The organism is Caproiciproducens sp. NJN-50 (assembly GCF_004103755.1).
GTDB lineage: Bacteria > Bacillota > Clostridia > Oscillospirales > Acutalibacteraceae > Caproicibacter.
On sequence record NZ_CP035283.1, the window covers coordinates 57,247 to 114,313 of the forward strand.

The window sequence follows — 57,067 nt, forward strand, 5'->3', positions numbered from 1 at the left end:
TGTCCGGGTCGTTCGCCAGGGCGCGCGCCAGGCCGACGCGCTGCTGCATGCCGCCGGAGAGCTGCGAGGGCATGCGGTCCTCGTGTCCCTCCAGGCCGACCAGGCGAAGCGCCTCAAGCGCCTTTTCCCGGCGCGTTTTCGAATCGACGCCCTGAATCTCCAGCCCGAATTCCACGTTGCTTTCCACCGTCCGGTGCGGCAGCAGCGCGAAATTCTGAAAGACCATCGCGACTTTTTTGCGGCGGATGTTCAGCAGCGCGTCCCTGCCGCAGTCCACGATGTTTTCGCCGTCGATCAGCACTTCTCCCGAAGTCGGGCGGATGAGCAGGTTCAGGCAGCGGATCAGCGTGGATTTTCCGCTCCCCGAAAGCCCCATGACAACAAAGATCTCTCCCTCTTCCACTTTGAAATTCGCGTTGTTCACGCCGACTCCATGCCCCGTTGACTTCAAAATTTCGGCTTTTCCCTTTCCGCCCTCCAGCATCGGAATAATCTTTTTGGGGTTGGAACCGAATATTTTATACAAATTTTTGACTTCAACTTTTGGCATTTTATCACTCCCTTTTTGAACAACTCAAGAACCGTGCGAATGAAACATACAACTCTATTATAGCTTGTAAGTTGCAGGGTGTCAACCTCAGCCCTTTTCTAATGTAAATATTTGGAAAATATTTTCGTGAATTATGAATTGCATCCTCGCTGGAGTTGAGGTAAAATGACTTTTGCAAGCCCGGATGACCGGGGGATGATGCGCATATGATAAGAGCAGGGTACCAAACAAAGTCCTGAGAGGGAATACTGGAGGGATTTTCATGTGGGATCGTTCGATTTTAAAATCAAACGCAAAGGTGGCGCTTCGGGGGCGGTACTGGACAGCGTTTTTGGTCACGCTCCTCTTTGCGGTGCTGGCCGAATGGCTGAACTGGGCAGACAGCGGTTTCCGGCGGCTGTTTGAATCTCAGGCCTGGCACGGCGGGGCGAGGCATCTGTTCCGCTGGTCCCCGCTGGAGGGGCTCGGAGGCTGGCTCTGCATATTCTATGTTATTTTTATCGTGCATCCGCTCCTGATCGGAGCCGCACGGTATTTTGTCCGCAATCATTTTGAGCCGGCCCGCACGGAGACCCTGTTCAGCGGTTTTCAGTGGAATTACGGGAACGGCGTTGGCGTCCTGTTCATCACGCGCCTTTTTATCATCCTGTGGACCTTTCTCTTCATCATTCCCGGCATTGTCAAACTGGTCCAGTACAGTATGGTTCCGTTTCTTCTTTCCGACAACCCCTCCCTGCCCGGCGAACGGGCGCGGGAGATCAGCCGCAGAATGACCGACGGGCAGAAGGGCGCCATTTTTGTGTTCTGGCTGTCGTTTCTCGGCTGGTTCCTGCTCGGGGCGCTTTGCTTCGGCGTGGGGATCCTGTTTATCCTGCCCTATTTCAGCGCGTCTCAGTCGGAGCTTTACCTGCTTCTGCGCGGCCGGGCGCTGGGCCTCGGCTTTGTCCGGCCGGAGGAGCTCTGCCTGGCTCAGTCGGCTTCCCGGCCCTGAATCCGCCTTGATAGAATTCCCTGATTTGCCGGTTTCATGCCGGGGGCAAAATGACGGACAAAAATAAGAAGAAAATGAGAAAAATCAAATTTTTCCTAAAAATCCCAGATTTACTGCCGATATACAATTATCAAGCAGTAAGGCAGGGTTGTCTATGGCGGTGGAAAATATCTCGTCGGTTGCCTCTTCGGGCAGCCTGGTCCCGGACTCCAGCCAGAGCTCAGAGCAGGACCGGATCACCGAACTCGTTCGGCTGGAGCAGGATGTCCAGAAGCTGAAATCCGACTATAAGGATAAAGCGAAAAACAACGGGATGTCGCAAATTGATATCAACAGCAAAATCAGAAGATATGAAAAGCTGATTGCGAAAATCGAGCAGGAAATCCGCCAGATCAAAAAAAGGGTCTCGTCGAAGCCGGTCGAAGTGAGGAAAAACGGCGAAGCCGCGGACGGCGCTTCCGGAAAGAGCGACAGTGCGGTCCTTTCAATGGCGGCCCTGAAAACGTCTTACCGGATGCTGTTCCCGGAGCCTTCCGGCGCGGAACAGCCTGAAGCGGAGCTGGCGGCGCAGACGAGAAACAATCTGGACCAGTTGGTTTAGCGTGAAAAATCCCCCGGCCTTTGGAAATTCCAAAAGCCGGGGGATTTTTTTCGGAAAAAGGTCACTGCCGCGTTTGTTCGTACAGCTCCTGAATCAGGCGGAGAATATTCTCGGCGGAGCGGGACTTGTCAAATCCCCTGCAAGAGGAACGCATGTCGCTCAGCTTCTGGCTGTCCGCCAACAGGGAGCGGATGGTCTCCCCGCAATCGTCGCCGTTTTCCAGCTTTACCGCCATATTGTGTGTCAGGAGAAAGTTGGCGTTGTCCTCCTCCTGGCCGGGGATCGCGTCGAAAACAGCCAGCGGTATGCCGCAGGCGAGCGCTTCCGATACGGTCAGTCCGCCGGGCTTGGTGATCAGCAGGTCCGAGGCGTGCATGTAATTTTCCACTTCGTCGGTGAAAAATACCAGCTTTGTCGGCTTCGGGCTCTCCGGAATCAGCTTTGCAAACTCCTCATGGAGCCTTCCGTTCCGCCCGGTGATGACGATGATCTGGAATTTCATGTCAAGCCGGACGATCTGCCGGTAAATTTTCAGAATATTGGTCACGCCGAAGCTCCCCGCCATCACCAGAATCGTGGGAAGAGCCTGGTCCAGCCCAATGCGTTTCAGAAAGGCCGCGTTATCCCCCTCCGAGAAAAAAACATTTTCCACCGGGATGCCGAACGGATAAATTTTTTCCTTCGGCACGCCCATGGCCTCCATTTCCGAGATCATGTCGCCGTTCGCGACCACGTAGGCGTCCACCCGGTCCGCGATCCAGGCGCGGTGAGGGCCGTAGTCGGTCATCAGGCAGATCAGCGGCGCGGTGACTGCTCCCGCCCATTTCAAATGCGAAATCATCTCGGTTGCGAACGGATGCGTCGAAATGATGACGTCCGGTCTTTTTTCCTCCAGAAGCGGAATGAGCTTCTGGCTGAAAACGCCGCTGAACCGCGACACCAGGCTGGACAGGAGGTTGTCCTCGTTGGTCCTGCGGTAAAGCTGGCCGAACACTTTCGGCGTTTTGGTCGCGAGAAAATGATATCCGTCGCAGACGGTCTTGTCCAGGACGCTGCTGATGCTTTTCAGCGCGTCGACCACATCGACCTCGCATCCGGAGGAATGCTCTGAAATATAAGCCTGAATGGCCCGGGAAGCGCGCACGTGCCCGCCGCCGGTGGCCGCTGTCAAAATTAATAGTTTCACGGAAACACCCCTGAATTTTATCTTATACGAAGCTTTCTTCGGGTTATACCAAGGTGATTATATCATATATTTGGAAAAGATGCCATTCTCAGCCCCGGAAGACGGGCGAAGGGCAAAACAAAACGGTAACAGGACTGTGACTTTACGAGCGGCCGCGCGGGGGCTATAATGGAATCGCGGCCGCATGCGGCCGAAAACAGGGGGTACGAAGATGATTGCGGAAAACAGGGCCGGGCATCCGGGAATATTCGGAAAAACCGGCCCGAAAGCCAAGGCGGCCGTCGCCGCCGCGCTGATCTTGCTGGTCGCCGCGGGCGCCGTGCTGGGGCAGAGAATTTACGCGGGATACCGGCACGCGAAGGAGATATCCGAAACGATCGATACGGACTCTTTTTATCCCGGCATCAAGGTGCAGGGGATCGATCTCGGCGGGAAGAGCATGAGCGAGGCAAAAACCGCCGTGGAGGCCGTCCTTCCGGCCGCTCAGCCGGTGGAGCTTCAGATCACGGACGGCAGCAGGTCCTGGGAACTGACCGAAAAGGACCTGAGCTTTCAATACAATACGGACGAAATCCTGAAAGAAGCATACTCATATGCCCGCAGCGGGGATCGGGAGCAGCGCCTTCAGCTTGTGCGCGGGCTGGAAGCTTCCCCGAAAACCTATTCCATCGCCGCGAAAATCGATGGAACCTCCCTGCGGACGGCGCTGGATAAAATCGCGGACCAGGCGGAATCCGCCCCGAAGGGTCCGAGCGTGACCTCATTCAACACGGGAACAAAACAGTTCTCCTTTGCCGACGGAACGGACGGCGTAACCGTCGACCGGGAAAAGCTGCTTGCCGATGCCCAGGCCGTCATCAGTTCCGGGGGAACGGGGACGGTCCGGCTTTCGACCGGGACCACCCCGTTCAGCGGGACGCTGGCGGACCTGAAACCCCACATGAAAAAGCTGGGCTCTTTCAGCACGGTCAGCAAAAATTCCGCGGACGGGACCTACAACATGACAAAAGCCCTGCTGTCGGCGAACGGCGTCTGCGTGCAGCCCGGCGCCGCGTTCTCCTTTTTCGGCACCGCGGGCCAGTGCGGCCAGGCGCAGGGATACCGGCCGGCCGGCGCGATCCTGAACGGAAAACTGATCCAGGAATACGGCGGCGGCATCTGCCAGGCTTCCACCACCATCTACGGCGCGGCGGTCCGCTCCGGAATGAAAATCACGGAGCGGCACAACCATTCCATGCCCTCCAGCTATTGTCCGATCGGGCAGGACGCCACCGTCAGCTACCCCGGCCTGGATTTCAAATTCGTGAACCCGACCAAATATCCGGTTTATCTGGTCACCTCGGTGAAGAACCGGGTTTTGACGGTTACTTTTTACGGCTATCAGCCGGACGATTACGATGCGATCGATGTCTCGTCAAAGGTGACCGAGACCATTCCGGCCCCGGCGAAGGGACAGTACGTGCCGGATTCTTCGCTGAAAAAGGGAGAGGTCAAGCTGACCTCCAAAGCGCGCACCGGGTACAAGGCGACGGCCCAGAGGATCTTCCGTAAAAACGGGACGGTCGTGAAAACGGAGGAGCTTCCCTCCTCCTATTACAAACCGCAGCCGGCCTACTATTCCTATGGGGAAGGGACCGACCTGGCCGGTACGGCCAAGCCGTCCTCCAAAGCCGCCGCCTCCCCGTCTTCCTCCAAACCGGCTTCCTCCGCGCCGCCGTCTTCAAAGCCTTCCTCCGCACCCGCATCCTCCGCGCCGGCTTCTTCCACGCCCGGCGCCGGGGCTGCTGTTCCGAACGACGACATCACAACGCAGGGCGAGCCGGCAGCGTGACGCTGCATCCACGCCCCGCCGCTTTTTCGCCCCATCGTTTCGGGAGAGTAAAATCCGGGCTTTGTTTGGCGGGACCGCGGGCGGACGATTCCAAAGGGGCTGAAACCGGGAACGCCGCAGGCGCGTCCCGGCCGGAGGTCCAAAAACAGCTTGACTTTTTCGCCGTAATCTGCAAAAATGAGGATGGCGGCACGCGTTGCGTTCCGGCCGTTTCCGTTGCTTTAAAAATTCACAACAGGCTCTGCCGCGGCCGCGGCAGACGCTGTCTTGGAAAGGAAGAACTGATTTGACTGAGACGCATACGCCGATAATCAGTGTTGTGATACCAGTTTACAATGTTGAAAAATATGTGGGCAAATGCCTGATTTCGCTGGAAGAACAAACTTTTCGGGATTTTGAGATCATCGCCGTCAACGACGGCTCTACGGATGCCTCTCCCGAAATTCTTCGCCATTTTGAAAGCAAATATGACAACATCACCGTCGTCGATCAGAAAAACGCCGGTATGTCCCTGGCAAGGAACGCCGGCATGGAAAAAGCGCGGGGGGAATACCTCACCTTTGTGGACAGCGACGATTACGTCGCGCCAACCTTTTTGGAAGAGCTTTACGAAGCCTGCGTGGACCACGATGCGGATATCGCCTGCTGCTACTATTATTACCATTTTATCGACAATGATTTCCTCTTTGAGTACCCTTTCCGGTGCAAGGGGGTCTTTAACCGCGCGAAAGCCATGAATAAGCTGCTGCGGGACGTTCAGATCCAGAGCCTGGTCTGGAACAAGCTGTACCGCCGCAGACTGTTTACGGATTACGGCATCACCTTCCCCTCCATGTGCTTCGAAGATATGGCGACCGCCAACAAGGTGTTCGCGCACGCGAACCGCGTCGTCGTTCTGGACCGGCCGCTTTACTATTATAACCAGCATTCCATGAGCACGCTCGCAACCATGAACGCGAACAAGATCAACGACTTTATCCGCGCGATCGCCATGGTCCGCATCTCCCTCGAGAAAAACGGGCTGTATGAAAAGTACAAAAAAAGTTATCTGGCCCTGACCAGAAAAACCTGCAACTGCTGCTATTTATATGTATTAAAAATGCATGGCGAGAAAAAATGTATGCGTGGGTGCATGACGAACATGCGGCGGATTTCAAAAGCGATGCGGACGTATACCTCCGATAAAACCAATTCCGCGGCGCTGTGCGATTTTTCGGAAGTGGTTGCCTCGCCTGAAACGCTGGAGGAAAACTACTCGGTCCGTTAAGCCCCTGCCGGAGACGGAAACGAGGTGAGCAATGGATGCCGACGGAGCGGAAGGCGGAAGAAAAGACCAGAACGCGGAAAATGTTTCAGGCGTTCCTTTTTGCGCTTACGCTGGGAATGCTGATTTATTTCTGCGTTTCCGGCAATAATCTGGCCGTCCTGATCCAAAGCCTGCCGACCATCAACCTGTTCTGGATCCTCTGCGCCGTTGCGAGCGTGGTCTTTAACTGGATGATGGACAGCCTGGTCCTTCACACGCTGATCTTTCATTCCTCCGGCGGCCGTTACGGCTTTGGAAGCGCGTTCCGGGTCAGCATGGTCGGGCAGTATTTCAATTCCGTCACTCCGTATGCGCTCGCCGGCCAGCCCATGCAGTTCATGGCCCTGGCGGGGCAGGGAATCCCGACCGGCGTGGCCGTTTCCACTCTCGTGAGGAAATTCCTGGTTTACCAGACTTCTTTGACGGTCTATTCCCTGGTGGTCATCCTGGTGAAATATCAGTTTTTCCGCAGCAAGATCCAGGGTTTCATGGCGCTGGCGTTCGTCGGGTTCCTGTATCAGGCGGCGGTGGTCATTGCGCTGGTCCTTTTTTCTTACAGCCCGGGGTTCACCACGAAGATCATCCATGGCGCCGTCTGGGTCCTGACAAAGATGCGAGTGGTCAAAAAGCCGGAGGAAACAGGAAAAAAAGTCAGGGATCAGCTTCAGTTTTTTCTGGAAAACAACCGTGCGATACAGGGAAAGCGCTCCCTTGGGATTAAAATCTACGTCTTTACGCTCCTCCAGCTGACGGCGCTTTTCCTGGTGCCTTTTTTTATTTATAAAGCGTTTCACAATCCCGGAGCGCCGGTATTCGATATGATCGCGGCGCAGAGCTTTGTCACCATGATCTCCGGCTACACGCCGCTGCCGGGCGCGGCGGGCGCGGCGGAGGGCAGCTTCCTTGTGCTCTTCCAGATGTTTTTCGCGCCGGAGGTCATCCAGCAGGCGATGCTGCTGTGGAGGCTGATCGCCTATTATTCCTGTATCGTGGTCGGGGCGTTTTTCGCGGCTCCGGAGCGCCGGGCCGGGAGGAAACCGGAACCGCTCGCCGGGAGGGAAGAACCGGGACCGCAGCCGGTGCCTGGAACCGGACATGCTGCAAACAGCGGAGGAATCAAACATGAATGACGGTTTTCTGAAAATAGCGGCGGTCACTCCGGAGATACGCGTGGCCGACTGCCGGTATAATCTGGAATCGGTGTGGAACCTGATGCGGGAATGCGAACGCGGCGGCGTCGCCGCCGCCGCGTTTCCGGAGCTTTGCCTGACGGGCTACACCTGCGGCGACCTGTTCCGCGACCGGACGCTGATCTCCGGAGCGGAAGCGGCCCTTGCGGAACTGCTGGCCCGCTCGGAGCGGCTTGATCTGCTCACGCTGGTCGGGCTCCCGGCCGCGGTGGGCCCGGACCTTTATAACTGCGCCGCGGTTTTCTGCCGCGGGGAGCTTCTCGGGATCGTGCCGAAGGAGAACATCCCGAATTACACCGAGTTTTACGAGGCGAGATATTTTACTCCAGGTAAAGATTTTCGACAGATCACATTCTGCGGAAAGGAGGTTCCCTTCGGGCCGGACCTCGTCTTCCGCTGCCGCGGCGCAGCCGGCCTCACGGTCGGCGCGGAAATCTGCGAGGACCTGTGGGTGCCGTGCCCGCCGTCGGTTCGCTTGGCGCAGAGCGGCGCTTCGGTGATCTTCAACCTTTCCGCCAGCGACGAGGTGATCGGCAAGGCCCCGTACCGCCGCGACCTGGTGCGGATGCAGTCCGGGCGGCTGGCTTGCGCCTACTGTTACGCGGACGCGGGGGAGGGGGAATCCTCGACCGACCTGATCTATACCGGGCACAGCATCATCGCAGAAAACGGGACGGTTCTGGCCGAGTCGGAGCAGTTTGCCACCGGCCTGACCACGGCGGACGTGGATTTGGAACGTTTATCGCAGGAACGGCTGCGCATGACGACCTGGCACGGAGAGGGACAAGCTCATGAGATTCCGTTTTCCCTCGACGTGCCGGAATTTAAAATGGAACGGAAATTTCCCGCGACGCCGTTCGTGCCGGGCGACGTGCGCGACCTTGCGGACCGCTGCGAGATGATTTTGAACCTGCAGGCCTGCGGGCTGAAGACCCGTCTCAGGCACACCGGGTCCAAGTGCGCCGTGATCGGCGTTTCCGGCGGGCTGGATTCCACGCTGGCCCTGCTGGTCACCGCGCGGGCGTTTGACCTGCTGAAGATGGACCGCCGCGGGATTCTGGCCGTGACGATGCCGGGCTTCGGCACCACGGGCCGCACGCGCGGCAACGCGCAGAGGCTTGCGGAATATCTGAACGCGAAATTTTTGGAGATCCCGATCGGGGACTCCGTTTCGAAACATTTCGCCGATATCGGCCACGACCCGGAAAACCGGGACGTCACCTATGAAAACGCGCAGGCGCGCGAGCGCACGCAGGTCCTGATGGACCTTGCGAACCAGTGCGGCGGGCTGGTCATCGGCACCGGGGACCTGTCGGAGCTGGCGCTCGGCTGGGCGACCTACAACGGGGACATCATGTCGATGTACGGGGTCAACTGCTCGGTCCCGAAGACGCTGGTGCGGCACCTGGTCCACCACGCGGCGGTGACGGGGCCGGAAGAGCTGCGCGCCCTTCTGGAAGACGTGCTGGACACGCCCGTCAGCCCGGAGCTGCTCCCGCCCGAGCAGAACGGCGAGATCGCCCAGAAGACGGAACACATCGTCGGTCCTTACGAACTGCACGATTTTTTCCTTTACTACATGATGCGCTTCGGGTTCTCTCCCGGAAAGATCTACCGCATGGCGCTTTCCGCGTTCGAAGGGCAGTACGACGGCCCGACGGTCAAAAAATGGCTGGGCGAGTTCTACCGCCGCTTTTTCACAAATCAGTTCAAGCGCTCCGCCCTGCCGGACGGGCCGAAGATCGGCTCCGTCTCGCTGTCGCAGCGCGGCGACTGGCGCATGCCGAGCGACGCTTCCGCGGCGCTTTGGATAAAGGAAATCGAGAAGCTATAAATGCAAAATCTTATTTTAGGATAGGAAAAAGGGAATCCGACGTCCAGATCGGATTCCCTTTTTTGTAAGGCTCCCGCGCCGCCGGCCGGGTGCTTACCACGCTTGAAAAGGAGAAAACGGAAATGAAATATAAAGCGGTGATCTTTGACCTGGACGGCACGCTGCTTGACTCCATGAAAGTCTGGGAACAGGTGGACAGGGATTTTCTGCTGCGGCGTGGTCTTCCGTTCACGCGGGACTATACCGAGGCGGTTTCCGCCATGAGCTTTGGGGAAGCGTCGCGCTACACCGTCGAGCGTTTCCGGCTTTCCGAGACCCCGGAGGAACTGATCCGCGAATGGAGCGCGATGGTCTCGGAGGAATACGCGCACCGCATCGCGCTCAAGCCCGGCGCGCGGGAGTGTCTGCGTTTTCTGCGGGCGCGCGGGATCGCACTGGGCGTTGCGACCGCCCTTTCGAAGGATCTGTACGGCCCGTCGCTGCGGAATAACGGCATTTACGGACTTTTCGGCGCGTTCGCTTCCGTGACGGAGACCGTGCGGGGAAAAGGATTTCCGGACGTCTATCTCCTTTGCGCCGAACGGCTCGGCGTTTCGCCCGGCTCCTGCCTTGTCTTTGAGGACGTGCTGCCGGGCCTAAGAGGGGCGAAAGCAGCCGGGATGGACGCGGTCGGCGTGTATGACGCCGGCTCCGGCCTCTCGGAGGAGGACGCGCGGTCCGTCGCGGACGGATACGTCAGAAGTCTTGCGGAGGTGACGGAGCCGGAGTTTTTCAATCGGTTTTTATAGATTTGATTTTGTCCGGCAAGCGGCTCTTAATCCTAATTTTTCTTTACCTGTGGCCCGGTGCCCCTTAACCTTTTTTCTATTCCTTTTTCTTTGCGCTCGGGCCGCGCGGGGACGCACAGCGTCTTTCGCGCCTACGGCGGTCGCGACTTCAGCCTTTTTTGCGATCAAGCCGGACAGGGCCGATCTTTTGCGGACCTGAGGCTCGGTGGCTCTTAACCCTAATTTCTTCTTACTTCTACTCTTGCGCTCAGGCCGCGCAGGCCCCTCCTTTCGGTCTTGGGTGAATTGTCAAGTGAAGTGCAACAGATAAGAAGAAATGACTTCAGCAGGAGTTTTCCAATTCAAACATTTACGCGGGCGGTCGTTGAGACGCTCCATGACAAATGCCACGGCTTCTGGGGTAAGTTCTGTAAAACGGGTTCCTCTGGGGAAAAACTGACGAATCAATCCGTTCGTATTTTCCACAGTTGGCTTCTGCCACGGAGAGGCTGGGCGAGTGTAATAATACAACGCTTCAAAGCGGCTCTCAAATTCACGGTGGCAGTTGAATTCGATCCCTCGATCCGACGTTACCGTGCGGAGCGGAACCTTTCCGCCTTCAAAGAAGAACTCAAAGCCCCGCATGACTTCTTCCCGTCTGATGTTGCGCAGGACGGCCAGGCAGCAGTATCGACTTTTTCGGTCGGTCACATTCAGCAAATAAGCGCGTTTTGCTTGTCCGAACCCGATCGTGTCAGCTTCCCAGTCTCCAAGTCTCTTTCTGCGTAGAGCTTCTTTGCTTCTCTCCCGGATTTCCCGCGCCCCGGCCTTGTACCCACGAGTTTCTCCATGCTGACGGCCATAGTGACGCAGTTTCATCGTAAGTTGTACGGAACGTGGCAGCAAGTCCGCGCGTAGCCACCGATATATGCTGCTGTGCGAGATTTTCATGTCCCGGTCATCCGGATAGTCTAACCGGATTCTTCCGGCAATTTGTTCGGGCGACCATGACAATTCAAGCTTTTCGGATATGTAAGCTGTCAGACGTGGGTTTTGATACAGCCTCTTCCGGCGGCATTCCATTCGCCGTTCAAGGTACCGGGCCCGTGCCGGAACGCTAAGATATTTTTGTCCCGAACGGTTCCTCTTGATCTCCCGGCTGATTGTGCCCGGATCCCTTTGCAACCTGCGTGCAAGCTGCCTCATACTGATCCCGTTATTCCACAATTGGGCTATCAATGCGCGCTCTTTTGGTGTAAGATGGTGGTAGTCCATAAAAAGCCTCTCCTTCAGTGGTGTCTTTTCAACTCCTACTGTATCATGGATTTGGCTTTTTGTGGACTCTTTCTACCCTCCTGTTGCACTTGCTATTTTAATTCACCGTTCTTCTAACAACAGCTTTTCATGGACGACGGGGGCTGAAAAATTAAAGCCACAAAGTATTTACCTAAAAGCTGAAATTCTTCAAAAAGTTACCTTTTTACATACGGCGTAAGATTGGGAATCGTTCAATGGGAAGCACTTGCGTAAGAATTCGTTGTTGCTTCATGACAGGTGCCGGGGTGCAGGGGGACGTTTAGGTGCCCCTCCCGGCGGGAAGTTGAAGTCCCCCTGCATAGTCTTTGCCGCCTTTCTGCTATATCAGAAAGGCGGGGCCTGTCCGGCCTGAGGACATAGAAAAAATGAATAGAAGAAATTTTGGGTTAAGAGGCACTTGCTAAAGGCAAACATATAATCGCCACCCGCGCCCCGGCCAAAGAAAAAATTGGGGTTAAGAGTCACCGGGCGCCAAGCACTCAAAAACCGAAATAATATCAAATCGAATATTACCTGTTGAATTTTGGTAAATTAAGGATTATAATAGATTTGCAAGGTAAATAAAAAACGCAATGCAGGGATGAAGTGTTGAGACCACTCCACCCCCTGCATACGGAGAACCACCCTCCATATACCACGGAATTCACCGCGCATTGCAGGACTTATTATACTTCCTTTTTCTGTTTTTGTACAGGGGAAGGAAGGAGAAACACTTCTTTTTCCTCCTGTATCTGCGCGCGCGCCGGTGTATGGAATGACAAATTCCGTACCGGCGCTTTTTGTTGCCTTGCGGGCGGCGTGACGCCGCTTCCTTCGGCCTGCCGGACAGAACGGCGAAAATTCGCGGCTCAGTTTGGCAGGACGGTCTGGGGAATCTCCCAAAGGCAAAGCCCTTGCGCGGACCCGCCGGTCCATTGGACGAACGTGCCAACGGCGGACGCGATTTCCGCTTGCCGGGAGTTTCTTCCCTCTGTCCCACCCGTCTCAGCTAATCATCTCGCTGTCTGCTGAACGGTGGGCCGTTGGATGCAACGTCATCGTTGCCCGCCGGCGGAATTCCGAATGTATGTGAAAGAAGTATGAACGCGGAAAGTCCAGCCCATACCCGGCGCAGTGAGAGAGATTCCGCCGGCAAAACAGGGAGCGGAGCGCCTGAACGGCGCTTCGCTCCCGATTTTTATCAACAATTTGTTGAATTATTCCTATGAAATACTCTGTGGCTTCAATTTCCGAGTCCCCGTCGTCAATGAAAAGCGGTGCCGGAAAGTTTTTCACTCTTTACATGAAAAGCGGGGAAAACTTTGAGGACGTTACGGCGTTCCCAAAGTTAGCTTTCGGGAGGTTCCAACTTCTGTCCCGCCAGACTAAGCAAACGGCTTTTTCCGTTCTGACTGGCGGGTCGAAGGGAGCGGCGACACGCCGCTTCCGCAAGACAACGCTTTCAATTTTTACCGTGATGAATGGCGGGGCGCGCGTGCAGGCTCAGCCTGCCGAAAGGCGGGCCGAAGATGCAGCGGTACGCTGCCTAGTCGGTGGGCCAGGCGTTGGCCGGGATTTCCGAAGAGGCCTTCGACTGCGCCTCCTCCACGCTGGAGGAAGCCGTCTGCGCCGGAGCCATGGTCAGGGCCCCGCTGTCGTTCCGCCCGAGGGTCGGCTCGTTGGCGCCGTAGTCGTTGCTGTCGAGCTGCCCGTCGAAGCCGGTCATAAAGCCGTCCAGCGCGGGCGTGCAGAGGTCTCCGCCGACCACACAGCCGCCGTAGATCAGCAGCGTGCCCCGCATGATCTCCTGCTCCGGGAAATTCGTGATCTCATACACCCACTGCTCGCAGGTTTTGCCCGCGTAGGAAGTGAGATCCAGTCCCTGCTCCTGCTGGATATTGTTGTACTTCGTATAAACATCGTCGAACGTCTGGGGAATCGTGACCTTGCCGTTGGCGATCGGCTGCGGCTTGACTTCCCACCCGAACTGCTTGAAAAAGGCGATCCTGTCCTCGTTGGTTGAAGCGGCAAGGCTGTATTTTTTGCCTCCGCTGTCGGCGGAAGGCCCGGAATGAAACAGCTTTACCGCGACGATGGCGGCGGTGACCACTACAAGGACCGCCGCCAGAACGGCGATCATCTTTCTTTTTTTCGTCTTGACAGAAATTACAAACATAAATCCGCCCCCTCAGGCAAATACATATGCCCGGGGAGCGGAAATCATGCGCGCTTTTCGGAAAGTCGCCGCCAAATAAAAATTTCGGAACGTCAGGCGTCCGCGGACTGCTCCGCCGACGCGGAGTCGATCACCTTCTGCGCGACCTGCGGCGGCGTCTCCTCATACCGCGCGAAGTCGAACGTGAACGAGCCGCGCCCCTGCGTCACCTGCCGGACGAAGGTGGTGAAGTCGTGCATTTCGGCCTGCGGCACCTCCGCCTCGATGGTCTGCGTGCCCTCGCCCGCCGGCTCCATGCCCAGCACGCGCCCGCGGCGCTTGTTGATCTCGCCCATCATGTCGCCCATGTTGTCGTCCGGCACGGTGCAGCGAAGCGTGCCGATCGGCTCCAGCAGAACGGGGGAGGCCTTCGGCATCCCGGTCTTGTACGCGAGCGCCGCCGCCATCTTGAACGACATTTCGGAGGAGTCCACCGGATGGTACGAGCCGTCGTACAGCGTCGCCCTCAGGCCGACCACCGGATACCCCGCGAGCGGGCCCCGGTCGATGCATTCGCGCAGGCCCTTTTCCACCGCCGGGTAAAAGCCCCTCGGCACCGCGCCGCCGACGACGCGCTCCCCGAATTCCAGCCCGTCGGCCTCGCACGGCTCAAATTCGATCCACACGTCGCCATACTGTCCGTGGCCTCCGGTCTGCTTCTTGTACTTGCCCTGCACCTGCACCTTTTTGCGGATGGTTTCGCGGTAGGCGACGCGCGGCGTCTCCAGCTTGATCTCCACGCCGAACTTCTTCTTCAGCTTGGAGGCGAGAACGTCCAGATGCTGCTCGCCCATGCCGGAGACGATCATCTGGTGCGTCTCGGCGTTGGTCGCGAAACGGATGGTCGGGTCCTCCTCGGTCAGGCGGAGGATGCCCTGCGCCACCTTGTCCTCTTCTCCCTTGGCTTTGGGCAGAACCGCCATCGAGAGCGACGGCGAAGGGTAGACGACCGGCTCCAGTTTCACCCTGCGCTCCGGCGAGCAGAGCGTGTCTCCGGTTTTCGCGGAAAGCTTCGGCACCGCGCCGATGTCCCCCGCCGCAAGGTACGGCACGTCCTCCTGCTTCTTCCCGCGGACAAGGATCGTTTTGCCCACGCGCTCCGCCTGGCCGGTCGTCATGTTGACCAGCCCGGCGTCGGAGGAGATCCTGCCGGAAATCACCTTGAGGTACGACAGCTTGCCGACGAACGGGTCCGCGACGGTTTTAAAGACGACCGCCGCCGGCTGGGCGTTCTCATCCGCCGCCAGCTCGACCGGGTCCCCGTTTTCATCCGTCCCGGTTTCGCCGCTCTTTTCCGCGGCGCTGGGCGCCAGCCAGACAAGGCCGTTCAAAAGCTGGTCGATCCCGTTGAGCAGCACCGCGTCCCCGCAGAACACGGGGGAAACCGCCCCGGACTTGACCCCCTTGCTGATGCCGACGATAACTTCCTCCGGCGTGAAGCTCTCGCCGGAAAAGTATTTGTCGAACATGTCGTCGCCGGTTTCCGCAACGGCCTCGTAGATCGCCGTGCGCAGCCCCTCCAGGCGGCTGCCCATATCCGGCATCTTTACTTCCACCGCTTTCCCGTCATGGTATTCGTAAGCCTTGTACTCCAGCACGTTGACGTAGACGTTCGCCTTTCCGTTCTGGATGTACGGCACGACCACAGGGCAGACCGACGGGCCGAAATACGCTTTCAGGGTCTCGAACACCTTGTAGAAATCCGCGCTTTCGTCGCACAGGCCGTTGACGAAAAAGATTTTGGAAAGCCCTCGCGCGTCCGCGGCGGCGGCCGCCTTTTCGGTTCCGACCGCGATGCCGTCCTTGCCGGAAACGGCGACCAGCATGCAGTCGGCCGCGCGGACCGCCTCGCACAGCCCGCCCTCAAAGTCGAACAGGCCGGGCGCGTCCAGCAGATTGATTTTATCGTTCTTCCACTCGAGCGGAGCCACTGAAGTCAACACGGACGTTTTCCGCCTGATCTCCTCAGGATCGGAATCGCATACGGTATTTCCCTCACCAACCTTTCCCAAGCGGTCGGTGGCGCCGGAAAGATACAGCATCGCCTCGGCGATACTGGTTTTTCCCGCGCCGCCGTGCCCCGCAAGCGCAATGTTCAGAATATGCTTCGCCTCATATTGTTTCACTAATAGCAGCTCCTTTCAGGGGTTGAGAATCCAATTGAAAGCAACATCCAATTGACCAACCGAATTTATGATAATTATAGCGTGTTGCCATAAAAAATACAATGCCGGCGAAAGATTTTGTCTGCTTTGTAAAGCACTTTTCCGCGCCGGAATATTGATCGGAGCCGGATCGAAAAGGCCGTTCTCCGCGTAAAAAAGGGGGCCGCCCCTCCGAACGGGCGGCCCCCTGCGCGCTTTCGCGCTTTTTCCGGTCGTTTGAAGCTCCTGTTCCCTACAGTGTGACGGTAAGGCCGTCGTAGGCAAAAGAAACATCCGGGTATCTGCTTTCCAGGGCGGAATAATCGTCGAGCGATTTCCCCCAGGCCTCTTCGATATGTGTAATCACCAGCCGCTTTGCCCTGATTTTTTCCCTGATGCTCCGGGCATCCTCGAAGCTGTACAGTTCTTCCCGCAGCGGGTGGTCCTTCGCAATCTGTTTTCCGTTTTTAAGCGTGTCGCCTACGAAGGTGTTTCCAAGGATCAGCACATCCGCATCGTACAAAAGCGGCTCGTCGGGAAACGGCAGGCAGTCGCACGGGGCGTAAACCAGCTTTTTACGGTCCGATTCGATGACGAAAACCGTGACCGCCTTCTCCTTCGGCACCTTCACGAAAGAAATTTTGACACCGCCCTGTTCGAAACATCCGGCAATTTCCTGCTCGGCGATGAGATTCATGCTCTGATAGTAGCCAAAGAACGAGCCGTATTTGCTGGAAATGGCGTTGATATCCTTCATGACGTCGGGAGACGCGGCGATCCTCAATGGATTTTGCGGCTTGACGCCGTCGTAATAATCCAGCCACTCCAGCCGGAGCTGTTCTATCACGCGCATCCCGAGCGTATGGTCCGGGTCGCAGTGACTGTACGCAATCGTATTCACTTCTTTGATATCCGCATGATTCAGCGCCGCGCTGATGTCCTCCGGCGTATCGAACAGCAGGCCGATGTCCTCCAGATACAGGCTGCATCCGCATCTCGCGTAAGGAAATCCCTTTTCCCGCGCCTCCCTGCACACGGGGCACTGGCACAACGGCTTTGGAGTGCACACGCACCCGCCGGAACCGGTGACGACGAATTTCATTTTTTCACCGCTTTCAATATTTTCCCTTTTTTTCATTGAATTTTGGTAAATTGAGGATTATAATAGAAATTGTAGAGCACAATAAAAAGTGCAAAGCAGGGACAGGGTGCTCGAACACCCCGCCCCCTGCATATGGAACGAGGGTCCATACACAGCGGTGAAAACCGCGCATTTGCAGGTAACAGTATACCTCTTTTTCCCTTTTTTGTACAGAGGGGGGGAAAGGCGGGGGCGAAAAAATGACCTGCTTTTCACGCGCGCCGGTGTATGGAATGAGAATTTCCGTACCGGTGCTTTTTTGTGCCCTGCGAGCGGCTTTCCTGTTTCCGGGCCGGGGGCGGGGAGTGCAAAGCGAGCAGAACGCGTGAAAAGGAGTAATAAAATAAGCGCCGGTTTTCCGCTTCGCCGAAGCCCTTAACGGGGAACGGTCCGGCGAGAGGGGAACGGCGCGGACATGCCGGTGCGGTGGGCACAGTGTATGCAGAGAGGTCCTCTCGATTCCCCGGTCCATCCCATGGTCCGTCGTTTGGAAAAACAGGGCCGCAGACAAAGGGCCGCGCGAATGCCGACGCATCCGCGCGGCCTGATTTTATTCCCGCGGCAGATGCTTCCGGCAAGCCGACCCGGCCGGACGGTCCGGACACATAGTGTCTTTTCGCGCCTATGGCGGACACATAGTGTCTTTTCGCGCCTATGGCGTTCCCGACTTTAGCTTTCGGGAGTATTTAACCTCCGTCCCGCCCGTTTCACCGATTGCCGAAAGGCGGGCCGACCTGACCGGATGGTCCGGCGGTACGCTGCAATATGCGAAAGAAGGAAAACAGGATGGATTCGGAATCCTTTTATCAGCGGGTCTGCCGCATCGTGTCGGAAATCCCGGCGGGCAGGGTGATGACCTATGGGCAGGTTGCCTTTTACGCGGGGAAACCGCGCGCGGCGCGGCTGGTGGGGCATGCCCTGCACGCCGCCCCTCCGGGACTGCCCTGTCACCGGGTCGTCAGGCGGAGCGGCGAGCTCGCGCCGGAGCATGTGTTCGGCGGGCCTGAGTCACAGCGCGCCCTGCTGGAGCGGGAGGGCGTCGCGTTTCTGCCCGGCGGGCGCATCGACATGGAAAAGCATTTGTGGCGGGACTGAAAGTGTTTTGTGAAACGGCCGCCCGGAAAGATTCCGGACGGCCGTTTTATGATTCAAAACTTTCAGCGGTTCGCCGCCTGAACGGCCGTGATGGCCACCACGCCGACGATGTCCTCGGCCTTGCACCCGCGGGACAGGTCGTTGACCGGGCTGGCGATGCCCTGCAGGATCGGGCCGTAGGCGTCCGCCTTCGCGAGGCGCTCAACCATCTTGTAGCAGATGTTGCCGGCGTTCAGGTCCGGGAAAACAAGCACGTTCGCGTGGCCCGCGACCTTGCTGCCCGGCGCCTTCGACTGGCCGACGGAGGGAACCAGCGCGGCGTCCGCCTGCAGTTCGCCGTCCAGCATCAGGTCCGGGGCTTTTTCCTTGGCGAGCTTTGTCGCCTCCACGACCTTGTCGACCAGAGCGTCCTTGCCGCTGCCGTAGCTGGAGAACGAAAGCATCGCGACCTTCGGCTCCGCGCCGACCAGGGACTGGAACGACTTCGCGGAAGCGATGGCGATCTCGGAAAGCTCGTCCGCGTTCGGGTTGATGTTCAGGCCGCAGTCCGCGAAGATGAACGTGCCGTTTTCGCCGTATTCGCAGTTCGGCACGTTGATGAGAAAGAAGCCGGAGACCATCTTCGCGTCCTTCGCCGTGCGGATGATCTGCAGCGCCGGGCGGAGCGTGTTCGCGGTGGAGTGGCACGCGCCGGAGACCATGCCGTCCGCGACGCCCTTTTTGACCAGCATCACGCCGAAATAGGTCGCGTCCTCCATCGTTTCGGAGGCTTTTTCCGGGGTCATGCCCTTGGCCTTGCGCATCTCGTAAAACGTGTTGGCGTAATCGTCGTGCAGATCGGTGTTTTTCGGGTCGATGATCTTCGCGCCCGAAAGGTCCAGGCCGTCCGCGGCCCTTTTGACCTCCTGTTCGTTTCCGAGCAGGATCACGTTCGCGATTTTGCGCCGGATGACCTCTGCGGCCGCCGCGACGACGCGCGGGTCGGTCCCTTCCGCAAGGACGATCGTCTTTTTATCGCTGATTGCTTTTTCAATCATTTTGTCCATAAAACTCATAATTGCTGACATCCTCTTTTCATCAGGTATAAATGTAACGTCCCATGGAGGGACACATACTAATTGTTATTATACCTCCGTTGCGTGAGGAAAAAAAGGAAAGTTATCTTTTTAACAGGCAGAAGTAAATATTCCTTGACAATTTAAATTGACATTATATAATTATTATAAGCAATAATAAAATAAAAGGAGAGATAAATAATGAAAAGGATAAAAAAAATAGCAGTATGTTTTTTAATTTCTTTGCTTGTCTTTTCTCAGATGGCAGGTATGACGACACCAGCATCGGCTCATACAGTTGTACCCAAGACAAGTGCAAGCCAGTTGTTTAATTATTCGCCCTACCATGTTGTTAAGGCTTTGATCAATCGCTTTGAAGAACATACGAAAAACAAAAGAAAAAGTACTTATGACAAACATACAAAACCCAGACCGGGTAGAAACTCAGAAAAGAAGAAACAGAAAAGCAATTGGAAACCGAGATGGATGTGATTTATGAAATATAAAATAGAAGAAACCAAAGAAAAGCTGAAAACTGCGGCAGACAGAAAAGACCTGGTGGAATTGTATACGCGCAGCGAGGATTCCTTTTCCGCCGGCATCGTCGTAGCACTGGATCAGGAAGGATTCGTTCTGAGGGAAATGGACAGCCAGGGCAGATGGTGCGGCTATTGCTTTTTTAGACTGGGGGCGGTTCGGAATGTTGAAACGGCTACGGATTATCTGAAAAAATTAGAGTGCTATCTTGACTATTGGGAAGGCAGGGGATTGTCCCAAAGCGACGCTCCGAAGCAGGAACCGCCGTTCGATCCCGAACGGAATACGCTGATTGACTTGCTGACCGGGCAATGCCTGAAAAAGCATATCATTACCGTGGGGTACTGCGAAGAGGAGAATTTGGATACCGGATATGTTTTGGCATTGACGGATCGGCTGCTTTCTCTGAAAACAGTCGACGTTTCCAGCGGCGGCTTTCTGGATGCCATAAGAAAACCGCTCGACGAAATTTCCATGATCGAGTTCGAAAGTATTGATAATATCTTGCTGGAATTTGCAAACCGAAAGCTCTTTTCAAATAAATAATTTTATGAGGCCCCGCAGCCGTCCGCGGGGCCTTTTTGCCTAAAACTTCAGGGAATGGAAACAAAAATTGATTCGGATTTTATATTGATAAAAGATATACAATCAATTATAATGAGAAGCATATGCAAGTCCTGCGAGGAAAGATTTTCAGGGGATGCAGAACCGAAAGGAGCACCGATATGAATTATTCCGCAGAAGTGGAAAAGATGTGTGTGGTAACCAAAGGGCCGAAGCACGGCCCCGCGCCCATCCCGGAGGAAGGGAAATGGGTCAAGGCGTATGAGATCAAAGACCTGTCCGGCCTGACGCACGGCGTGGGCTGGTGCGCGCCGCAGCAGGGCGCCTGCAAGCTGACGCTGAATGTGAAGGACGGCATTGTGCAGGAGGCTCTGGTGGAAACCATCGGCTGCTCCGGCATGACGCATTCCGCCGCGATGGCCGCGGAGATCCTGCCCGGCAAGACCCTGCTCGAATGCCTGAACACCGACCTCGTGTGCGACGCGATCAACGTCGCGATGCGCGAGCTGTTCAAGCAGCTTGCCTACGGCCGCAGCCAGACGGCGTTTTCCGAGGACGGCCTGCCCGTCGGCGCGGGGCTTGAAGACCTGGGGAAGGGTCTGCGCTCGCAGGTCGGCACCATGTACGGCACGCTTCCGAAGGGCGTGCGCTACCTGGAAATGACGGAGGGCTATGTGACCAGGCTCGCCCTGGACGAGAACAGCGAGGTCATCGGCTACCAGTTTGTCCGCCTCGGCAAAATGATGGAAGACATCCGCCACGGAGTCAGCCCGGACGAAGCCTATAAAAAGAATATCGGCCAGTACGGACGCTTCGACGGCGCGGTGAAATACATAGATCCGCGCGAAGAATGAGACCAGTGAGGAGGACAAACGAAATGGCTAACGAGGTAAAATTCGAGAACAAAGAGAGAAGAATGGCCAAAATCGAGAAGTGTCTTGCCGAGTACGGGATTGCCGGTCTCGAGGAAGCGCGCGATCTTTGCCTGTCGAAGGGAATCGACGTGGAGAAAATCGTCAAGGGCGTTCAGCAGATCGCGTTCGACAACGCGGTTTGGGCCTATACGCTCGGCTGCGCCATCGGCCTGAAAACCGGCGTGAAAAGCGCCGCGGAGGCCGCCGAAAAGATCGGCGTCGGGCTGGAGTCGTTCACGGTTCCCGGCTCCGTCGCGGAACAGCGCAAAGTCGGCCTCGGCCACGGCAATCTGGGCGCGATGCTTCTGCGCGACGAGACGAAGTGCTTCTGCTTCCTCGCCGGGCACGAATCCTTCGCGGCGGCGGAAGGCGCGATCGGCATCGCCCGTTCCGCGAACTCCGCCCGCAAAGAGCCGCTGCGCGTCATCCTGAACGGCCTCGGTAAGGACGCGGCGTACATCATTTCCCGCATCAACGGCTTTACCTATGTGAAGACGCAGTTCGACTACTTCAGCGACAAGCTCACCGTGGTGGAAACGCGCGCGTTCTCCGACGGCGAACGGGCGGATGTGAAATGCTACGGCGCGGACGACGTGCGCGAGGGCGTCGCGATCATGCAATTGGAGGGCGTGGACGTCTCGATCACCGGCAATTCCACCAACCCGGTCCGCTTCCAGCACCTGGTCGCGGGCACCTATAAAAAATGGGCTTTGGAAAACGGCAAAAAATATTTCTCGGTCGCTTCCGGCGGCGGCACGGGCCGCACGCTGCATCCGGACAACATGGGCGCGGGCCCCGCTTCCTACGGCCTGACCGACTCGCTCGGCCGCCTGCACGGCGACGCCCAGTTCGCTGGTTCCTCCTCCGTGCCGGCCCACGTGGAGATGATGGGCCTGATCGGCATGGGCAACAACCCGATGGTCGGCGCAACGGTCGCCTGCGCGGTCGCCGTCTACCAGGCGGCAGACTGAGTCTGCACGCACGCGCCTACGGCGGTCTCGGCCGCAACGACATGAACTTCCGGGAACATCGTCCGTCTTTGGCCCGCTCCACTTTAGCCCGGAGAAGATTTCGGCGGGACAGGACGGGGGAAACTCCCGGCAGCGTGACGCTGCTGTCGCCGTTCGGCGCTTTTGCCGTACCGTAGAAAAAGCGTCCCAGTGCGAGAGGTTCAGCTAAACAGGCCGCGCGATCACAGTCGTGGCTGCCGTAGGCAAGTGAGGCGTCTTGCGCCCGCCGCGGAGCGAGTTGCATCGGTAGGGGCCCCCGGTTCGCGGAGCGGCATACAGTTCCGGCACGGCGGGTGCAAAGGCCCGTTTGGCCCGGAGGAAATTTTGGCGGGACGGTTCAAAGCCGCTCCCGCTAATTTTATATTTTTTGGATTCAGGTTAAAGTTTGCGCGAAGGTTCCCCGCTTCAGTTTACAGGTTCCTGCCGCCAATGCGCGCAAGGCGGAAACCTGGAGCTGGAAACTCCCGCTCATCTTTTGAGAGGTGAAAAGAAAATGGATCAGGCAATGGAATATTTAACGAAGGACCCGGTTCTGCACGCGGACATGCTCGGGTGCGTCCGGCGCGGCAGCGCGCGCGTCCTGGCGGCTTCCGGCTCCGGGGTCCTTCTCTATGACCGGGACAGCGGAACGCACATGCTCAGCGCGGAGGATGGGGAAACGGCCCGGCGGATGCTCTCGGGACTGGGCGCTTCGGAACTGTTCGTGGCGCATCAGGAATGCTGCGCCGCGGCGGCGGAGGAAAAATTCGGCCTGTGCCACCGCATGCCGGTCTGCAACGCCGCATATCTTCAAAAGGAGCCGATTCAGGAAAGCGCAAGTCCCGCCCTGATCCGGCGGCTGGACGAAGGCTTTCTGCCCTTTGTCAGGGAGCATTATCAGAATGTTTCCGAAGACGGATATCTTCTCGGCCGGCTGAGGGCCGGCGTGATGTTCGGCGCGTTTGTGGAGGGCGAACCCGCGGGCTTTATCGGGATGCATGAAGAGGGCTCGATGGGGCTGCTGGAGGTTTTGCCCCGCTTCCGGCGGCGGGGGATCGCCGTGATGCTGGAGACGTTTCTGGCCAACCGCCTGCTGAAGGGCGGGGCGGTTCCCTACGCGCAGATCAAGGCGGGAAACGAGGTTTCCGTCGCGCTGCACCGCAGGCTGGGCTTTCGCATGTCGGATTATTCCATCTGCTGGCTGATGCGGTAGAGGACAAAAAAATTACAAAAAGTAAACAGGGAATAACACTTTTGTCATTCCCGAATTTTCCTCTTTTACGGACGGCGCGATTGGAGTATAATAGAAAAAGATCGTGACGGTGAACGCAAGGCAGGAAAGGAAACGGTTCGCGTATGCAGCCTATCAGTGAAAAAGTATTGCGCCGGAGAAGAAGACGCAGAAAGCTTTTTCTGTGGCGGGCCGCCGTATGTCTGTGCTTTCTTTCCCTGCTGGTCGCGGCGGCGGAGGGAACCACCGCGGTGATAAAGGACTTTGCGGGTTCCGGCCGTCCTGCTTCGGCGGTGCCGGGCGCTTCTTCCGCTCCGCCGCCCGCTTCTTCCCGCGCCCTGCCCTCTTCTTCCGCATTCCCCGCATCGTCGCAGCCGGCCCCGTCTTCAAAAGCGCCTGACGATCCGCCGTCCGCGGCGGAGGCGCCCTCTTCGGGAACCGGGCTGCCCGTTTCGGCCCCGGCACCGGAGGGCTGGTTTTCGGACGCGCTGTTCATCGGCGACAGCCGCACGGAGGGCCTGAGAAACTATGACGGACTTCCGGGCGCGACGTACTACGCCGTCAAGGGCCTGATGGTCAACACGGTCTACACCAAAGATGAAATCGAAGAAAAAGGAAAAAAAGAGACCGTGATGCAGGCGCAGGCGAAGCATCCGTTCGGCAAAATCTATATTATGCTCGGCGTCAACGAGCTTGGCTGGTCCAGCATGCAGACGTTTGTCTCCGACTATAAAAAAATGGTGGCGGACCTGAAAAAAGACCATCCGAAGGCGCGGATCTATCTCCAGGCGATCTTTCCGGTATCCGCGCGGAAATCGGCGGAAAGTTCCATCTATAATAACAATAAAATCGTCTCTTACAATCAGGCGATTCAAAAGATCGCGAAACAGGAAAACGTCGTCTTTCTGGATGCGGCACAGGCGATCTCAGCCGGCGGCGTCCTGCCGGAGGAAGCCTCGATGGACGGAGTCCATTTGAATTCCGAGTACTGTGCCAAATGGTGCGATTATCTGAAAACGCATACGGAGTGAATACGGGGGAACGGGAATGAAAAAGAGAATTCTCTGCGCTGCGGCGGCGCTGCTGCTGTTGCTGCCGGGCTGCCACGGCGGCGGAAGCACAAAGGCGGCGGATGTGCAGAAAGTGGCGGAAGAACTGATTTCCTCCGTCAAGTTCAAGGATCAGATGTCCGAACTGAATCAGGACATGGCAGTCAAGCTCTACGGGATCGATTCCGGCGACTTGGTCAAGGCCGCCGTTTACGAAAGCACGGGTGCGACGGCGGAGGAAGTCGCCGCGTTCGAGGCGAAGGACGAGCAGGCGGCCGGCCGGGTCAAGGAGAAGGCGGAGCAGCGCATCGAGGATCAGAAGGCGGGCTTTCAGGACTATCAGCCCGCCGAGATGGCGAAGCTGAAGGAACCGGTGCTGGAAGAAAAGGGAAAATATGTGATTCTGTGCGTTTCAGATGAAAACGAAACCGCGAAGAAGACGATCGACGGTTTCTTTTCGTGATGCCCCGGCGGATCTTGCTCTCCGGCTGATTTACTGGAAAGAAAAGATTTTTGATACAGAAAGCCTCCTTTTGTTTGCTCCATGCAGGATAGACCTGCTGCATGGAAAACAAAAGGAGGCTTTGTTTTAAACGCCATACGGAATGAATTCGGGCCGTTCAGGACCGTCCGTGAAAGCATCCGCACCGGGCAAAAGCTCAGTCGAAGCATTGGCCCTTTGAATAATAGGCCGCTCTATGAGCCCATCGGTCCGTGCAGACTTTATATCTGCTGACATAAACAATTCTTTCATTCTCCGTGTAGTTGACGCGTTTGATGTCAAGAATCGGATATCCGTTCGGAATCTCCATTTCCTTTGCAATCCGGCTGTCTGCAACGGAGGCGCGGATTTCTTCTTCCGCTTTGTATAAAGAAATTTGAAAGTCTGCTTCCAGAACTTCGCTGATGAGAAAAAAGTCTGTTGCACGCTTGAATTTCTCTATGTTGAAAGAATCTTTCAGATAGTTGTCTATTAAAAAAATAGGGGCGTTTTTAAAATAGCGCAGACGATGGATGTGGATGACCTGTTGATCGCCGTCCAGCGCAAAAGTCCGCCGGATATCATCGTCCGGCTTCTCAAGCCGAATGTAGAGCACTTTGCTGCTGATGAAGTCGAAATCACGTTCCATGTCGGAGGCAAAACCGCTTGAAAACAGCCAGTGGCTCTGTTTCTTTCTGTCGCAGACAAAGGTTCCCCGCCCCTGGCGCCGGTCCAAAAACGCCTCGTGTTCAAGCATGGAAAGCGCCTGTCTGACGGGGGCGCGGCTTGTGCGATAAAGCTTTTCAAGCTCCGCTTCAGCGGGCAGCTGATCTCCCGGCTTCAGTTTTCCCTGGAGAATCTGGTCTTTGATGTCCTGATAAATGCAATGATAAAGAGAATTTGTCTTCATATCTATTCCCAAGCGCGAGACGACCTCTGGGGTGTAATCTGCTCAGGTCCCCTCCCTCTTTACAACGGATTGTTTATATATTTATAGTATTTATATTCTATAATATCTTAATAATTGCATTTTGTCAAGATTCAGTCCGACCGTAAGGCTGATCTGATGGTTTTCCCTTAAACAAAGTAAGTTTCTTATGCCTGCGGAAAAATCTTTCCGGCTCGGTTTAAAAAAACGTCGTTTTATCTGCCGGTCATGATGCGCAGGATCACCTGGTCCGTCTCACGCATGCCGTCCCTTCCAACCCGGCCGACATTCCGAATGGTATTTTCCACGTTATTTGCTACGATTCCATCTCCGTTAACAAACTGTTTCTCGTTTCGATACATCTCGAATCCCAGCAATCCTGCTTCCACCGCAGTGGAAATCTTGGCGGCGCAGGAGGATTTGGCTCCGTCGCAGATGATTCCGGAAACAATCGCCAGGGCGTTGACCAGAGTGTGTGCGACGGCATCGTAGTCACCGGTTTCCAGCCATGCGATGGCTGCGCCGGCTCCGCAGCCGGCGCTTACGGCTCCGCAGAAAGCACTGAGCCGCCCGATGCTGCTTTTCTGGTGGATGGTAATCAGATTGCTGACCACCAAAGCGCGCAGAGTTTCCTCGTGCGTATGGCTCTTGTTTTCCGCGTAGACAATAACGGGCACCGAAGCGGCAATGCCCTGATTCCCGCTGCCCGAACAGATGACGACCGGCATTTCGCATCCGCTCATGCGGGCGTCGGAACCGGCGGCAGCGGCGGCGCGGCAGCGGATGTTCAGGCTGTCGTCCCTGGATTGGAGTAATACCCGGCCGATACAGGCTCCCCAGTTATGGGTCAGCCCTTCCTTGGAGATGGCCATATTGTAACGTATCTGCTCTTCCAAAATGTCCCGCACGCAGTCCAGTTCCACGGTGGCGGCGTAATCCAGAATCTTTTTTACATTGAGGCAGGAGCGATCCGTCAAACCGCTGTCCGTGTCCTTGTCCTGAAGCTCGTCTTTTTTTAAGATGGCACCGTCTTTTTCTACCAGCACGATATTGGTATGATAATCCACAATGCGCAAACGAACGTAGCCGGAACCCTTGAACAAAGTCAGGCCGATGTCGAATGTGGGGCCGGATTTCGTAGCCTTCACATCAATGGGACAGCCTTGCAGAAAAGCCGCGATCCGTTCCTTCTGCTCCGCCGTTACGCGGGAAAGCACCTGCAGCTGCCGCGTTTCATCTCCCGCGACGATACCGGCCGCCACCGCGGCCCCGATCCCTTTGAGTCCGCCGGTATTTGGCACGATGACGCTTTTTACGTTTTTAATGATGTTGCCACTGACCAGCACTTCCACGCGGTCCGGCAATCCACCCAGGACGGAGCGGGCTTTTGCCGCGCCGTAGGCAAGAGCGATCGGCTCCGTGCAGCCCATAGCCGGCACCAATTCCTCGTGAAGAATCTGCGTGTAGGCCTGATAACAAGGATCTGTCTTCTCCATTCTCATTCTCCATCTTTAAGTTGCGCCGCAAAGACACGGCGCTTCATTTTTCGCGCTCTTCCTGGCCGTTCAATTCAACCCGGATGACGCAGCAGTCGTCGCCGTCCATCGTATTCCGGTCATGGAAGCATTTATAACCCTTCCCGTACGCCTTGTATTTTTCCTGATCGATCTGACAGTACCTTTTGCCCAGACGGACGCCGTCGGGACCTAATTTTTTCCACGCCTCCGCCATGGGGCAATAGGTAATTTTGCTGATTTTTCCCTCCGGCTTATCGGCGGGCATCTCCATGGGAACAAATTTCCATCCCATTGAGGGAAGGTCTTTTCCATACTTAAAGTTTTTCAGCGTTGGCTTGAGGCCCTGCTGTTTAAGGTTCTCCATTACGGATTCGGCCGCAAGCTGTCCGTATTTCTCAATGGCGCTGCGGATCAGCGTTTCCGCCGTCTCCTTGGGCAGCGCATCCTCCAGCGTTTTTGCAAATGCATAATGAAGGAAAGCCAGCCTTTCCGCCATGATCAGAACATTCTCCACGGCCTTTTCCCCGGACACCTGTTCTTCGACCATAATTTCATCTTCCTTAAATTCAATCTATCGTTTTTCCTCATGACCGGACAGCTTGTCGAAAAGCACGCATAAGCTGCGGACGGCTTTCTGAAAATCGCTGATGTAAAAATGCTCGTTGGGAGAATGGGAGCCGTTCTCCGGGCGCCCCCACCCCAAAATCAGCATGGACGGGATTTTCAGTGTGTTTTTAATTTCGCTGATGATATGAATGGTACCGCCCGAACGAATAAAGGCGGGGGCAACACCGAAACCCTCTTCGATGGATTCCGCCGCCAGGCGGACGTTGGGATCGTCGATCTCCGCAAGGACGGGCATGGCTCCGAACAGGTAGCGGACATCGGCTTTTACGCCTGCGGGCAGATGACCGGCGACAAAATCCTTGAAACATTGAAAAATAAGATCAGGCTGCTGGTCCGGCACCAGCCTGGCGCTGATTTTGGCGGAGGCCCGGGCCGGTATCACGGTTTTGGAACCCTCCCCGGTAAAGCCGCTCCACATCCCGTTGATATCCAGTGTAGGCCGGATGCTTTTTCGTTCCATTGCCGAATAGCCGCGTTCGCCGGACAGTTTTGTCATTCCAAGGCTTTTCGCAACGGCCGCCTCGTCATAATTCAGCTGTTCCATCGCGCGCCGCTCCTGCTCGGCGACCGGACGGACGTCCTCGTAAAAGCCGGGAACAAGGATTTTTCCGCTGCCGCTGTCCTTCAGTTTTGCCAGAAGATCCGACAGAACTTCGGCGGCATTCAGGGCGATTCCGCCAAACAGCCCGGAGTGCAGGTCCTTCGCCATGGTCTGAAGCGTGATTTCAAAGGATACAATTCCGCGGAATCCACAGGTGACCGCGGGGATATCTTTCGAGAGCATCGAACTGTCTGAAACGAGAAAAATATCACTGTGAAGCTGGTCTTTTTTTTGATTGAGAAAATGCATCAGGCTTTTGCTGCCGATCTCCTCTTCTCCTTCCGCCAGAACGATAAGGTTCAGCGGAATGACACCGCGGATGCGTTTGTATGTCTCCAATGCTTTCAGGTAGGTGTAGAATTGCCCCTTGTCATCGTTGGCCCCTCTCGCGTAAATGGCGCCGTCCCGGAGAGTCGGCTCAAAGGGCGGGCTTTTCCATTCGTCGAGAGGATCCTCCGGCTGCACGTCGTAATGGCCGTAGATCAGAAGGGTCGGCGCCGACCGGCTGTACTCTTGTCTTGCCATCACAATCGGGCTGCCGCCGGCGAAGTGAATGCCGCCGCGGAAATCAAGCGCGCGCAGCTTTTCCAGTATCCACTCGGCGGACTCTTCCATTGCGCGGCCTCTGCCGGAATCCGAGCTTACTCCCGGAATGCGCAGAAAATCACAGAGTTCTTCCACATAGCGGCCGGAACAGCGGTCAATATCTTCAAAAAATTCCGTGTGATTCGTTTTGTCCATTTGTCGTACCTCATACGTTTCAGCAGCAATGAATATGGTTGGCTGAGAAGGAAAAGGGGAGTGATTCCGTCAAACCACTCCTCCCGTTCCGCTCCGACAGAGCCTATTTGCCCTGAAGATATTTGTTGGCCCAGCCGTAATGGCCGATCAGCTTATCAAGCGTCCAGTACTCCTGGGAGTTGTAGCAGAAAGCGAAGGGCTTGAACTTTTCAATCATGACCTTATCCTTGTCGTCCAGAATCTCTTCGTCGATATGGGTGGCGACAACTTCGGCGAGAAAAATATCATGCGAGCCGAGCGCGACGACATGTCTGACGATACACTCCATATTGACGGGGCATTCTTTAATCATGGGCGCTTTGACGATGGAGGAAGGCTGCGGGGTCAGCTGGGCAAGTTCCCATTTGTTGACGTTCCTGGCGCTGCGTATTCCGCAGATATCGGTTTCTTTCGCCAGGTTTTCCCCGGGAATATTGACCACAAATTCACCGGTTTCCTTCAGCATGGGGTAGGAATAACGGGAGTCTCGGACGGAAATGGACACCATGGGAGGGTTGGCGTTGATGATGCCGCCGTAGGAGATCGTAATGATATTGGCTTCGCCTGCTTTGTTCGCACAGGTTACCATGAACGCGGGAATGGGAGAAACAGCCGTGGCTGCGCCGATATTTTTCTTTGCCATAAGGATACCCCTTTCAAAATCAGATTCAATTTCTGCCGGTATTCAGTCGGGTCTGCTTACTTGCAGGGTTCGCCGTTTACGACCCAGACGCGGGACTTGGAATCCCAGATAGCGATGCCCCCCATCAGGCCCCAGCAGGTCTCCGGAATGTGGATGAAAGTGATGTAAAGCCGCAGGGGATCGATTCCGAACTCCTCCTGCATAATCTTGGTCATGGCGGCGCATACATCGTTGTTGGTTTTGTGGTCGATGCCGTTCATGCTGCGAACGTCGATAAATCCGAACGGCTCATTGGAATTTCCCATCGCGCCGTCTACTTTTTGAAGGGTGACCATCACCGCTTCTTCGTTTTTGTGCGCAACCTCAACCATTACCTTGTTGAATTTGCGAAGTACGGCCTCCTTTGTGCTTTCGGAATAGTCGACATTTGTCTGAATGAATACACCTGGCATACTCATTTCCTCCTAATTATAAATTTTTATGTAGTTTTTAATTGGTTTCAAGTACCGCTTCCTGTTTCGGCTTGGTGAGCAGGCTCACCACAATCAAAGCGGCGACCGAAACGGGAATGGCGATCAGGGAAGAATCCAGCCCGTTCCCAATCGTGTTTTTCAGGAATAGCTCCCAGACGAGGGCGCAGGTGCCGCCCAGCGCAATGGAAGTGACGGCGCCGGCGGGCGTCGCGCGCTTCCAGAGCAGTGCGGCGACCAGGGACGGGGAGATGGCGGCGGCGTAAACGGTATAAGCGTACATAATAATGCTGAGAATGTCCGTAAACTTTGCGATCAGCAGATAGGCCACAAGACCGATCAGGACCACGACCAGCCTCAGGCGGATCATATTCTGCCTGTCCGTCTTCGGCTTCTTAATAAAGTAAGGGACAAGCACGTCGGCGTCCAAGGTCGTCGCGGAGGAAAGCAGATAAGAATCTCCGGTCGTCATCAGGAACGCCACGCAGGCTGAAAGCAGCAGGCCGCCGACGCCGAAGGGCAGCAGATTCATCGCGACCATCATCAGAGCCGTGTCCGGCTTGATGTCCTTCAGGTAAGGAATCGCGTAGGATTCGATCAAAACGACACAAGTACCGAGAATCAGGCAGCCGATGATCATCAGGCCGGCGGATTTCTTTGCGGTTTTTCTGTCCTTGGAAGCCGCAAAACGGATGAACAGATTCTGGTCGCCCATTGCCAGGACACTGGTGGCGATGAGAACGCCCCACGAGCTTGCAGCATTGTTCTGAGCGCCGGCCAGGGTGAAATAGCTGTCGGGGATCTGGGCGGTGAGACCGGCAAAGCCGCCGCTTTTCATCAGCAGGCAGGGGATCGCCAGCATGAAGGACAAGAAAATGAAAAAGGCGCTGATCGAATCGGTGTAGGCGACGGAGGTAAGGCCTCCGGACACGCAGAGGATCACGATGACGACAGCCGCGATCGCCGTGCCGACGGGGACGGGAATGCCGGTCGTGATATTCAGAATATAACCGGCGCCTTTGAATTGATAGGAAGCGGTGCCGATGTAGGAGAGAACAATAAAGACAGCCGCCAGAATGCCCGCCACTTTATTGTACCGCTTGGTGAACAGCCCGGCGACGGACGTTTCCTCCGTGGCCCTGATTCTGCCCGCCAGAAAGAACACGACGATGAGACCGATGGGAGTCGCGTACTGATAGATCAGTCCTGGGATGATGCCGCGGGAATACACGATATTAGCGCACCCGGTAATACTTCCTCCGCCAAACCAGGTGGCGATCAGGGTGCCGAGAACGATGACAAGGGGCAGGCTTTTGCCGGCGTTTGCGAAGTCCTTGCTTTCTTTCACCTTTTTCTTCGTGATGTAAAGTCCATAAATAACAACCACCGCAAGGTAAGCAAAGATGAACCATAAATAGCGCAATTTTATCCCTCCAACTTAACTTCGATACATCACATCATTCACACCAGTGACAGTCCTTTTCTTTTATGTTTCCGTTGTCTCGAGAAATTATAGCAAGCGACGTTCCGCCGTTCGCAAAGGCCCTGCCTGCGTTTCGCAGTACGCCGGACTGCGGTCACCGCTCTGTACGGCAGCGGCGGAATCCAGGACAACCACACCTCCCTTTAAAAATTTTACGGGGCGACTTGTTCAACAAAAACCGGTCAATGGGTAAACATGTGTGACAGGCTGCAGATAAAGTGCATATCATTATTGTTGTCATAATGTATATGTCTTTATAAAGACTGTTGACAATATAACCTAATTTTTTCACGTTGTCAAGACAATTTTTATACTTCCGTTAAATATCAGGATTTGAACGGCTCTGAGTTTGCATTATCGTGTTTATTCCAGTATTCTTGAATCAGCGCGACCAGTCCGCGCATTTGCGGAGTGACCCACTTGTTTTTATGATAGAAGACATGGACGTAAAAGGGCAGCGAAAAATCTTTTACAGGCAGAATGGAAAGGTTACTTTGCAGAAACGGCGATTGGAGCAGATACTCCGGAAGAAAGGAAATCCCCAACCCCTGCTGCACCAGATTTGCAATAATCTGCGAACTTCCCGTTTGTATGCTGTAAATGATGTTTTTATGGCAGCGAGCGGCAATCCGGTTCAGCTCCTGCTGTAAAAACGTATTTTCTCCGGTGAGGATCATGGGGTAATCAAAAACCGCTTCCAGCGCAACGGAGCGACCGTTGGCAAGGGGATGGCCGGGCGAGGAGAAAAACACCGCGTTTTCCTGATGACTCGCAGCGCAGACACAGTCGCCGGCGCCGGTGTTTTCCCCCATTGTCATGATGATGTCCACTTCATTGTGGCGGAGCAGATCCACCAACTGCGCCGTAACGGCGGGAATGATCTTGACGGATACTTTGGGAAAACGGGCACAGTACTCTTTGATAATGTTTAAAAGGAGCGAATTGATGATGGATTCCACAATGCCGATCCGGAGCGTCCCCCTGAGCAAACGGGTGTCATCGTTTCCCAAATTTTGAATTTGAGCTTCAATCTTCAGAATTTCCTTGGCATACGCTTTCATTTGCTGCCCATAAGGCGTTAGTATGACGCGCTTTCCGATCCGCTCAAACAAAGGGAACCCCACTTCCCTCTCCAACTGCTGTATCTGCATCGTTACCGTAGACTGCGCATACCCCAGCTCGTCCGCCGCCTTTGTAAAACTTTCCAGTTCTGCGATGCGCAGAAAACTGTGCAGAAACCGAAATTCCATAAGCTCCATCTCCCATCGGAAAAATTGAACGATACAATTAAATCTATCAATTTTACATTAGGATGTCAATAGTTTATAATAACACATATGAATATACGAATATATTAAAGTCAAAGCAAGCCAATCACAGAGAAAAAGGACGGGATCGTTTTGAAAATCATCACGGTAAACAAGGCATGGTGTAAAAAGTGCGGAATCTGTATCGCGTTCTGCCCCAAACAGGTTCTGGAAAAAGACGGGGATGGATATCCGGAGCCAACCCGTTCGGAAGAATGCATCGGCTGCAGGCTTTGTGAAATGCGCTGCCCGGATTTTGCGATGGCAGTAAAGATGGAGGGTTGAACAATGGGAAAGCTCAGATTCATGCAGGGAAACGAGGCCATGACAGAGGGAGCCATCGCCGCCGGAGCAAGGTTTTACGCGGGATATCCCATCACGCCTTCGACCGAGGTCGCAGAAACATCCGCTGCGCGCCTGCCCCGGGCCGGAGGCCTGTACATTCAGATGGAGGACGAGCTCGGCAGCATGGCGGCGCTGATCGGCGCCGTTTGCGCGGGGAAAAAGGCTTATACGGCCACCAGCGGTCCGGGCCTGTCCCTGATGTCCGAAAATCTCGGCGTCGCCGTGATGGGAGAAATCCCCTGCGTCGTCATCGATGTTCAGCGGTCCGGACCCAGCACGGGCATGGCGACGAAGCCCGCTCAGGGAGACGTCATGCAGGCGAGGTGGGGAACGCACGGTGACCATTCCGTGATTGCGCTTGCGCCTTCCTCCGTACAGGACTGCTTCGACCTTATGATTACGGCGTTCAATTATGCGGAGACCTACAGAACGCCGGTCATTTTCCTGGCGGACGAAATCATCGGGCACTTGAAGGAGCGGGTAATGCTCCGGGATCCGGACGAAATCCGGGTTGTTGAACGCACCGGCCCCGCCTGCGCTCCGGAGAAGTACCTCCCGTACGACCATTCTAACGGGCTGGCTCCTCTGGCATCCTACGGCGGCAAATATGTCTTTAAGGTGAACGGCAGCATGCACGACGAAGCGGGGCGCCCATGCACCAGCCCCCGGAACGCGGACCGCGTCATCCGCCACCTGAGCGAGAAGATCGAGAGCCATGCGGAGGAGCTGACCATCACGAGGGAGTTTCGTATGGATGACGCCGAGTATGTGGTCGTCGCCTACGGAGGCACGGTCCGCGCCGCGCTTTCCGCAATGGAGAAAGCCCGCGCGCGGGGAATCCGTGCGGGTGTCCTGCAATTGGTCACGGTATGGCCGGCTGCGGAAAAGGAAATCGGGAGCGCCATGCTCCGGGCAAAGGCGGTCATTGTGCCGGAGCTGAATCTGGGGCAGTACATCGACGTGATACGCCTGCGGAACAGCCGCGGTATCCCCGTGGTCGGCGTGAATCGCGTGGATGGCCGCCCGATCGAGCCGGCGGACATTACAGCAAAAATAGAGGAGGTCTCAGAATCATGCTGCAGGACTATTTGCTGAAAGAAAAAATGCCCCATTTCTGGTGTTCCGGCTGCGGAAACGGGATTGTTCTCCAGTCCCTTCTGCGAAACGTTGACAAGCAGAAGTGGAGCAGGGAAAACACGGTCGTTGTCACCGGAATCGGCTGCTGGGGCAAAGCGGACGATTATGTAAGGACCAACACGTTTCACGGCACTCACGGCCGTGCGCTGGCCTTTGCCACCGGGATCAAGCTGGCGAACCCCGGCCTGAATGTGATCGCCCTGATGGGGGACGGAGACGGCATCACCATCGGCGGCAACCATTTGATCCATGCAGCGCGGCGGAATGCCGACGTGACCGCCATCATGGTAAACAACCTCAATTATGGAATGACCGGAGGCCAGTATTCCGGTACGACACCCAAACACGCGATTACGAAAACTTCCCCGTACGGGCACGTGGAAAAAGGCTTTGACGTGTGCGGGGTCGTCAGGGCGGCGGGGGCCCCCTTTGTGGCCCGCGGCACGGTTTTCGATGTGGTTCAGCTCAATCGGCTGGTAGAGCTGGCGCTGCTTCACCGGGGATTCTCGTTTGTCGAGGTGATCTCTCCCTGCCCGACGCATTTCGGCCGGTCCAACAGAATGCCTTCCGCTCCGGCCATGATGCAGTGGATCAAGGACCGCACGGTGCCAGCCGCCAAAGCACAGGCCATGTCCCGGGAGGATCTCTGCGGAAAATTCGTCACGGGCGTCTTTGAGGACCGCGAACAGGAAGATTACAGCACCGCCTATCAGCGCGTGATCGACGGTCTGAAGGGGGAAAAATAATGGGGAAACAAACTGAGATCACGATCAGCGGCGTCGGCGGACAGGGAATGATTCTCTGCGGCACGCTGATTGCCGAAACCGCCGTCCTGCAGGAACAGAAAATGGCGACGCTCACTTCGGATTACGGAGTGGAAACACGCGGCACCTTTTCCAAATCGGATGTCATTATCAGCGATCGGGAGATCTTTTTTCCGGACGTCACGGAACCCGACCTGGTCGTCTGCCTGGCCCAGGTTGCTTATGAACGCTATTCCGGCAAGATCGGCGAAAAAGCAATCCTTCTCTATGATTCCGACAGCATTGTGCCCCACCCGGAGCAGGCCGCCCGGGAAAGGGGGATCGCTGTTTCCTCCCTCGCGAGGGAAACGGGCAATCCTGCAACCGCGAACATCCTGACCATGGGACTGATCGCCGGTTTTACCGGGGCCGTTTCTTCCGAGGGGGCCAAACAATCCCTGAAGGAATTTTTCGGACGGAAGGGAGAGAAGGTTCTCCTTCTTAACTATAAAGCGTTTGACACCGGGTATGCGCTGGGGCGGAACCTGAAATAGCATTTTCTGCGGGGCTGCCCGCCGGCAGAAATCCGGAACCTTGAAACAGGAAAGGAAGACACCGATGCTGAATCGCATCTCAAAGGTCATGTCCGCGGAAGAGGCCGTGGCGTCGTTCCTCCGGGACGGCGATTGCCTTGCGGTCGGCGGATTCGTCACAAACCGCCGACCGTACGCGCTGGTCCGGGAGGTGATACGCCAGAAAAAGCGGAATCTTTACGTGGAGGGAGGGCCGTCCGGCGGCGACATCGACATGCTGATCGGGGCGGGCTGCGTGGAGATCATCATGGTCTCCTACATCGCCAATTCCGGCTATACCCAGGTCTGCCGCCGCTTCCGCGATGCCGTGGAACACGGGAAAATCCTTTTTGAAGATTATTCCATGGACGTTCAAACCATTATCTATCACGGCGCGGCGCTGGGGCTGTCCTACATACCCGTTAAGAATATGCTCGGCTCCGATCTGGCGGAAAAATGGGGAATTTCCCGCGAGGAACGAAAAAAGCACCCCAAGCTGCCGGGTGAGAAATTTGTCGTTCAGGAGGACCCCTTCCACCCGGGGAGCAAACTGTGCTGCGTCCCGACGCCTGAAATCGACGTGGCACTGATCCACGCTCAGCTGGCCAGCCCGGACGGCACCGTGCGCATCGTCGGCGCGCCTTTTCAGGATGCCGACATCGCCATGGCGGCCAAACACACGATCGTATCCTGCGAACAGCTTGTGAGCAATGAGGAGATCCGCCGCCACCCGGAGAGGAACACCTTAACGGGCCTTTGCGTGGATGCCGTCGTGGAGGCCCCGGCGGGCGCCCACCCTTCCCAGTGCTTCGGCTGCTATGACTACGACAGTCAATTCTATCTTGACTATGATCGGGCCAGCCGTTCCCAGGAGGATTTTGATTCGTTTATTCGGGAATATGTGGAAGACTGCCCCGCGCACCAGGACTATTTGGACAAGCTGGGTGCCGGCCGTCTGATCAATCTGCGCGTCAAGCCCGGCCTTGGCTATGTGCCGGGCCTCAAGCGACGCTGAGTAGGGGGGCTTTTTTCATGAACTGGACACCGAAACAAATGATGGCCGTGGCTCTGGCCCGCCAAATTGAAGACGGAAAGACATATATCATCGGAACAGGGCTTCCTCTGATCGGCGGCGCCCTGGCAAAAAACACCAGCGCGCCCAATGCCCACCTGATTTTTGAAACCGCACTTTTTGAGGGCAGCCCTCAGGAAGTTCCCACCAGCGTGTCCGACCTGCGCATCAATTACCAGGCTTCCGTCCTGTGGCCGCAGTACCGCTATTTCGGATTTCAGATTCTGGCCGCCCGGCGCGGGAAGATTGCCGCCGGGTTTCTCGGCGGCGCCCAGATCGACCCCTACGGCAACCTGAATTCCACCTGCATCGGGGATTACCCGCATCCGCAGACGCGCTTCACCGGATCCGGAGGCGCAAACGGGATCGCCACTTACTGCGACACGGTCATCGTGATGAAACATCAGAAGCGCCGCTTTGTGGAACACGTGGATTACATCACCAGCCCCGGGTGGGGCGACGGGCCCGGCGGCAGGGCCGAAGCCGGTCTGGATTCCGGCCGCGGTCCCCGCGCGGTGATTACGGATCTGGGGGTCTTGCGGTTCGACGCGGTCTCCAGACGGATGTATCTGTCGGAGTGTTTTCCCGGCGTTGTTCCTGAGAAAGTTCAGGAAAACACCGGCTTTGAGCTGGATGTTTCCCGCGCCGTTGAGGCGGTCCCGCCTTCCGAAAAAATTTTGGAAATTCTGATCCATCAGGTAGATCCCCTGCGGATCATGATTTGACGCCGGTAAGGAGGCAACCAGAATGAACCTTCTGCATTTTGCAGGCGCCGCAGCCGTGCTGCTGCTGATTACCGCTGTTGGAGTCTATTCCGGCAGGAAAGTCAAAAGCGCCGCCGATTTCGCCACCGGAGGCTGTTCCGCGGGGACCGGCATCGTCGCCGGTTCTCTGGTCGGCACGCTTGTGGGCGGCGCGTCAACGATCGGAACGGCGCAGCTTGCTTTCACTTATGGTTTCTCCGCATGGTGGTTTACCCTGGGCGGAGGGATCGGGCTTCTGCTTCTGGCCCTGTTTTTTGCGAAACCGCTTTACAACAGTAAAATCACCACACTTCCGCAGATCTTTACCAGGGAGTACGGGCGGAGAACGGCAACGGTTTCCACGGTCCTCATATCGGTCGGAACGTTTCTGAGCATCGTTTCACAGCTTTTATCCGGCGTTGCGCTGGTCACTTCAGTCAGTTCCGTCAACGCCCTTGCCGCCGCCGCGGTGATTGTTCTCCTCATGCTTGCCTATGTGGTCTTTGGAGGCGTTTGGGGAGCCGGGCTGGTTGGGATCGTTAAGACGATCCTGCTGTACGTCACCACAATCGTCTGCGGCGCCGTCGCTTTAAAACTCGCCGGGGGGCTGGATTCCCTTCGGTCGTCCCTTCGCCCGGAACAATATTTTAACCTGTTTGCCAGAGGCGTCTGGAAGGACGGCGGAGCCGGGTTATCCATGGTGTTCGGCATACTGACCACCCAGTCCTATGTTCAGTCGCTGGTTTCCGCAAAGAGCGCCCGAGTCGCCAAATCCGGCGCGCTGCTGGCCGGGGTCCTGACTCCCGTCATTGGCGTTGCGGGCATCTTCGTCGGCATGTATATGCGCATTGCCGCCCCCGATATCGTGCCGGCGTCCGCCATGCCTGCCTTTGTGCTGCGCTGCCTGCCCCCCCTTTTGGGCGGCGTCGTGCTGGCGACGCTGCTGGTGGCTTTGGTCGGCACCGGCGCGGGCCTTGCCCTGGGGCTGAGCTCCATGATCTGCAATGATATTTATAAGGTTTATATGAATCGCAACGCGGCGGACAACGTGCTGCTGCGAATTTCCCGGACCGTTATTTTTGCGATTTTGGGAGGCGCGTTTCTTTTTACATTTGGAAATATGGGCTCTCTTATCCTGAATTGGAGCTTCCTGTCGATGGGCCTGCGAGGGGCCGTGGCTTTTGCCCCCCTGCTTTTTGCGCTCTTCTTTCCCGGACGCGTCAAAGGCACCGCCGCGCTGGCTGCGGTGATTGCGGGCCCTATCTGCATTTTGGCGGGAGAGTTTGTTCTGCCGGAGCAGATTGATCCCCTTTTCTTAGGAATCGGCGTCTCTCTGTGCATCATGCTGTTTCAGATGCGGCCCCGCGCGGAGCAGGAGAAGGTAAAAACGGAAGACAAAGGTTGACCGTATTCTTTTTCAGACAAGGCTTGCCGCCTCCTTTCAGAATGCCGTTTTGCGACGCTGTTCTGTCCGGAGCACACAGGCCTTGTTTTTTTGCCCATTCGCGGTTCTTTGCGACTTAAGGGCAGCGGCGGGCAACGCGGACAAAGAAAAAGGCGGAAGCTGCGAAAAGCAGCCCCGCCCAATTCAGCCGGTCTTGTTCCGCCGTTCTTTCCGGCGAGCGAATCAGATTTTATTTGCGCAGCCGAGAACCGCAGTAATCTTGTGTTCGACCATGCCCTTGATTGCATCGCGCGCAGGTCCGAGATACTGGCGCGGGTCGAAGTGGTCCGGGTGCTCCGCGAAATACTTGCGCACGGTTGCCGTCATGGCAAGGCGGAGGTCGGAGTCGATGTTGATTTTACATACGGCCATAGTCGCGGCCTTGCGGAGCATGTCTTCCGGGATGCCGATCGCGTCCGGCATCTTGCCGCCGTACTGGTTGATCATCTGAACGAATTCCGGAATCACGCTGGAAGCGCCGTGCAGAACGATCGGGAATCCGGGCAGGCGTCTGGAAACCTCCTCCAGAATGTCGAAGCGGAGCTGGGGCTTCTGGCCCGGCTTGAACTTGTACGCGCCGTGGCTTGTTCCGATCGCGATGGCCAGAGAATCGACGCCGGTGCTTTTTACGAAATCCTGCACCTGGTCCGGGTCGGTGTACTGCGCCTTGTCGTCCGCGACGCTGACCGCGTCCTCAATACCGGCGAGCCTGCCGAGTTCGGCTTCCACGGTCACATTGTATTTGTGGGCGTAAGCGACCACTTTCCTGGTCTCCTCCACATTCTCCTCATAGTGCTTGGAGGAGCCGTCGAACATGACGCTGGTGAAACCGCCGTCGATGCAGTCCTTGCAGACCTCATAGGATGGGCCGTGGTCCAGGTGCAGCGCGACCGGCAGCTCCGGGTGTTCGACGACCGCCGCCTCCACCAGCTTGACCAGATAGGTATGGGTCGCGTATTTCCGCGCACCCGCAGATGCCTGCAGGATCACGGGGGCCTTCAGTTCCGCGCAGGCCTCGGTGATTCCCTGCACGATCTCCATATTGTTGACGTTGAAGGCGCCGATCGCATACCCGCCACCGTATGCTTTCTGAAACATTTCCTTTGTGTTGACCAAAGACATCGGCATTCACTCCTAGAAGTTTATTTTGCCTTTATTATAAACCATTGCGGGGTAAAATGAAATATCGAAAACCCATAGTCCTGACGAAAATGCATCAGTTTCCGAAACTTTAAAATAATTCCGGGTGATTTCTGCTGTAATGAAAAATGTACTGCTGCGCAATGCCCGCGTATTCCCCAAAATCTTCCGCTTTCCGGCCGGGAAACAGCGTTTTCATCGCCCGCTTCATCCAGACGTCCATCGGGAACGCCTCCAGGCGGTGCAGTCCGTAAAGCAGGGCGCAGTCCGCGACCTTTGGCCCGATCCCGGGGAGCTCCGTCAGCTCGCGGCGCGCGTCGGAAAGCGGGAGGCGCCTCAGGCGGCCGAAATCCAGCTTCCCTTCCGCCGCTCTGCGCGCCGCATGGAGGAGATACTCCGCGCGGTATCCGCATCCGAGCGCGCGCAGGTCCCGCTCCGAAAGACGTGCGAGAGCCTCCGGGCGGGGAAACGCGGGGAACGGGCCGGAGGGCTCCCCGTAAGCCCGGCAGAGGCGGGCGACAAGCCCCTTGATCCGTTTGATGTTGTTGCACTGGGAAAGCAGGAACGAACACAGGGCCTCCCACGGGTCCTGGTTCAGGATTCTCAGGTCCGGCGCATAGCGCGCCGCTTCCGCCAGAATCGGGTCCAGCGCGCCGAGCCGCTCCCGGATCGCCTCATAATCCCGGCCCATGTCGAAATAAGAAGTCCAGAAAGGGTCCGCCAGCACGCTTTCCCAGCTTTCCGCCGTGAGGTGCGCGCACCGGTCCCCCGCGGCCCCCTGCCACGAGCCGTCGGGCAGGCGCTCCCATCGGAAACACTGCCCGCAGTCCAGCGTCTGACCCAGCGTGTCCAGATTCATGAGCTTTTCTCCTCCTTTCCTTTTCATTCGCCGCGTATTCCGCCATTGACCGCAAAGCCGTATAAAAATGGAACCGGCCCGCAAGCACGGTTCAATGTTCTCCCAGGCGTCGGAAGCTCTGCTTCCGCTTACGCCGTGAGGTTATTATAACATGCGCCGCGGGCCTCTTCAACCTCCGGAGGAATACGGACGGTTATCGCCGGATGGTCCGGCCGGGGTTTACATAAACTTTTATGCATGTTTATGAATTCACCGTTTCCACAATGGATCTGACTGACTTATTAACATTTTCAACAGAGTTTTCCACACTTTGTTCGCACATATTATGTCAACCAGTGTAAATACGCGGGGTATAAACGGCTTAAGAACGGCTTTCCTCCCTGCCTCCCGGATTGTATATTCTGTATTGATAAATAAAACTTCTGGTAATTTTCTGCTGAATCCTGTAAAATATGGTATAATAACCTCACAGTGTAAACGGGAGCGGAGCTTCCGACGCCTGGGAGAACATCGAACCATGATTGCGGGCCGGCTGAGTTTTCTGCGGCTCTGCGGTTCATGATATCATAACGAATATCAGTACAGTCTGCCATTCGGGATTGGAGAGGTGCAAATGAAAAACGGCGGAGAAGGCCAGGGGGACAGCGGCGTAATCGCCGGAAGGAATGCCGTCGCGGAGGCCCTGCGCAGCGGCAGGGCGATCGACAGGCTCTGCCTCGCGCGGGGAGAACGCTCCGGTTCCGTCGTCGCGCTGATTGCGAAGGCGAAGCAGCGCGGCATCCCTGTCAAGGAGATCGACCCGAAGAAGCTGGATTTTATGTGCGGGGGCGCGGTCCATCAGGGCGTGGCGGCCGTCGCGGCCGCGAAGGAGTACTCGACGGTCGACGAGATGTTCCGGCTGGCGCAGGAACGCGGGGAGCCGCCGTTCCTGATCGTGGCCGACGGACTGGAGGACCCGCACAACCTGGGCGCCGTCCTTCGCGTCGCGGAATGCGCGGGCGCGCACGGGGTGATTCTGCCTGCGAGGCGGAGCGTGGGGCTGACGTGGGCCGTCGGGAAATCGAGCGCCGGGGCGGTGGAATATGTTCCGGTCGCGCGGGTGGCAAACCTGGCCAGCGCGCTGGAGGATCTGAAAAGGCGCGGGGTGTGGATCTATGCCGCCGATCTGGATGGCGAACCCTGGTGCGGGGTGGATTATTCCGGACCCGTCGCCGTGGTGATCGGCTCGGAAGGGACCGGGGTCGGGCGCCTGGTCAAAGAAAAATCGGATTTTGTAATATCCCTGCCGATCAGGGGTAAGATAAATTCGCTTAATGCTTCTGTCGCGTGCGGTGTGATTTGCTATGAGATCGCCCGGCAGCGGCTTGGAATTAAGACAAAATAACACGGGAGAGCGGATCGAATGAACGACAACGGAAAAACTCCGCGAAATGATTATTCGGTCGAAGAAATCCTAGCGGAGGCACGCATCATCAAGGACCGTGAAACCGTCCCCCCAGAAAGTGAAACCGCCCCTGAGAAAAGTCCCGCGCCCACGGCGCCGCACGGCAGCGAGGAAATTCTGCGCGGAGCCCGCCGTGCGCTGAACATGGAGGCGGGTTCCGAGGAGGACCCCGGGGAGACCGGCCCACAGGAGCCGGAACCGGAAAAGGAACGGAAGAAACATTGGTTTTCGCTGTTTGGGCGCCGGAAAAAGAGCGAGGAGTTCCGCGAGGAGGACGACCTTTACTATGGTCTTCAGCTTCGCCCGCTGGAGGAATACCGGAAGGAATACGAAAAAACGATCCGTCCGGAGGGCTCCGAAAATCCGGAAAGCGGAGAAGAAGCGAAAGAGGACGGACCGAAGTTTTCCTATCTGTTCGACGGCAGCGAGGGGGACGGCGAACCGGGAATCGGCGAAACCTTCGACCGCATCCACCGGGAACGCCACGAGCGGCTGGAAAAAATCATGCGGCAGGCGGGTCTCGACCCGGAGGAGATCCTGCCGCAGGAGGAACCCGCAAATCCGCCCGAAGTCCCGCCGCCCGCGCCGTCAGGTCCGGAGATCCCTCAGCCGGAGGCCCCGGAACGCCCCGCGGTGACCCCAGGCCCGCGCCGGGAGCCGGAAGTGCGGCCCCCGGTGACACGGCCCGTTCCGGAGCCGCCCGTCCCGCCTGAGGTTACCACGGAGGAAGACCAGGAGGAAGGGGAAGAATCACAGGCCGATTCCGCTCCGGAAAAGAGCGGCCCCGCCAAAGCGGAGGAAACGCCGCCGGTTCCCGTAAAGGAGCCGGTGAAAACGCCGCCGGAGGCCAAGCAGGAACGGCGCGTCCCCCCGCCCCGGACCGAGCCGTCCGACACACCGAGACCGCAGTACCGCGCCGGCGGCGCGCCCGTGCATGTCATCCTGCCCCGCGGACTGAAAGAGATTCTGGAAACGGAGGCGGCGGAGTACCCGATGCCGGAACCGCCCGGTCCGATTCCGTTCCCAAAAAGGGAAAGCGGGCCGATCCCCGAACCGGAGGAGGAGTCAGGACAGACCCCGAAAAAACCGGAGCCTGAGCCGGAGCTTGCGGCCGGAGACCCGGAACGGCAGGAGAACCGTACTGAGCCTGAACCGCCGGCCGGCGAAAACCCGCCGGAACCTGAGGAACCGCCCGCGCCGCCGCGCGGAGCCAGGCACCGGTTCCGCCTGTTCGGCGCGGAGGAACCGGAGGAATCGTTCGCCGAAGAGCCCCCTGAGCAGGAGGAGCTGGACGATTACACGGACCCGTCCGACGCACCCTCCGTCCGGCACGATCTTCTCAAAAACGTCACGCGGCTCTCGCTCCGCCTGGCAGTCACGGGGATCACGTCCCTGATTCTGCTTCTGGTCGGAATCGTGGCCGAGCATCCGGCGGTCCTTCCGCCGGATTTACATACGATTCTGGACGGGCCGTCCTACCCGTTCATCCAGCTTGTCTTTCTGATCGTCGCGGCGGGATTCAGTTTTCCAACATTCTGGAACGGGATCAAAGGGCTGACCTCGTTTCAGGCAAACGGGGATTCGGCCGCGGCCGTGGCGGTCCTGGCCGCTCTGGTTCAAAATGTCGTGCTGCTGGTTCTCGGGGTTCCCGGAGGGATCCACCTGTACTCTCCCCTTGCAGCCTTCGCCCTGTTCCTCAACGCCGCGGGCAAGTTCAGCATGGCGCGGCGCATGTTCGAAAACTTCCGGTATCTTTGCACCAAAGACCGGAAGTACGCCGTGCGCCTCTACGGCGACTACAACACTTCCCTGCGCCTTGCCAAGGACTGCGTGCTCGGAGAGCCGCACATCGCCTATCAGTCTGAAGCGGCATTCCTGCGCAGCTTCCTGCGGATTTCCTACACGCCGGACCCGGCGGACCACATTTCGCAGGTCCTGGCCCCCGCCGGGTTCCTTCTCAGCCTGGCGCTGTGCGCCGCGGCCGCGTTTCTCACGTCCGGCGGCGCGGTTTCGGCCATCACGGTTCTGGCCGCTTCCTGCTGCGTCTGCGTCCCGTTCACCAACATGCTGTGCGTCAACCTGCCGGTTTCCCGGCTGTGCGGAATTGCCCGCCGCAGCGGCTCGATGGTGGCGGGCTGGTCGGCGATCGACCGCTTCAGCGCCGCTAACGCCGTGATGCTGGACGCGCAGGACCTGTTCCCGCGCGGAACGGTGATTTTGAACGGCATCCGCACCTTCGCGGGGCAGCGCATCGACGAGGCGATCATGGACGCCGCCGCGCTGATGGGCACGGTCGGCGGCCCGCTTTCCGACCTGTTCGACCAGATCATCAAAAGCCGCCGGGAAATCCTGCCGAAAATCGGCGAACCCGTTTACGAGGACGGGAAGGGCGTGAGCGGAACCGTCTCCGGCCGGCAGATCCTGATCGGTACGAATGAACTGATGCGCGCGCACGGAATCGAGCCTCCGTCCCGCGACTATGAGAAAAAATACATCCAAAGCGGAAAAAGGCTGGTTTACCTGGCCTCCGGCGGATGTCTGGTCGCCATGTTCATCATCGACTACACTTCCGATCTGCGGCGCTCCCAGGCGCTGCGGCGGATGGAACGCAACGGGATCAGCCTGATCGTCCGCACCAGCGACCCGAACATCACGCCGCGTTTTCTGGCCGAATGCTTCGGCCTGTACGAGCAGGAAATCTCCGTTCTGCCGGAGCAGCTCGGCAAGGTCTACACCGGTCTTATCTCCGCAGAGCCCGACCGCGCGGACGCGATGATCGCCACAAAAGGGCGCGCCTTCGCGATGCTCCGCCTGCTGACCGGATGCATCCGCCAGCGCGCGAACATTTCCGTCGCCGTCGCGCTGCAGGCCGCGGCGGTCGCACTCGGCTTCGCGCTCGTGGCGTTCCTGTCGCTCACCTCCGGCCTCCAGCACCTCAGCCTGACCGCGCTCGCGATCTACGAGGCCTTCTGGACCGCCGCCATCCTGCTTGTCCCCCGCATCCGCCGCCCCTGACCATCCGGCCGGGGACCATCCGGTCGGGACGGTCCGCCAGTCAGAACGGAAAAAGCCGTTTGCTTAGTCTGGCGGGACAGAAGTTGGAATCTCCCGAAAGCGAAAGCCGGGAACGCCGTAGGCGCGAAAAGAAAGGGCGGAAAACTTTCCGGGTTACGGGGTTGTCCCGGATTTCAACATACTGCAACTCTTCAGGCTATGGCCACAGAATAGAAACCGGTAGGGCAAGAAAAGATCATTGCGTTCACGTCCAGCACAAAGTTAAATATCTGCGATTTGTATTATGATTAAAAAATATAACAGATTGTTGATAAAAATCGGGAGCGGAGCGCCATTCGGGCTGGACGCTCCGCTCCCTTTTTTGCCGGCGGAATCTCTCTCACTGCGCCGGGTATGGGCTGGACAGGCCCGATCTTTTTGCGGGCCTAGGGCCCGGTGGCTCTTAACCGATCATTTCTTCTTGTTTTTTCATTTGCGCTCCGGCCGCGCGGGCCCTTCCTTTCGGCTCTGTCCGAAAGGAAGCAAAGTACGGGTGGGGGGCAGCGTACCGCTGCATCTACGCTTTCCTTTCCCGGAGCGGCGAAAAAACAGGGAAGCAACGATGTTTTCTCAGCCGGGTATGCCGTAGGCACGTCCGGACCGGATGGTCCCCCTAACACCCCTCGGGAGCCGTCAAGAAGATTTTTTCTGTTCTTCTAACAACTGCTTTTCATTGACGACGGGGGCTGAAAAATTAAAGCCACAGAGTATTTACCTAAAAGCTGAAAATTTTCAGAAAATTACCTTTTTATATACGGCGTAAGATTGGGAATCGTTCAATGGGAAGCTCTGGCTTGATAACAAAACTGTTCTTCATGACAGGTGCCGGGGTGCAGGGGGACGTTTAGGTGCCCCTCCCGACGGGAAGTTGAAGTCCCCCTGCATAGTCTTTGCCGCCTTTCTGCTATATCAGAAAGGCGGGGCCTGTCCGGCCTGAGGACAGAAAAAGAAAATAGAAGAAATAAAAGGTTAAGAGCCACCGGGCCTTAGGCCCGCAGAGACCCGGCCCGCGCGGCCTGAGCGCAGAAGAGAAAATCAGAAGAAATAAAGGCTTAAGAGCCACCGGGCCTCAGGCCCGCAAAAATACAGGCCCGCACGGCCTGAGCGCAATAACAAAATAAGAAAGCGGATCCGGAACACAAGATTCCGAATCCGCCCTTTTTGGCACACGATCAGATTCCCGGAGGACGATTTTTCAGGCTGAGCTTTTTGACCACGCAGCCCCGCTCCGTTCTGCGCGTTTCTGCCGCGCGTATCCCGGACCGCGGGACGCCTGAGCAGGTCCGTCTCTGACCGCTTCGCCGGACAGACGGGAGGGGTTCCCTCGGCGAAGCCATGCGGGCGCCGGAGAATGATTCACAGCGCCCCCAGTCTTATTTTATTCCGAGGGGCCCCCTTTCGTGCGCGATTCCGGCGCTTTCCAGAGGCCGCAGGATAAGTTATTTCATATTTCTATGAACGTAAATGCTAAGCGCCTGAAACAGCTTCCATCCAACGGAGATCAGCGTCATATAGGCGAGTATTCTCAAAAGAGACTCAATCACATTCAAAGCCGGCATCCAGGTGAGGTATTCCATCGGATTTTCCCCCTTTTACCGTGTATCGCACGGAAAGCACACCGATTGCCCGATCAAACGGTTTTTCCGGGGCGGCCGCAGCGGATCTGACGATTAAAAATTGATTTTGTTTTCCAGGTAGGCGGTCAGGCCGTCGATGGCGATGCGCTCCTGCTTCATGGTGTCGCGGTCGCGCACGGTCACGCAGCCGTCCTTTTCACTGTCGAAGTCGAAGGTGATGCAGAACGGGGTGCCGATTTCATCCTGCCGGCGGTAGCGCTTGCCGATGGAGCCGGTATCGTCGTAATCGATCATGAACCGCTTGGCAAGTTCGGTGTAAACCTCCTGCGCGCGGCCGTTCAGCTTTTTGCTCAGGGGAAGCACGGCGGCCTTATAGGGCGCGAGCGCCGGGTGCAGATGCATCACAACGCGGGTGTCTCCGCCTTCCAGCGTTTCTTCGTCATAGGCGTCGCATAGGAACGCGAGCGCCACGCGGTCCGCGCCGAGCGACGGCTCGATGACGTAGGGGATGTAGTGCTCCTTCGATTCCGGATCGAAGAATTCCAGGCTCTTGCCGGAGTGCTCCTGGTGGCGGGACAGGTCGTAGTTGGTGCGGTCCGCGATGCCCCAGAGCTCGCCCCAGCCGAACGGGAAGAGGTATTCGATGTCTGTCGTCGCCTTGGAATAAAACGAGAGCTCCTCCTTTTCATGGTCCCGCAGGCGGATATTCTGCTCCGTCATGCCGAGGTCCATGAGCCACTTTTCGCAGAAATCCTTCCAGAAATGGAACCAGTCGAGGTCGGTGTCCGGCTTGCAGAAAAATTCCAGCTCCATCTGCTCAAACTCGCGCGTGCGGAACGTGAAGTTGCCGGGCGTGATCTCGTTGCGGAAGCTCTTGCCGATCTGCGCGATGCCGAACGGGATTTTTCTTCTGGTGGTGCGCTGCACGTTCGCAAAGTTGACGAAAATGCCCTGCGCCGTTTCCGGGCGCAGGTAGATTTCATTTTTCGCGTCCTCCGTCACGCCCTGAAAGGTTTTGAACATCAGGTTGAACTGGCGGATATCCGTGAAATTTTCGCTGCCGCAGACCGGGCACTTGATGTGGTGTTCGCGGATGAAGTCCATCATCTTCTGGTTGCTCCAGCCGTCTGCGCTCTCGCCGGTAAAATCTTCGATCAGCTTGTCGGCGCGGTGGCGCGCCTTGCAGTCGCGGCAGTCCATCAGCGGATCGGAAAACCCGCCCACATGGCCGGAGGCGACCCAGACCTCCGGGTTCATCAGAATGGCGGAATCCAGGCCGACGTTGTAGGGGCTTTCCTGAACGAATTTTTTCCTCCACGCGGCTTTGACGTTGTTCTTGAATTCCACGCCGAGCGGGCCGTAGTCCCACGTGTTGGAAAGTCCGCCGTAGATTTCGGAACCCGAATAGACAAATCCGCGGTTCTTGCACAGGGCGACAATCTGGTCCATCGTTTTTTCAGTTGCTTGCATGCTGTTTCCTCCAGATCCGGCGGGACGCTGGCTGCGCCCCCCGATTATTTTTTGCGGAATATGACGAGTTTGCTTAAAACATAGTTGATCGCGATGACGATTACATTGTCCACCGCTTTCGCGGCAAGGCTGTTCCACGCGAGAATGTCGATGAAAAGCCACATACAGGCGTAGTCCACGCCAAGCGAAAGAAGGCGCGCCGCCACAAAGCCGAGCAGCTCCCGCCAGAAGACGTCCGCCTGAAAGCTGCTGCTGCGGAACACCCACAGTTTATTGGTGATGAACGCGAACGCGACGGCGAGGACCCACGCCAGCGCGTTCGCGGCCTGCCACGGCCAGCGCAGGGCGCTGTAGCAGAACTCGAAAACGGCGATATTGAGAACGGTGGTCAGAACGCCGAAAACCAGGTACAGGATCATCTCCGGGCTGGTCAGAAAGCGCCACAATTTGAGCAGACGTTTCATTGATGCCTCCATACGGGAACAAGTAGTTATAGTTTACCATTCCCATCGGTTTCTTTCAACCGAAATACAATATTTTCAGCCGGAGCTTCCGATCTTCGGCCGGATATGACGCATATCGGCACGCCGGGGCGGAAATCCGGAAAAAACTGGACGGCTCCCACAAATTGACAGTGCCGCGAACAAAAAGTATAATGAGGACAGATGATTTCATATGCTTGGAGATAAAGGAGAGGTACATAATATGGAAAAAAAGAATCTGCGGAAAACCGAGGGCCTTCCGTTTACGCTCGGCATGGCGGCCGGCGTTGTTCTGCTGCTGGAAACCATTCTTTCGTTCAGCCTGAGTCCGATCATCACCAAAGTGACGGTAGACTACATGTCTGCCAAAATGAACATCAGCGCGGCGGCGTCCTCGGGCAGCTCGATCGGCGGGACGGTCGGCGCCGTCGTATCGTTCCTGGTCATGCCGGGTATTTTCCTTCTTCTTCTTTTCCTGGGCAGAAACAAGGAAAAGAGGGGCAGTACCTTCGCGGTGGTCTGGATTGTCATCGCGGTGCTCAGCATCGTTTCCAGTGTGGCTTCCCTGATGATTTTTCAGAACGGGGAACTGCAGAAGCAGATCGTCGAGGCCGTGAACACGGTGATGCCCGGCGGATACTGGATCGAAAACGGCCTCGCCCTGATCGGCCACCTGCTGATCATCGCTTCGTGCGTCGTATTCTGGAAACGCCTTCACGAGCCGCCGGTATCGGAGGTTCCGGGACCATTCGGCCAGGACGCATAGCGCCTTTCGGGAGTATTTACTCTCCGTCCCGCCCGTCTCAGCCGGCCTTTTACTGTTTTGCAAACGGCGATTTGCCGCCGAGCCAGCCGCGGGCTTCCCAGTACTCCCGGTCGAGCGGGATGTCCGCTCCGTTTTTGTGCATCATCCGGCTGATGAAAAAGAAAAAACGAGTAAAGAGATATGGCGCGCTGTCTCCCTTTCGGACGGCGCGCCAGAATTTTTCGGCGCTGCGGTCGAGCTGGCGGGCGTATTTTTCCTGCTTTTTAGGGGGCATTTCATCCCAGCTCAGCGCGAAAATGCGAAAACCTTTCTGATACACCCGGTTGATTCCCCAGTATTTTAAACTGGTTGCAATCGGCTTCATGGCGGATTTCGTCCCCGCGCCCGCGGCGGTGGAGATCAGGAATGCCTTTTTGTGGAAGAATCCCGGCTTTGGACGGTGATTGATGAACAGGAACGGATAGTGGTCCAGAAAATTTTTCATCCCGCCGGAGGCCGACATCACATAGACCGGCGTCGTCAGGACCAGAGCGTCCGACGCGAGCATGGAGTCGAGGATCGGCTTTGTGTAGGAAACATGGGGGCATCCCTCTTCGCCGCGCGTGACACAGGCGGCGCAGCCGTGGCAGAATTCCGGAAGGTCCTGCGGAAGAAAAAATTCGCGCGCTTCGATTGGCCCGCGCTTTTTCAGCGCTTCCAGAAACAACTGAGCGGCCCGGTAGGTATTCCCCCTGCGCGGGCTGCCGTGGATCACCGTGAGTTTCATTCGAGGCACTTCCTTTCGTTTTGCCGTTCCGGGAGAACGGCCGGGTAGTCCGGGAGATTCCGACTTCTGTCCCGCCGGTCCATCCGGACGGGACGCGGACGCACAGTGTCTTTTCGCGCCTACGGCGGTCGCGACTTCAGCCTTTTTTGCGATCAAGCCGGACAGGGCCGATCTTTTGCGGACCTGAGGCCCGGTGCCCCTTAACCTTTTATTTCTTCTGATTTTCTCTTCTGCGCTCCGGCCGCGCAGGCCCCTCCTTTCGGTCTTGAACGAAAGGAGGCAAAGTTCGCACGGGGGGATTTTCAACTCCCGTAGGGAGGGTTCCAGAGAAAATCCCCCCTGAACCCCCCGGGAGCCGTCAAAAAGATTTTTTCTGTTCTTCTAACAACAGCTTTTCATGGACGACGGGGGCTGAAAAATTAAAGCCACAAAGTATTTACCTAAAAGCTGAAATTCTTCAAAAAGTTACCTTTTTACATACGGCGTAAGATTGGGAATCGTTCAATGGGAAGCACTTGCGTAAGAATTCGTTGTTGCTTCATGACAGGTGCCGGGGTGCAGGGGGACGTTTAGGTGCCCCTCCCGACGGGAAGTTGAAGTCCCCCTGCATAGTCTTTGCCGCCTTTCTGCTATATCAGAAAGGCGGGGCCCGCGCGGCCTGAGCGCAAAGAAGAAAATAAGAAGAAATGATCGGTTAAGGGGAACCGGGCCATAGGCCCACAGGAATCCGGCCTGAGGACATAGAAAAAATGAATAGAAGAAATTTTGGGTTAAGAGGCTCCGGGCGCCAAGCACTCAAAAACCGATAAAATATGAAATCGAATATTACCTGTTGAATTTTGGTAAATTAAGGATTATAATAGAATCGCAAGGTAAATAAAAGGTGCAATGCAGAGGCAGGGTGTACCACCACCCGCCTCCTGCATACGGAGACTCAGGCTCTCCATACACAACGGAATTCACCGCGCATTGCAGGACTTATTATACTTCCTTTTTCTGTTTTTGTACAGGGGAAGGAAGTATAAACACTTCTTTTTCCTCCTGTATCTGCGCGCGCGCCGGTGTATGGAATGACAACAAATTCCGTACCGGCGCTTTTTGTTGCCTTGCGGGCGGCGTGACGCCGCTTCCTTCGGCCTGCCGGACAGAACGGCGAAAATTCGCGGCTCAGTTTGGCAGGACGGTCTGGGGAATCTCCCAAAGGCAAAGCCCTTGCGCGGACCCGCCGGTCCATTGGACGAACGTGCCAACGGCGGACGCGATTTCCGCTTGCCGGGAGTTTCTTCCCTCTGTCCCACCCATCTCAGCTAATCATCTCGCTGTCTGCTGAACGGTGGGCCGTTGGATGCAACGTCATCGTTGCCCGCCGGCGGAATTCCGAATGTATGTGAAAGAAGTATGAACGCGGAAAGTCCAGCCCATACCCGGCGCAGTGAGAGAGATTCCGCCGGCAAAACAGGGAGCGGAGCGTCCAGCCCGATTGGCGCTCCGCTCCCGATTTTTATCAACAATCTATTATATTTTTTAATCATAATACAAATCGCGGATATTTAACTTTGTGCTGGACGTGAACGCAACGATCTTTTCTTGCCCTACCGGCTTCTATTCTGTGGCCATAGCCTGAAGAGTTGCAGTATGTTGAAATCCGGGACAACCCCGTAACCCGGAAAGTTTTCCGCCCGTTCTTTTCGCTTTCGGGAGATTCTAACTTCTGCCCCGCCAGACTAAGCAAACGGCTTTTTCCGTTCTGACTGGCGGACCGTCCCGACCGGATGGTCTCCGGCCGGATGGTCCGAAAGAAACTGGTCCCGGAGGTACCGCTTTCCGGTTTCCGTGCGGAAAATCCGTTCCATGGCCGCGCGGGCCGTTTCCGGCGAACTGCCGTCCTCGTAGAGATTGACCAGAAAATCCGCCTCGACCAGAATCTGGTAATCCATGCCGGAAATCCCGTTGTAGGTGTGGTGATGCCCGATCAGAAAACATACCCGGTCGATAAACCCGCCGGGAAGTCCGAGCGGCTCCAAAATCCGCCTCGCGACGGGAGGCCCTTCCAGCTCCTGGTACCGGCCCGCGCTGGAGCCGTATTTCCGCTCGCTTTCATGGATGCCGATGTCGTGCAGCACCGCCGCGGTTTCCAGGATGTCCCGCTCCGCGCGGGGAATGCCCTCCTCTTCGGCAATCGCTTTGGAAAAAGCGTAAACCTTCAGCGCGTGCTGAATCCGTTTCGGATCGCCCGCGTCACAGCGGAGCAAAGCCGTGATGATTTTAGAAATCGGAACCTCCATGAAGATATCCTCCTTGTCTTTCCGCCGGCTCCGCTATCCCCTGCTCTTCACCCAGCAGCCGGGGGCCAGAACCACCAGAACCGGCAGGATTTCCAGCCGTCCGAGAATCATGCTGAAGGAAAAGACCAGCTTGCTGAACGGGGAGAAACCGGAAAAATTGCCCAGCGGCCCCACCAGCCCGAGACCAGGCCCGATATTCCCGAGCGTGGCGGCGACGGCCGTAAAGGAAGTGACCAGGTCCTTGCCGTCCGGCAGGATCAGAAAGAGCGCGCAGGTAAAAACGGCGATGTAAAGGAAGAAAAAGGACAGAATGGAAGAAATCGTCTCCTCTTCCATAGCCCGCCCATTCAGCCTGACCCGGTAAATCGAGTGGGGATGGATAATTTTGGCGACCTCGCGCCGGGCGATCTTGAAGAGGACGACGATGCGCACTGATTTGATCGCGCCGCCGGTCGAGCCGGAGCACGGACCCAGGAACATCAGCAGGACAAGAATCGCCTGGCTGAAAAAGGGCCAGGTGGCGAAATCGGTGGAACTGAACCCCGTCGTCGTGATGACGGAGCTGACCTGGAAAAACGACTGCCGCAGGGCCTCCGGCACCGGGACGGGCATGCTCCGGCAGAGGTTCAGGGCAATCAGGGCGGTGGAAACCGCGACGGTGCCGAAATAAAACCGGAGTTCTTCGTCGTGCAGCACCGCGCGGAAATTTTTATGGATCAAAAAATAATAAAGCGTAAAGTTGACGCCGAACAGCAGCATGAATACGGCGATGACCAATTCCAGATACGGGCTGTGATAGGCGGCGACGCTGAGATTCTTGTTGGAAAAGCCGCCGGTTCCCGCCGTGCCGAACGTGTGGATCAGCGAATCGAACAGCGGCATGCGGCCGATCCGCAGGAACAGGATTTCAACGACCGTCATGACGCAGTAGATCGCATACAGGATCCTGGCCGCGTGGTCCATGCGCGGAACCAGCTTTTCAGGGGTGGGGCCGGGGGATTCCGCTTTCAGAATGGAAATCGCGCCGTTTGAACCGATTCTGCCGTTCGGATTCAGTGCCAGCATCAGAACCAGAACGCCCATGCCGCCCATCCAGTGGGTGAAGCTGCGCCAGAACAGGATGCCGTTCGGCAGGCCCTCCACCTTCTGCAAAATACTGGCGCCCGTCGTAGTGAAGCCGGAGACCGCCTCGAAAAAAGCGTCCACGGGTGAGGGGATCGCCCCGCTGATCACAAACGGCAGCGCGCCGAAAATGGAGATCAGCAGCCAGCCGATCGCCACGATCGCAAATCCGTCCCGCCCGTACATCCGCTTCTGCCGCACGGGGCAGAGGGACATCACGCCGCCGGCAAGCGTGAGAAGGATGATGGAAAAAAGGAAAGAAGGGGCGTCTCCCTGCTTGTAGTAAGTCGCGATCAGCAGCGGGGGCACCATGCAGCCGGCCTCGACCCAGAGAAGATATCCCAGATATCTGCAGATCAGTGGACAGTTCAATTCGGGACCTCCTCTGTGAGAATCAGCTCGTTGAGGTCGGCGAATTTCCGGTCCTTGGCCAGGACGATGACATTGTCGCCGGAGCAGAGCACATCGTCGCCGTGGGGGATGACGATCTCGTTCCCGTGCACGATCGCCGCGATCAGGGTCCCCGGCTGCATATGCAGGTCACGAAGCGGCACGTTCAAAAAGGAGGTGGAGCCGTCCGCGATGAACTCGGCCGCCTCCGCGTTGCCCCCGCAGATGCGGTACAGCGTGTTGACGGGGTTGCCCTGCGCGTTTGTCAGCCCGCGCACATACCGGAGAATCAGGTCCGTCGTGATCTGCCGCGGATTGACCACGCTGTCGATTCCCATCTTCTGGACGAGTTCGGGGTGGCTCAGCCGGGTGATCTTCGCAATGACCTTCCCGACGCCGTGCTGCTTCGCCAGAAGCGCCGCGATCAGGTTGTCCTCGTCCCGTCCCGTGGCTGCGATCAGCGCGCCCATGTCCTCAAGGTTCTCGGAAAGGAGCAGCGCGTCGTCGGAGCCGTCGCCGCAGATGATCAGCGACTGCGAAAGCAGCTCGGAAAGCTCCATGCACCGCTCCTTCCGGATCTCGATGATCTTGACCCGGATCCTGGCCTCTTCCAGCGAGCGGGCCAGATAATAGGAAAGGCGGCCTCCGCCCAGGATCATCACGTTCTTGATTTTCTGCGCCGGCATTCCGATCTGCCGGCAGAATTCAAAGACGTTCGAAGGCTTGCCCACCAGATAGACCGTATCGCCCGCAAGGATGCGGAACGAGCCGTCCGGAATGAAGACGCCTCCCTCCCGCATCACCGCGCCGACCAAGATCGGCGTGGGGAAATGGGCCGCGGTTTCCTTCAGCGTCAGGCCTGCGAGGGGCATCTGGCCGGTGACTTTCAGCTCGACCAGCTCCACCTTTCCCCTGGCGAACGGCTCCACGTTCACGGCGGGTGGGAACTGCAAAATCCGCGCGATTTCCTCCGCGGCGGCCTGCTCCGGATTGATGACCATGTCCAGGTCCAGGTCGGCGCGGAGCATGGAGATCTCCCCCGCGTATTCCGGGTCGCGGATGCGGGCGACGGTCTGCTGGACGCCGAGCTTTTTGGCGGTCAGGCAGCACAGCATGTTCAGCTCGTCGCTCGATGTGGCGGCAATGAGCAGGTCGCTTTCCCGCACGCCCGCTTCCAGCAGGGTGCGCACGCTCGCCCCGTTTCCACGGATGCAGAGCACGTCAAGGTCGTCGCCGGCTTTCTGCAGCGGTCCGGCACACTTGTCCACGACGGTCACGTCGTGGCTTTCCTGCGACAAAGTCTCCGCAAGCGTGTAGCCGACCTTCCCGCAGCCGACGATAATGATTTTCATAAGTAGACTCCCGTCCCCTCAAATACGGTCTGAAGTCATGACCGTTTTTCCCCATTGTAAAAAAACTTACTGTGCGTGCGCACCGAGCGTGCGCTGAAGCTCTATTTCACCGTTCCTGTCGCACACCGCGACGATTTCGTCGTTCGCGCGGAACGCCGTCAGGCCGTTTGGAATCATCAGGCTTTCCTTTCTCACGATGGAAATGATCAGCGAACCGGACGGAAGCGTCAGATCTTTCAGCATGACGCCGTCCAGCGCCGTATCGTCCGGAAGGGTGAGGGCGATGATGGAGGCCCGCCCCCTGTTCAGGGTCGCCAGCAGATGCGCCTGGGCGCTGTCGACTTCCTGTTCGATCAGATTGGTGATGATTTCCGTGCTGCTTACGGCAATGTCCGGGCCGAGCTTCCGCAGCGCGTCCAGGTTGCGCGGATCGTTGTTCCGCGCGATGACCTTCTTGATCTTGAATTCCTTTTTGGCAAGCTGGGAGGCGACGAGGTTGTCCTGGTCGCTTCCCGTGACGGCGATGAAGCAGTCCGCCCCGTCCGCGCCGGCCTCCTCCAGGGCTTCCAGCTCGGTCCCGTCGCCGAAGATGACCTCGGCGTCGAGCGAATTGGCAAGGCGGGTGCATTTCGCCTTATCCTTTTCGATCAGCTTGACGTCATACTTGCGCTCCATCAGGTTGCGCGCGATCTGGTGGCCCAGCTTGCCGCCCCCGACAATGATAACTTTCATGCACAGAACCCTCCTGCGGTCAGTCGATCACGGACGTGAGGACGACGCGGTCGCCCTCGGAAAGAGTGATGTCTTCCGTCTTCCGGCACAGCGCCATCCGGCCGTCGGCGCTGATCACGCCGAAAACCTGTTCCCCGCTGTTCCTGGGCACGTCGGACAGCTTCATGCCGGCGTGCGCGCGGTCCACCTCCTTGGAATGAAACGTGACGGTGGAGGTGCCGAGTGTCACGGTCCTCGGCTCCCACGGCA

At 57.1% G+C, this 57,067-nt stretch carries 52 protein-coding genes (2 of these 52 running past the window's edge); 25 read left to right on the forward strand and 27 right to left on the reverse strand.

The features are described 5' to 3' along the window. Positions 1–550, reverse strand: partial view of a quaternary amine ABC transporter ATP-binding protein gene (locus EQM14_RS00270; RefSeq protein ID WP_128741074.1) — the 5' end (the start) only. 653 nt of this gene lie to the left of the window's left edge; only the first 550 of its 1,203 coding nucleotides appear in the window; it begins with the start codon at positions 548–550; its stop codon lies beyond the left edge, outside the window. 262 nt (positions 551–812) lie between these two features. Between EQM14_RS00270 and EQM14_RS00275 the strand changes: the two genes are divergently transcribed. Further along, positions 813–1,541, forward strand: coding sequence for a DUF975 family protein (locus EQM14_RS00275; RefSeq protein ID WP_128741075.1), 729 nt, complete (start codon positions 813–815; stop codon positions 1,539–1,541). A gap of 154 nt (positions 1,542–1,695) precedes the next feature. Beyond that, positions 1,696–2,142 (forward strand): hypothetical protein, encoded by a 447-nt coding sequence (locus tag EQM14_RS00280; protein WP_128741076.1) that lies wholly within the window; start codon positions 1,696–1,698, stop codon positions 2,140–2,142. A gap of 61 nt (positions 2,143–2,203) precedes the next feature. Here the strand turns inward: EQM14_RS00280 and EQM14_RS00285 are convergent, their stop codons facing one another. Then, a complete protein-coding gene (locus EQM14_RS00285; protein ID WP_128741077.1) occupies positions 2,204–3,328 on the reverse strand; it encodes an MGDG synthase family glycosyltransferase in 1,125 nt (374 codons plus the stop codon). A gap of 211 nt (positions 3,329–3,539) precedes the next feature. On the opposite strand from EQM14_RS00285, the gene EQM14_RS00290 reads away from it, so the two are divergent. The 5 genes from EQM14_RS00290 to EQM14_RS00310 all read left to right on the forward strand — a co-directional run bounded on the left by EQM14_RS00290 (position 3,540) and on the right by EQM14_RS00310 (position 10,277). After that, positions 3,540–5,159 (forward strand): VanW family protein, encoded by a 1,620-nt coding sequence (locus EQM14_RS00290; RefSeq protein WP_164918893.1) that lies wholly within the window; start codon positions 3,540–3,542, stop codon positions 5,157–5,159. A gap of 286 nt (positions 5,160–5,445) precedes the next feature. Continuing rightward, a complete protein-coding gene (locus tag EQM14_RS00295; protein ID WP_128741079.1) occupies positions 5,446–6,426 on the forward strand; it encodes a glycosyltransferase in 981 nt (326 codons plus the stop codon). A gap of 35 nt (positions 6,427–6,461) precedes the next feature. Further along, positions 6,462–7,595, forward strand: coding sequence for a lysylphosphatidylglycerol synthase transmembrane domain-containing protein (locus tag EQM14_RS00300; RefSeq protein WP_128741080.1), 1,134 nt, complete (start codon positions 6,462–6,464; stop codon positions 7,593–7,595). Beyond that, entirely contained in the window at positions 7,588–9,489 is a 1,902-nt protein-coding gene (locus EQM14_RS00305; protein ID WP_128741081.1) for an NAD(+) synthase, read from the forward strand. The genes EQM14_RS00300 and EQM14_RS00305 overlap by 8 nt, the downstream gene beginning before the upstream one ends. A 122-nt stretch (positions 9,490–9,611) precedes the next feature. After that, positions 9,612–10,277: an HAD family hydrolase gene (locus tag EQM14_RS00310; RefSeq protein WP_128741082.1), complete on the forward strand. Its 666-nt coding sequence runs from the start codon at positions 9,612–9,614 to the stop codon at positions 10,275–10,277. Positions 10,278–10,565: 288 nt separating this feature from the next. On the opposite strand, the gene EQM14_RS00315 is transcribed toward EQM14_RS00310, so the two are convergent. From EQM14_RS00315 to EQM14_RS00330, 4 genes are all read right to left on the reverse strand, one after another. Then, a complete protein-coding gene (locus EQM14_RS00315) occupies positions 10,566–11,531 on the reverse strand; it encodes an IS30 family transposase (protein ID WP_128741069.1) in 966 nt (321 codons plus the stop codon). Positions 11,532–13,098: 1,567 nt separating this feature from the next. Continuing rightward, on the reverse strand, positions 13,099–13,728 hold the full coding sequence (locus tag EQM14_RS00320) for a DUF4830 domain-containing protein (protein WP_128741083.1): 630 nt from the start codon (positions 13,726–13,728) through the stop codon (positions 13,099–13,101). 92 nt (positions 13,729–13,820) lie between these two features. Then, positions 13,821–15,893 (reverse strand): elongation factor G, encoded by a 2,073-nt coding sequence (locus tag EQM14_RS00325; protein WP_128741084.1) that lies wholly within the window; start codon positions 15,891–15,893, stop codon positions 13,821–13,823. 271 nt (positions 15,894–16,164) lie between these two features. Continuing rightward, on the reverse strand, positions 16,165–17,013 hold the full coding sequence (locus tag EQM14_RS00330; protein ID WP_128741085.1) for an MBL fold metallo-hydrolase: 849 nt from the start codon (positions 17,011–17,013) through the stop codon (positions 16,165–16,167). A gap of 825 nt (positions 17,014–17,838) precedes the next feature. Between EQM14_RS00330 and EQM14_RS00335 the strand changes: the two genes are divergently transcribed. Continuing rightward, the gene (locus EQM14_RS00335; protein WP_128741086.1) at positions 17,839–18,147 is read left to right on the forward strand and encodes an MGMT family protein; all 309 of its coding nucleotides are present in this window, start codon (positions 17,839–17,841) and stop codon (positions 18,145–18,147) included. Positions 18,148–18,209: 62 nt separating this feature from the next. On the opposite strand, the gene pta is transcribed toward EQM14_RS00335, so the two are convergent. Beyond that, positions 18,210–19,214, reverse strand: a complete 1,005-nt coding sequence (pta, locus tag EQM14_RS00340; RefSeq protein ID WP_128741087.1) for a phosphate acetyltransferase — start codon at positions 19,212–19,214, stop codon at positions 18,210–18,212. Between the two features lie 189 nt (positions 19,215–19,403). Between pta and EQM14_RS00345 the strand changes: the two genes are divergently transcribed. The 4 genes from EQM14_RS00345 (at position 19,404) to EQM14_RS00360 (ending at position 22,188) form a co-directional block, all read left to right on the forward strand. Further along, entirely contained in the window at positions 19,404–19,694 is a 291-nt protein-coding gene (locus EQM14_RS00345) for a hypothetical protein (RefSeq protein WP_128741088.1), read from the forward strand. Positions 19,695–19,697: 3 nt separating this feature from the next. Beyond that, the gene (locus EQM14_RS00350; RefSeq protein ID WP_128741089.1) at positions 19,698–20,285 is read left to right on the forward strand and encodes a hypothetical protein; all 588 of its coding nucleotides are present in this window, start codon (positions 19,698–19,700) and stop codon (positions 20,283–20,285) included. Positions 20,286–20,464: 179 nt separating this feature from the next. Further along, complete coding sequence (locus EQM14_RS00355) at positions 20,465–21,157, forward strand: iron-sulfur cluster assembly scaffold protein (RefSeq protein WP_128741090.1); 693 nt, start codon at positions 20,465–20,467, stop codon at positions 21,155–21,157. Positions 21,158–21,180: 23 nt separating this feature from the next. After that, the gene (locus EQM14_RS00360; RefSeq protein WP_128741091.1) at positions 21,181–22,188 is read left to right on the forward strand and encodes a GGGtGRT protein; all 1,008 of its coding nucleotides are present in this window, start codon (positions 21,181–21,183) and stop codon (positions 22,186–22,188) included. 16 nt (positions 22,189–22,204) lie between these two features. On the opposite strand, the gene EQM14_RS00365 is transcribed toward EQM14_RS00360, so the two are convergent. Then, positions 22,205–22,471: a hypothetical protein gene (locus EQM14_RS00365; protein ID WP_128741092.1), complete on the reverse strand. Its 267-nt coding sequence runs from the start codon at positions 22,469–22,471 to the stop codon at positions 22,205–22,207. A gap of 249 nt (positions 22,472–22,720) precedes the next feature. Between EQM14_RS00365 and EQM14_RS00370 the strand changes: the two genes are divergently transcribed. The 3 genes from EQM14_RS00370 to EQM14_RS00380 all read left to right on the forward strand — a co-directional run bounded on the left by EQM14_RS00370 (position 22,721) and on the right by EQM14_RS00380 (position 24,949). Further along, the gene (locus EQM14_RS00370) at positions 22,721–23,419 is read left to right on the forward strand and encodes a GNAT family N-acetyltransferase (RefSeq protein WP_128741093.1); all 699 of its coding nucleotides are present in this window, start codon (positions 22,721–22,723) and stop codon (positions 23,417–23,419) included. Between the two features lie 143 nt (positions 23,420–23,562). Continuing rightward, entirely contained in the window at positions 23,563–24,468 is a 906-nt protein-coding gene (locus EQM14_RS00375; protein ID WP_128741094.1) for a GDSL-type esterase/lipase family protein, read from the forward strand. Positions 24,469–24,484: 16 nt separating this feature from the next. After that, positions 24,485–24,949: a DUF4358 domain-containing protein gene (locus EQM14_RS00380; protein ID WP_128741095.1), complete on the forward strand. Its 465-nt coding sequence runs from the start codon at positions 24,485–24,487 to the stop codon at positions 24,947–24,949. A 196-nt stretch (positions 24,950–25,145) separates the two neighbouring features. Here EQM14_RS00380 and EQM14_RS00385 read toward each other — a convergent pair whose 3' ends face one another. From EQM14_RS00385 to EQM14_RS00420, 8 genes are all read right to left on the reverse strand, one after another. Next, a complete protein-coding gene (locus tag EQM14_RS00385; RefSeq protein ID WP_128741096.1) occupies positions 25,146–25,877 on the reverse strand; it encodes a GntR family transcriptional regulator in 732 nt (243 codons plus the stop codon). A gap of 233 nt (positions 25,878–26,110) precedes the next feature. Continuing rightward, positions 26,111–27,397: an L-cysteine desulfidase family protein gene (locus EQM14_RS00390; protein ID WP_442861465.1), complete on the reverse strand. Its 1,287-nt coding sequence runs from the start codon at positions 27,395–27,397 to the stop codon at positions 26,111–26,113. Positions 27,398–27,434: 37 nt separating this feature from the next. After that, positions 27,435–27,959, reverse strand: coding sequence for an L-2-amino-thiazoline-4-carboxylic acid hydrolase (locus tag EQM14_RS00395; RefSeq protein ID WP_128741098.1), 525 nt, complete (start codon positions 27,957–27,959; stop codon positions 27,435–27,437). 24 nt (positions 27,960–27,983) lie between these two features. Continuing rightward, complete coding sequence (locus EQM14_RS00400) at positions 27,984–29,381, reverse strand: dipeptidase (RefSeq protein ID WP_128741099.1); 1,398 nt, start codon at positions 29,379–29,381, stop codon at positions 27,984–27,986. Positions 29,382–29,484: 103 nt separating this feature from the next. Beyond that, entirely contained in the window at positions 29,485–30,063 is a 579-nt protein-coding gene (locus EQM14_RS00405; RefSeq protein WP_128741100.1) for a flavin reductase family protein, read from the reverse strand. 56 nt (positions 30,064–30,119) lie between these two features. Further along, the gene (locus EQM14_RS00410; RefSeq protein ID WP_164918894.1) at positions 30,120–30,515 is read right to left on the reverse strand and encodes a phenylpyruvate tautomerase MIF-related protein; all 396 of its coding nucleotides are present in this window, start codon (positions 30,513–30,515) and stop codon (positions 30,120–30,122) included. Between the two features lie 37 nt (positions 30,516–30,552). After that, positions 30,553–31,956: a sodium:solute symporter family protein gene (locus EQM14_RS00415; protein ID WP_164918895.1), complete on the reverse strand. Its 1,404-nt coding sequence runs from the start codon at positions 31,954–31,956 to the stop codon at positions 30,553–30,555. A 386-nt stretch (positions 31,957–32,342) separates the two neighbouring features. After that, a complete protein-coding gene (locus tag EQM14_RS00420; protein ID WP_128741103.1) occupies positions 32,343–33,266 on the reverse strand; it encodes a LysR family transcriptional regulator in 924 nt (307 codons plus the stop codon). Positions 33,267–33,416: 150 nt separating this feature from the next. Here EQM14_RS00420 and EQM14_RS00425 point away from each other — a divergent pair, with 150 nt between their 5' ends. The 7 genes from EQM14_RS00425 to EQM14_RS00455 all read left to right on the forward strand — a co-directional run bounded on the left by EQM14_RS00425 (position 33,417) and on the right by EQM14_RS00455 (position 39,340). After that, on the forward strand, positions 33,417–33,608 hold the full coding sequence (locus EQM14_RS00425; protein WP_128741104.1) for a 4Fe-4S dicluster domain-containing protein: 192 nt from the start codon (positions 33,417–33,419) through the stop codon (positions 33,606–33,608). A gap of 3 nt (positions 33,609–33,611) precedes the next feature. Beyond that, positions 33,612–34,763: a 2-oxoacid:acceptor oxidoreductase subunit alpha gene (locus tag EQM14_RS00430; protein ID WP_128741105.1), complete on the forward strand. Its 1,152-nt coding sequence runs from the start codon at positions 33,612–33,614 to the stop codon at positions 34,761–34,763. Further along, positions 34,742–35,551 (forward strand): thiamine pyrophosphate-dependent enzyme, encoded by an 810-nt coding sequence (locus tag EQM14_RS00435; RefSeq protein ID WP_128741106.1) that lies wholly within the window; start codon positions 34,742–34,744, stop codon positions 35,549–35,551. Before EQM14_RS00430 ends, EQM14_RS00435 begins: the two co-directional genes overlap by 22 nt. Next, positions 35,551–36,102, forward strand: a complete 552-nt coding sequence (locus EQM14_RS00440) for a 2-oxoacid:acceptor oxidoreductase family protein (protein WP_128741107.1) — start codon at positions 35,551–35,553, stop codon at positions 36,100–36,102. Before EQM14_RS00435 ends, EQM14_RS00440 begins: the two co-directional genes overlap by 1 nt. 64 nt (positions 36,103–36,166) lie before the next feature. Next, positions 36,167–37,135 carry a CoA transferase subunit A gene (locus EQM14_RS00445; protein WP_243112568.1) on the forward strand — a complete coding sequence of 323 codons (969 nt, stop codon included), beginning with the start codon at positions 36,167–36,169 and terminating at the stop codon, positions 37,133–37,135. A 17-nt stretch (positions 37,136–37,152) separates the two neighbouring features. Further along, positions 37,153–37,917 (forward strand): CoA-transferase subunit beta, encoded by a 765-nt coding sequence (locus EQM14_RS00450; protein ID WP_128741108.1) that lies wholly within the window; start codon positions 37,153–37,155, stop codon positions 37,915–37,917. Between the two features lie 22 nt (positions 37,918–37,939). Continuing rightward, positions 37,940–39,340, forward strand: coding sequence for a sodium:solute symporter family protein (locus tag EQM14_RS00455; RefSeq protein WP_128741109.1), 1,401 nt, complete (start codon positions 37,940–37,942; stop codon positions 39,338–39,340). A gap of 222 nt (positions 39,341–39,562) precedes the next feature. Here EQM14_RS00455 and fba read toward each other — a convergent pair whose 3' ends face one another. Then, a complete protein-coding gene (fba, locus tag EQM14_RS00460) occupies positions 39,563–40,501 on the reverse strand; it encodes a class II fructose-1,6-bisphosphate aldolase (protein WP_128741110.1) in 939 nt (312 codons plus the stop codon). Between the two features lie 109 nt (positions 40,502–40,610). Then, positions 40,611–41,405, reverse strand: coding sequence for a DNA-3-methyladenine glycosylase family protein (locus EQM14_RS00465; protein ID WP_128741111.1), 795 nt, complete (start codon positions 41,403–41,405; stop codon positions 40,611–40,613). 586 nt (positions 41,406–41,991) lie between these two features. Here EQM14_RS00465 and rlmB point away from each other — a divergent pair. Continuing rightward, positions 41,992–42,762 carry a 23S rRNA (guanosine(2251)-2'-O)-methyltransferase RlmB gene (gene rlmB / locus EQM14_RS00470; RefSeq protein WP_128741112.1) on the forward strand — a complete coding sequence of 257 codons (771 nt, stop codon included), beginning with the start codon at positions 41,992–41,994 and terminating at the stop codon, positions 42,760–42,762. Positions 42,763–42,780: 18 nt separating this feature from the next. Continuing rightward, positions 42,781–45,837: a hypothetical protein gene (locus tag EQM14_RS00475; RefSeq protein ID WP_128741113.1), complete on the forward strand. Its 3,057-nt coding sequence runs from the start codon at positions 42,781–42,783 to the stop codon at positions 45,835–45,837. 1,478 nt (positions 45,838–47,315) lie between these two features. Here the strand turns inward: EQM14_RS00475 and EQM14_RS16170 are convergent. The 3 genes from EQM14_RS16170 to EQM14_RS00485 all read right to left on the reverse strand — a co-directional run bounded on the left by EQM14_RS16170 (position 47,316) and on the right by EQM14_RS00485 (position 49,387). After that, positions 47,316–47,453, reverse strand: a complete 138-nt coding sequence (locus tag EQM14_RS16170; protein WP_164918896.1) for a hypothetical protein — start codon at positions 47,451–47,453, stop codon at positions 47,316–47,318. Positions 47,454–47,546: 93 nt separating this feature from the next. Continuing rightward, positions 47,547–48,923 carry a glycine--tRNA ligase gene (locus tag EQM14_RS00480; RefSeq protein ID WP_128741114.1) on the reverse strand — a complete coding sequence of 459 codons (1,377 nt, stop codon included), beginning with the start codon at positions 48,921–48,923 and terminating at the stop codon, positions 47,547–47,549. Between the two features lie 44 nt (positions 48,924–48,967). Beyond that, the gene (locus EQM14_RS00485) at positions 48,968–49,387 is read right to left on the reverse strand and encodes a GtrA family protein (RefSeq protein ID WP_128741115.1); all 420 of its coding nucleotides are present in this window, start codon (positions 49,385–49,387) and stop codon (positions 48,968–48,970) included. A gap of 241 nt (positions 49,388–49,628) precedes the next feature. Here EQM14_RS00485 and EQM14_RS00490 point away from each other — a divergent pair, with 241 nt between their 5' ends. After that, on the forward strand, positions 49,629–50,171 hold the full coding sequence (locus EQM14_RS00490; RefSeq protein WP_128741116.1) for a hypothetical protein: 543 nt from the start codon (positions 49,629–49,631) through the stop codon (positions 50,169–50,171). A gap of 49 nt (positions 50,172–50,220) precedes the next feature. Here the strand turns inward: EQM14_RS00490 and EQM14_RS00495 are convergent, their stop codons facing one another. The 6 genes from EQM14_RS00495 to EQM14_RS00520 form a co-directional block, all read right to left on the reverse strand. Further along, on the reverse strand, positions 50,221–50,937 hold the full coding sequence (locus EQM14_RS00495) for a flavodoxin family protein (RefSeq protein ID WP_128741117.1): 717 nt from the start codon (positions 50,935–50,937) through the stop codon (positions 50,221–50,223). 1,724 nt (positions 50,938–52,661) lie between these two features. Next, entirely contained in the window at positions 52,662–53,222 is a 561-nt protein-coding gene (locus tag EQM14_RS00500) for an HD domain-containing protein (RefSeq protein WP_128741118.1), read from the reverse strand. Positions 53,223–53,255: 33 nt separating this feature from the next. Further along, positions 53,256–54,716: a TrkH family potassium uptake protein gene (locus EQM14_RS00505; RefSeq protein WP_128741119.1), complete on the reverse strand. Its 1,461-nt coding sequence runs from the start codon at positions 54,714–54,716 to the stop codon at positions 53,256–53,258. After that, the gene (gene trkA, locus EQM14_RS00510; RefSeq protein ID WP_128741120.1) at positions 54,713–56,086 is read right to left on the reverse strand and encodes a Trk system potassium transporter TrkA; all 1,374 of its coding nucleotides are present in this window, start codon (positions 56,084–56,086) and stop codon (positions 54,713–54,715) included. Before trkA ends, EQM14_RS00505 begins: the two co-directional genes overlap by 4 nt. 66 nt (positions 56,087–56,152) lie before the next feature. Beyond that, a complete protein-coding gene (locus EQM14_RS00515; RefSeq protein ID WP_128741121.1) occupies positions 56,153–56,818 on the reverse strand; it encodes a potassium channel family protein in 666 nt (221 codons plus the stop codon). A 19-nt stretch (positions 56,819–56,837) separates the two neighbouring features. Next, positions 56,838–57,067, reverse strand: partial view of a potassium channel family protein gene (locus EQM14_RS00520; protein ID WP_128741122.1) — the final stretch only. Its footprint extends 394 nt past the window's final position; the window shows 230 of its 624 coding nt (coding positions 395–624); its start codon lies beyond the right edge, outside the window; the stop codon is at positions 56,838–56,840.

Excerpts from the sequence above, each read along its gene's own strand:
- EQM14_RS00485 (WP_128741115.1), bottom strand. The coding sequence starts at position 49,387 with ATGAAACGTCTGCTCAAATTGTGGCGCTTTCTGACCAGCCCGGAGATG.
- EQM14_RS00480 (WP_128741114.1), bottom strand. The coding sequence starts at position 48,923 with ATGCAAGCAACTGAAAAAACGATGGACCAGATTGTCGCCCTGTGCAAG.
- EQM14_RS00455 (WP_128741109.1), top strand. The coding sequence starts at position 37,940 with ATGAACCTTCTGCATTTTGCAGGCGCCGCAGCCGTGCTGCTGCTGATT.
- EQM14_RS00315 (WP_128741069.1), bottom strand. The coding sequence starts at position 11,531 with ATGGACTACCACCATCTTACACCAAAAGAGCGCGCATTGATAGCCCAA.
- EQM14_RS00395 (WP_128741098.1), bottom strand. The coding sequence starts at position 27,959 with ATGGTCGAAGAACAGGTGTCCGGGGAAAAGGCCGTGGAGAATGTTCTG.
- EQM14_RS00345 (WP_128741088.1), top strand. The coding sequence starts at position 19,404 with ATGAAAAGGATAAAAAAAATAGCAGTATGTTTTTTAATTTCTTTGCTT.
- EQM14_RS00490 (WP_128741116.1), top strand. The coding sequence starts at position 49,629 with ATGGAAAAAAAGAATCTGCGGAAAACCGAGGGCCTTCCGTTTACGCTC.
- EQM14_RS00475 (WP_128741113.1), top strand. The coding sequence starts at position 42,781 with ATGAACGACAACGGAAAAACTCCGCGAAATGATTATTCGGTCGAAGAA.
- EQM14_RS00365 (WP_128741092.1), bottom strand. The coding sequence starts at position 22,471 with ATGCAACTCGCTCCGCGGCGGGCGCAAGACGCCTCACTTGCCTACGGC.
- fba (WP_128741110.1), bottom strand. The coding sequence starts at position 40,501 with ATGTCTTTGGTCAACACAAAGGAAATGTTTCAGAAAGCATACGGTGGC.
- EQM14_RS00495 (WP_128741117.1), bottom strand. The coding sequence starts at position 50,937 with ATGAAACTCACGGTGATCCACGGCAGCCCGCGCAGGGGGAATACCTAC.
- EQM14_RS00420 (WP_128741103.1), bottom strand. The coding sequence starts at position 33,266 with ATGGAATTTCGGTTTCTGCACAGTTTTCTGCGCATCGCAGAACTGGAA.
- EQM14_RS00360 (WP_128741091.1), top strand. The coding sequence starts at position 21,181 with ATGGCTAACGAGGTAAAATTCGAGAACAAAGAGAGAAGAATGGCCAAA.
- EQM14_RS00405 (WP_128741100.1), bottom strand. The coding sequence starts at position 30,063 with ATGGCAAAGAAAAATATCGGCGCAGCCACGGCTGTTTCTCCCATTCCC.
- EQM14_RS00355 (WP_128741090.1), top strand. The coding sequence starts at position 20,465 with ATGAATTATTCCGCAGAAGTGGAAAAGATGTGTGTGGTAACCAAAGGG.
- EQM14_RS00410 (WP_164918894.1), bottom strand. The coding sequence starts at position 30,515 with ATGCCAGGTGTATTCATTCAGACAAATGTCGACTATTCCGAAAGCACA.
- EQM14_RS00290 (WP_164918893.1), top strand. The coding sequence starts at position 3,540 with ATGATTGCGGAAAACAGGGCCGGGCATCCGGGAATATTCGGAAAAACC.
- EQM14_RS00320 (WP_128741083.1), bottom strand. The coding sequence starts at position 13,728 with ATGTTTGTAATTTCTGTCAAGACGAAAAAAAGAAAGATGATCGCCGTT.
- EQM14_RS00400 (WP_128741099.1), bottom strand. The coding sequence starts at position 29,381 with ATGGACAAAACGAATCACACGGAATTTTTTGAAGATATTGACCGCTGT.
- EQM14_RS00390 (WP_442861465.1), bottom strand. The coding sequence starts at position 27,397 with ATGAGAATGGAGAAGACAGATCCTTGTTATCAGGCCTACACGCAGATT.
- EQM14_RS00450 (WP_128741108.1), top strand. The coding sequence starts at position 37,153 with ATGAACTGGACACCGAAACAAATGATGGCCGTGGCTCTGGCCCGCCAA.
- EQM14_RS00350 (WP_128741089.1), top strand. The coding sequence starts at position 19,698 with ATGAAATATAAAATAGAAGAAACCAAAGAAAAGCTGAAAACTGCGGCA.
- EQM14_RS00465 (WP_128741111.1), bottom strand. The coding sequence starts at position 41,405 with ATGAAAAGGAAAGGAGGAGAAAAGCTCATGAATCTGGACACGCTGGGT.
- rlmB (WP_128741112.1), top strand. The coding sequence starts at position 41,992 with ATGAAAAACGGCGGAGAAGGCCAGGGGGACAGCGGCGTAATCGCCGGA.
- EQM14_RS00440 (WP_128741107.1), top strand. The coding sequence starts at position 35,551 with ATGGGGAAACAAACTGAGATCACGATCAGCGGCGTCGGCGGACAGGGA.
- pta (WP_128741087.1), bottom strand. The coding sequence starts at position 19,214 with ATGTCAGCAATTATGAGTTTTATGGACAAAATGATTGAAAAAGCAATC.
- EQM14_RS00380 (WP_128741095.1), top strand. The coding sequence starts at position 24,485 with ATGAAAAAGAGAATTCTCTGCGCTGCGGCGGCGCTGCTGCTGTTGCTG.
- EQM14_RS00310 (WP_128741082.1), top strand. The coding sequence starts at position 9,612 with ATGAAATATAAAGCGGTGATCTTTGACCTGGACGGCACGCTGCTTGAC.
- EQM14_RS00435 (WP_128741106.1), top strand. The coding sequence starts at position 34,742 with ATGCTGCAGGACTATTTGCTGAAAGAAAAAATGCCCCATTTCTGGTGT.
- EQM14_RS00275 (WP_128741075.1), top strand. The coding sequence starts at position 813 with ATGTGGGATCGTTCGATTTTAAAATCAAACGCAAAGGTGGCGCTTCGG.
- EQM14_RS00375 (WP_128741094.1), top strand. The coding sequence starts at position 23,563 with ATGCAGCCTATCAGTGAAAAAGTATTGCGCCGGAGAAGAAGACGCAGA.
- EQM14_RS00330 (WP_128741085.1), bottom strand. The coding sequence starts at position 17,013 with ATGAAATTCGTCGTCACCGGTTCCGGCGGGTGCGTGTGCACTCCAAAG.
- EQM14_RS00280 (WP_128741076.1), top strand. The coding sequence starts at position 1,696 with ATGGCGGTGGAAAATATCTCGTCGGTTGCCTCTTCGGGCAGCCTGGTC.
- EQM14_RS00430 (WP_128741105.1), top strand. The coding sequence starts at position 33,612 with ATGGGAAAGCTCAGATTCATGCAGGGAAACGAGGCCATGACAGAGGGA.
- EQM14_RS00385 (WP_128741096.1), bottom strand. The coding sequence starts at position 25,877 with ATGAAGACAAATTCTCTTTATCATTGCATTTATCAGGACATCAAAGAC.
- EQM14_RS16170 (WP_164918896.1), bottom strand. The coding sequence starts at position 47,453 with ATGGAATACCTCACCTGGATGCCGGCTTTGAATGTGATTGAGTCTCTT.
- EQM14_RS00370 (WP_128741093.1), top strand. The coding sequence starts at position 22,721 with ATGGATCAGGCAATGGAATATTTAACGAAGGACCCGGTTCTGCACGCG.
- EQM14_RS00445 (WP_243112568.1), top strand. The coding sequence starts at position 36,167 with ATGCTGAATCGCATCTCAAAGGTCATGTCCGCGGAAGAGGCCGTGGCG.
- EQM14_RS00300 (WP_128741080.1), top strand. The coding sequence starts at position 6,462 with ATGCCGACGGAGCGGAAGGCGGAAGAAAAGACCAGAACGCGGAAAATG.
- trkA (WP_128741120.1), bottom strand. The coding sequence starts at position 56,086 with ATGAAAATCATTATCGTCGGCTGCGGGAAGGTCGGCTACACGCTTGCG.
- EQM14_RS00500 (WP_128741118.1), bottom strand. The coding sequence starts at position 53,222 with ATGGAGGTTCCGATTTCTAAAATCATCACGGCTTTGCTCCGCTGTGAC.
- EQM14_RS00335 (WP_128741086.1), top strand. The coding sequence starts at position 17,839 with ATGGATTCGGAATCCTTTTATCAGCGGGTCTGCCGCATCGTGTCGGAA.
- EQM14_RS00515 (WP_128741121.1), bottom strand. The coding sequence starts at position 56,818 with ATGAAAGTTATCATTGTCGGGGGCGGCAAGCTGGGCCACCAGATCGCG.
- EQM14_RS00305 (WP_128741081.1), top strand. The coding sequence starts at position 7,588 with ATGAATGACGGTTTTCTGAAAATAGCGGCGGTCACTCCGGAGATACGC.